The sequence below is a fragment of the Xanthomarina arctica genome (assembly GCF_014638915.1).
GTDB classification, from domain to species: Bacteria; Bacteroidota; Bacteroidia; order Flavobacteriales; family Flavobacteriaceae; genus Xanthomarina; species Xanthomarina arctica.
In genome coordinates, this window is the sequence record NZ_BMFQ01000001.1 from 461371 (window position 1) to 519041 (window position 57671).

At 33.1% G+C, this 57671-nt stretch carries 53 protein-coding genes, 1 tRNA gene and 1 pseudogene (2 of these 55 only partly in view); 45 read left to right on the plus strand and 10 right to left on the minus strand.

Features of this window, described 5'->3' with window-relative positions:
• The 20 genes from IEV77_RS01975 to flxY all read left to right on the plus strand — a co-directional run.
• Positions 1-311, plus strand: the 3' portion of a protein-coding gene (locus IEV77_RS01975) for an acyl-CoA thioesterase (RefSeq protein ID WP_188461323.1). It extends 142 nt beyond the left edge of the window; only the last 311 of its 453 coding nucleotides appear in the window; its start codon lies beyond the left edge, outside the window; it ends in the stop codon at positions 309-311.
• Positions 304-1455, plus strand: a complete 1152-nt coding sequence (locus IEV77_RS01980; protein ID WP_188461325.1) for a beta-ketoacyl-[acyl-carrier-protein] synthase family protein — start codon at positions 304-306, stop codon at positions 1453-1455. The genes IEV77_RS01975 and IEV77_RS01980 overlap by 8 nt, the downstream gene beginning before the upstream one ends.
• 5 nt (positions 1456-1460) lie before the next feature.
• Entirely contained in the window at positions 1461-2522 is a 1062-nt protein-coding gene (locus IEV77_RS01985) for a methyltransferase (RefSeq protein WP_188461327.1), read from the plus strand.
• A gap of 7 nt (positions 2523-2529) precedes the next feature.
• A complete protein-coding gene (locus IEV77_RS01990; RefSeq protein ID WP_188461329.1) occupies positions 2530-3147 on the plus strand; it encodes a 3-oxoacyl-ACP synthase in 618 nt (205 codons plus the stop codon).
• 1 nt (position 3148) lies between these two features.
• Entirely contained in the window at positions 3149-3406 is a 258-nt protein-coding gene (locus IEV77_RS01995) for a phosphopantetheine-binding protein (protein ID WP_188461331.1), read from the plus strand.
• A gap of 51 nt (positions 3407-3457) precedes the next feature.
• On the plus strand, positions 3458-4660 hold the full coding sequence (locus tag IEV77_RS02000) for a beta-ketoacyl-[acyl-carrier-protein] synthase family protein (RefSeq protein ID WP_188461333.1): 1203 nt from the start codon (positions 3458-3460) through the stop codon (positions 4658-4660).
• A gap of 157 nt (positions 4661-4817) precedes the next feature.
• Complete coding sequence (locus IEV77_RS02005) at positions 4818-5882, plus strand: beta-ketoacyl synthase N-terminal-like domain-containing protein (protein WP_188461335.1); 1065 nt, start codon at positions 4818-4820, stop codon at positions 5880-5882.
• Positions 5876-6652 (plus strand): polysaccharide deacetylase family protein, encoded by a 777-nt coding sequence (locus tag IEV77_RS02010; protein WP_188461337.1) that lies wholly within the window; start codon positions 5876-5878, stop codon positions 6650-6652. The genes IEV77_RS02005 and IEV77_RS02010 overlap by 7 nt, the downstream gene beginning before the upstream one ends.
• A complete protein-coding gene (lolA2, locus tag IEV77_RS02015; protein ID WP_188461339.1) occupies positions 6645-7262 on the plus strand; it encodes a flexirubin biosynthesis/transport protein LolA2 in 618 nt (205 codons plus the stop codon). The genes IEV77_RS02010 and lolA2 overlap by 8 nt, the downstream gene beginning before the upstream one ends.
• Positions 7243-7854: a flexirubin biosynthesis protein LolB2 gene (gene lolB2 / locus IEV77_RS02020; protein ID WP_188461341.1), complete on the plus strand. Its 612-nt coding sequence runs from the start codon at positions 7243-7245 to the stop codon at positions 7852-7854. Before lolA2 ends, lolB2 begins: the two co-directional genes overlap by 20 nt.
• Entirely contained in the window at positions 7851-8486 is a 636-nt protein-coding gene (locus IEV77_RS02025; RefSeq protein ID WP_188461343.1) for a porin family protein, read from the plus strand. The genes lolB2 and IEV77_RS02025 overlap by 4 nt, the downstream gene beginning before the upstream one ends.
• 29 nt (positions 8487-8515) lie before the next feature.
• Positions 8516-9121 carry an outer membrane beta-barrel protein gene (locus IEV77_RS02030; RefSeq protein WP_188461344.1) on the plus strand — a complete coding sequence of 202 codons (606 nt, stop codon included), beginning with the start codon at positions 8516-8518 and terminating at the stop codon, positions 9119-9121.
• Between the two features lie 5 nt (positions 9122-9126).
• The gene (locus IEV77_RS02035; protein ID WP_188461346.1) at positions 9127-9492 is read left to right on the plus strand and encodes an ApeI family dehydratase; all 366 of its coding nucleotides are present in this window, start codon (positions 9127-9129) and stop codon (positions 9490-9492) included.
• Positions 9493-9502: 10 nt separating this feature from the next.
• Entirely contained in the window at positions 9503-10000 is a 498-nt protein-coding gene (locus IEV77_RS02040; protein ID WP_188461348.1) for a hypothetical protein, read from the plus strand.
• Between the two features lie 34 nt (positions 10001-10034).
• Positions 10035-10700, plus strand: coding sequence for a hypothetical protein (locus tag IEV77_RS02045; RefSeq protein ID WP_188461350.1), 666 nt, complete (start codon positions 10035-10037; stop codon positions 10698-10700).
• A 75-nt stretch (positions 10701-10775) separates the two neighbouring features.
• Complete coding sequence (locus IEV77_RS02050) at positions 10776-11978, plus strand: DUF2062 domain-containing protein (RefSeq protein ID WP_188461352.1); 1203 nt, start codon at positions 10776-10778, stop codon at positions 11976-11978.
• Positions 11971-15663, plus strand: a complete 3693-nt coding sequence (locus IEV77_RS02055) for an MMPL family transporter (RefSeq protein WP_188461353.1) — start codon at positions 11971-11973, stop codon at positions 15661-15663. The genes IEV77_RS02050 and IEV77_RS02055 overlap by 8 nt, the downstream gene beginning before the upstream one ends.
• Complete coding sequence (locus IEV77_RS02060) at positions 15660-17192, plus strand: phytoene desaturase family protein (protein ID WP_188461355.1); 1533 nt, start codon at positions 15660-15662, stop codon at positions 17190-17192. The genes IEV77_RS02055 and IEV77_RS02060 overlap by 4 nt, the downstream gene beginning before the upstream one ends.
• Positions 17193-17200: 8 nt before the next feature.
• Positions 17201-18871: a C45 family autoproteolytic acyltransferase/hydrolase gene (locus tag IEV77_RS02065; RefSeq protein ID WP_188461357.1), complete on the plus strand. Its 1671-nt coding sequence runs from the start codon at positions 17201-17203 to the stop codon at positions 18869-18871.
• Positions 18872-19031: 160 nt separating this feature from the next.
• Positions 19032-20330 carry a flexirubin biosynthesis putative acyl-CoA ligase FlxY gene (gene flxY, locus IEV77_RS02070; RefSeq protein WP_188461359.1) on the plus strand — a complete coding sequence of 433 codons (1299 nt, stop codon included), beginning with the start codon at positions 19032-19034 and terminating at the stop codon, positions 20328-20330.
• An 18-nt stretch (positions 20331-20348) separates the two neighbouring features.
• Here flxY and IEV77_RS02075 read toward each other — a convergent pair whose 3' ends face one another.
• The gene (locus IEV77_RS02075) at positions 20349-22157 is read right to left on the minus strand and encodes a hypothetical protein (protein ID WP_188461361.1); all 1809 of its coding nucleotides are present in this window, start codon (positions 22155-22157) and stop codon (positions 20349-20351) included.
• A gap of 202 nt (positions 22158-22359) precedes the next feature.
• On the opposite strand from IEV77_RS02075, the gene IEV77_RS02080 reads away from it, so the two are divergent.
• The 6 genes from IEV77_RS02080 (at position 22360) to IEV77_RS02105 (ending at position 27066) form a co-directional block, all read left to right on the plus strand.
• Complete coding sequence (locus tag IEV77_RS02080; RefSeq protein ID WP_188461363.1) at positions 22360-23115, plus strand: hypothetical protein; 756 nt, start codon at positions 22360-22362, stop codon at positions 23113-23115.
• A 113-nt stretch (positions 23116-23228) separates the two neighbouring features.
• On the plus strand, positions 23229-23783 hold the full coding sequence (locus IEV77_RS02085; protein WP_229736557.1) for a MepB family protein: 555 nt from the start codon (positions 23229-23231) through the stop codon (positions 23781-23783).
• Positions 23784-23884: 101 nt separating this feature from the next.
• Positions 23885-24469, plus strand: a complete 585-nt coding sequence (locus IEV77_RS02090) for a lipid-binding SYLF domain-containing protein (RefSeq protein ID WP_188461365.1) — start codon at positions 23885-23887, stop codon at positions 24467-24469.
• Between the two features lie 46 nt (positions 24470-24515).
• Positions 24516-25589 (plus strand): NADH:flavin oxidoreductase, encoded by a 1074-nt coding sequence (locus IEV77_RS02095; RefSeq protein ID WP_188461367.1) that lies wholly within the window; start codon positions 24516-24518, stop codon positions 25587-25589.
• Positions 25590-25755: 166 nt separating this feature from the next.
• Positions 25756-25980, plus strand: coding sequence for a hypothetical protein (locus IEV77_RS02100; protein ID WP_188461369.1), 225 nt, complete (start codon positions 25756-25758; stop codon positions 25978-25980).
• Between the two features lie 132 nt (positions 25981-26112).
• Positions 26113-27066, plus strand: a complete 954-nt coding sequence (locus IEV77_RS02105) for a bile acid:sodium symporter family protein (RefSeq protein ID WP_188461371.1) — start codon at positions 26113-26115, stop codon at positions 27064-27066.
• A 185-nt stretch (positions 27067-27251) separates the two neighbouring features.
• Here the strand turns inward: IEV77_RS02105 and IEV77_RS02110 are convergent, their stop codons facing one another.
• Positions 27252-28601, minus strand: a complete 1350-nt coding sequence (locus IEV77_RS02110; RefSeq protein ID WP_188461373.1) for a dihydrolipoyl dehydrogenase family protein — start codon at positions 28599-28601, stop codon at positions 27252-27254.
• 336 nt (positions 28602-28937) lie between these two features.
• On the opposite strand from IEV77_RS02110, the gene IEV77_RS02115 reads away from it, so the two are divergent.
• The 3 genes from IEV77_RS02115 to IEV77_RS02125 all read left to right on the plus strand — a co-directional run bounded on the left by IEV77_RS02115 (position 28938) and on the right by IEV77_RS02125 (position 31826).
• Positions 28938-29585 carry a DNA alkylation repair protein gene (locus IEV77_RS02115; RefSeq protein WP_188461375.1) on the plus strand — a complete coding sequence of 216 codons (648 nt, stop codon included), beginning with the start codon at positions 28938-28940 and terminating at the stop codon, positions 29583-29585.
• A gap of 187 nt (positions 29586-29772) precedes the next feature.
• Positions 29773-30762: a dipeptidase gene (locus IEV77_RS02120; protein WP_188461377.1), complete on the plus strand. Its 990-nt coding sequence runs from the start codon at positions 29773-29775 to the stop codon at positions 30760-30762.
• Positions 30763-30902: 140 nt separating this feature from the next.
• Entirely contained in the window at positions 30903-31826 is a 924-nt protein-coding gene (locus IEV77_RS02125) for a hypothetical protein (RefSeq protein ID WP_188461379.1), read from the plus strand.
• 364 nt (positions 31827-32190) lie between these two features.
• Here IEV77_RS02125 and IEV77_RS02130 read toward each other — a convergent pair whose 3' ends face one another.
• The 4 genes from IEV77_RS02130 to IEV77_RS02145 all read right to left on the minus strand — a co-directional run bounded on the left by IEV77_RS02130 (position 32191) and on the right by IEV77_RS02145 (position 39763).
• Complete coding sequence (locus IEV77_RS02130) at positions 32191-35745, minus strand: T9SS type A sorting domain-containing protein (protein WP_188461381.1); 3555 nt, start codon at positions 35743-35745, stop codon at positions 32191-32193.
• A gap of 431 nt (positions 35746-36176) precedes the next feature.
• Positions 36177-36253 (minus strand) — tRNA-Asn (locus IEV77_RS02135).
• A 146-nt stretch (positions 36254-36399) separates the two neighbouring features.
• On the minus strand, positions 36400-37746 hold the full coding sequence (gene rseP, locus IEV77_RS02140; RefSeq protein ID WP_188461384.1) for an RIP metalloprotease RseP: 1347 nt from the start codon (positions 37744-37746) through the stop codon (positions 36400-36402).
• Between the two features lie 79 nt (positions 37747-37825).
• Positions 37826-39763 (minus strand): M1 family metallopeptidase, encoded by a 1938-nt coding sequence (locus IEV77_RS02145; protein WP_229736558.1) that lies wholly within the window; start codon positions 39761-39763, stop codon positions 37826-37828.
• A 94-nt stretch (positions 39764-39857) separates the two neighbouring features.
• On the opposite strand from IEV77_RS02145, the gene IEV77_RS02150 reads away from it, so the two are divergent.
• From IEV77_RS02150 to feoB, 3 genes are all read left to right on the plus strand, one after another.
• The gene (locus IEV77_RS02150) at positions 39858-40529 is read left to right on the plus strand and encodes an SCO family protein (RefSeq protein WP_188461386.1); all 672 of its coding nucleotides are present in this window, start codon (positions 39858-39860) and stop codon (positions 40527-40529) included.
• A 72-nt stretch (positions 40530-40601) separates the two neighbouring features.
• Positions 40602-40835, plus strand: a complete 234-nt coding sequence (locus IEV77_RS02155; protein WP_188461388.1) for a FeoA family protein — start codon at positions 40602-40604, stop codon at positions 40833-40835.
• Complete coding sequence (feoB, locus tag IEV77_RS02160) at positions 40828-42927, plus strand: ferrous iron transport protein B (RefSeq protein WP_188461390.1); 2100 nt, start codon at positions 40828-40830, stop codon at positions 42925-42927. The genes IEV77_RS02155 and feoB overlap by 8 nt, the downstream gene beginning before the upstream one ends.
• Before the next feature lie 164 nt (positions 42928-43091).
• Here the strand turns inward: feoB and IEV77_RS02165 are convergent, their stop codons facing one another.
• Positions 43092-43514 (minus strand): hypothetical protein, encoded by a 423-nt coding sequence (locus IEV77_RS02165; protein WP_188461392.1) that lies wholly within the window; start codon positions 43512-43514, stop codon positions 43092-43094.
• Between the two features lie 4 nt (positions 43515-43518).
• Complete coding sequence (locus tag IEV77_RS02170; RefSeq protein WP_188461393.1) at positions 43519-44175, minus strand: metal-dependent transcriptional regulator; 657 nt, start codon at positions 44173-44175, stop codon at positions 43519-43521.
• 100 nt (positions 44176-44275) lie between these two features.
• Here IEV77_RS02170 and IEV77_RS02175 point away from each other — a divergent pair, with 100 nt between their 5' ends.
• From IEV77_RS02175 to IEV77_RS02200, 6 genes are all read left to right on the plus strand, one after another.
• The gene (locus IEV77_RS02175) at positions 44276-46573 is read left to right on the plus strand and encodes a TonB-dependent receptor (RefSeq protein ID WP_188461396.1); all 2298 of its coding nucleotides are present in this window, start codon (positions 44276-44278) and stop codon (positions 46571-46573) included.
• Positions 46574-46585: 12 nt separating this feature from the next.
• Entirely contained in the window at positions 46586-47056 is a 471-nt protein-coding gene (locus IEV77_RS02180; RefSeq protein WP_188461398.1) for a thioredoxin family protein, read from the plus strand.
• A 70-nt stretch (positions 47057-47126) separates the two neighbouring features.
• Complete coding sequence (locus IEV77_RS02185; RefSeq protein ID WP_188461400.1) at positions 47127-48038, plus strand: metal ABC transporter solute-binding protein, Zn/Mn family; 912 nt, start codon at positions 47127-47129, stop codon at positions 48036-48038.
• A 207-nt stretch (positions 48039-48245) separates the two neighbouring features.
• On the plus strand, positions 48246-49019 hold the full coding sequence (locus tag IEV77_RS02190; protein WP_188462939.1) for a metal ABC transporter ATP-binding protein: 774 nt from the start codon (positions 48246-48248) through the stop codon (positions 49017-49019).
• Positions 49020-49205: 186 nt separating this feature from the next.
• Positions 49206-50333, plus strand: coding sequence for a metal ABC transporter permease (locus IEV77_RS02195; protein ID WP_188461402.1), 1128 nt, complete (start codon positions 49206-49208; stop codon positions 50331-50333).
• Entirely contained in the window at positions 50326-51486 is a 1161-nt protein-coding gene (locus IEV77_RS02200; RefSeq protein ID WP_188461404.1) for a metal ABC transporter permease, read from the plus strand. Before IEV77_RS02195 ends, IEV77_RS02200 begins: the two co-directional genes overlap by 8 nt.
• Here the strand turns inward: IEV77_RS02200 and IEV77_RS02205 are convergent.
• On the minus strand, positions 51483-52220 hold the full coding sequence (locus IEV77_RS02205) for a TerB family tellurite resistance protein (protein WP_188461406.1): 738 nt from the start codon (positions 52218-52220) through the stop codon (positions 51483-51485). The two genes, IEV77_RS02200 and IEV77_RS02205, sit on opposite strands and share 4 nt — an antisense overlap.
• A 228-nt stretch (positions 52221-52448) precedes the next feature.
• On the opposite strand from IEV77_RS02205, the gene IEV77_RS02210 reads away from it, so the two are divergent.
• From IEV77_RS02210 to IEV77_RS02230, 5 genes are all read left to right on the plus strand, one after another.
• Complete coding sequence (locus IEV77_RS02210) at positions 52449-52859, plus strand: BrxA/BrxB family bacilliredoxin (RefSeq protein WP_188461408.1); 411 nt, start codon at positions 52449-52451, stop codon at positions 52857-52859.
• Between the two features lie 102 nt (positions 52860-52961).
• On the plus strand, positions 52962-53363 hold the full coding sequence (locus IEV77_RS02215) for a hypothetical protein (protein ID WP_188461410.1): 402 nt from the start codon (positions 52962-52964) through the stop codon (positions 53361-53363).
• 36 nt (positions 53364-53399) lie between these two features.
• The gene (locus IEV77_RS02220) at positions 53400-54137 is read left to right on the plus strand and encodes a lysophospholipid acyltransferase family protein (RefSeq protein ID WP_188461412.1); all 738 of its coding nucleotides are present in this window, start codon (positions 53400-53402) and stop codon (positions 54135-54137) included.
• 11 nt (positions 54138-54148) lie between these two features.
• Entirely contained in the window at positions 54149-55132 is a 984-nt protein-coding gene (locus IEV77_RS02225) for an acyl-ACP desaturase (RefSeq protein WP_188461414.1), read from the plus strand.
• A gap of 7 nt (positions 55133-55139) precedes the next feature.
• Positions 55140-55793, plus strand: a complete 654-nt coding sequence (locus IEV77_RS02230; protein ID WP_188461416.1) for an HD domain-containing protein — start codon at positions 55140-55142, stop codon at positions 55791-55793.
• A gap of 27 nt (positions 55794-55820) precedes the next feature.
• On the opposite strand, the pseudogene IEV77_RS02235 reads toward IEV77_RS02230, so the two are convergent.
• Positions 55821-56096: pseudogene (locus IEV77_RS02235) on the minus strand (helix-turn-helix domain-containing protein); the annotation flags it as partial.
• Positions 56097-56557: 461 nt separating this feature from the next.
• On the opposite strand from IEV77_RS02235, the gene IEV77_RS02240 reads away from it, so the two are divergent.
• Together IEV77_RS02240 and IEV77_RS02245 are read left to right on the plus strand one after the other, a co-directional pair.
• Complete coding sequence (locus IEV77_RS02240) at positions 56558-57445, plus strand: alpha/beta fold hydrolase (RefSeq protein WP_188461418.1); 888 nt, start codon at positions 56558-56560, stop codon at positions 57443-57445.
• Positions 57432-57671, plus strand: partial view of an RNA polymerase sigma factor gene (locus tag IEV77_RS02245; protein WP_188461420.1) — the beginning only. 267 nt of this gene lie beyond the right edge of the window; 240 of the gene's 507 nt are visible here — the first part of the coding sequence; the start codon lies at positions 57432-57434; the stop codon falls past the right edge of the window. Before IEV77_RS02240 ends, IEV77_RS02245 begins: the two co-directional genes overlap by 14 nt.

Consider the following 57671-nt stretch of genomic DNA (forward strand, 5'->3'; position numbering starts at 1 on the left):
GTAGACATCATGGGATTTCTTATTTAGATCAAAAAAAATATGGCTTTGCAACACCTATTGTAAAATCCAGTACAGATCATAAATTGCCACTTCGATATGGAGACATTGCAACCATTAAAACTATTTATGTAGATAGTCTAGCTGCCAAAATGGTATTTCGTTATGAAATTTACAATCAGAATGAGGATTTGGTTTGCACAGGTGAAACCATTCAAGTATTTGTAGATAAAATAGGTGAAGGTGATTTATGGCTAAACCTTCCGTCTTTCTTTAAAGATTGGAAACAAAACGTAGGTTTATTGGATGAATAAAGCTTATGTCTCATATAATAACATTATTTCCTCTTTAGGTTTTAGCAGTGAAACGGTTGTTGAAAATATTCACAACAACGTTTCTGGATTAGAATTAATGGATGACAAAAATGTGCTTCCAGAGCCATTTTATTCAGCTTTAATCCCTTCTGAAAAATTAGAAAAAGGGTTTCAAAAACTGCAACCAAAACAAGAGTATACCCGCTTGGAAAAAATGATGACAACCTCATTAAACGAAGTTATCCAAGCATCCAACATCAAATTAAATGAACGTGTAGGGTTAATAATTTCTACCACAAAAGGAAATATCGACGCCTTAGATGAAAACAATCCCTTTCCAAAAGAACGTGCTTATTTAAATGAATTAGGGAAAAGCATCAAAGAATTTTTCGGATTTAACAATGAACCAATCATAGTTTCAAACGCATGTGTTTCGGGTATTTTAGCTATTGCTGTAGCCAAAAGATACATGCAACAAAACCTGTATGACCATGTTTTTATTGTTAGTGGAGATGTGGTAACCGAGTTTATTCTCTCTGGTTTCAATTCATTTCAAGCCTTAAGCAATGAACCATGTAAGCCTTACGATAAAAACAGAACAGGAATAAATATTGGAGAAGTTGCCGCAAGTGTATTAGTAACAAACAATCCTGAAAAACTCTCGATAGAAGCAGTAGAAATTATTGGAGAAGGTTCTTGTAACGATGCCAACCATATATCAGGACCATCTAGAACTGGCGAAGGATTATATAGAAGTATTAGTTCTGCTATGGCACAAGCGGATATGTCTGCAAAAAACATCGATTATATTTCGGCTCATGGAACTGCAACCATGTTCAATGATGAGATGGAAGCTATTGCTTTCAACAGATTGCAATTACAAGATGTTCCATTAAATAGTTTAAAAGGCTATTTTGGACACACCTTAGGAGCATCTGGCTTATTAGAAACTATTGTTGGTATGCATTCTTTATACAACAAAACTCTATACGCATCCAAAGGCTTTGAAACTTTAGGTGTTTCAAAACCTATAAATGTTATAAAAGAAACAACAGCAAAAGAATTAAATACTTTTTTAAAAACGGCTTCAGGTTTTGGAGGTTGCAATACAGCTGTCATATTTAAAAAAATAAAATCAAAATAATAAACATGTCTAAAAACTCAATTAAAGCAATAGATGCCATTCAAGAAGCACAAAAAATTGCTTTTGCACCATTTGTATTTCAAGCTGTGATTGCCCTTAGAAAACTTGGGATTTTTGACCTAATCTTTGAAAAAAGAAGAAAAGGTGGAATCACTGTAGAGGAAATAGCAAACCAATTATCTCTAAGCATATATGGTGTAGGTGTTTTATTAGAAATAGCTGAAAGCTCTAATATTGTTTCAAAAAACGACGATAAGCAATTCGAATTAACTACTACTGGTTACTTTTTAGCATATAATAAAACGGTTGATGTAAATATTAACTTTACACAAGAAGTTTGTTACAAAGGTCTTTTTCATTTAACGGAAGCCATCCAAACAGGCAAACCTTCTGGTTTAAAAGAATTAGGAGATTGGAGCACTATATATGAAGGTTTATCTAAATTAACTCCTAACATTCAAAAATCTTGGTTTGAATTTGATCATCACTATTCAGACGATGTTTTTCAAGAAGCCTTAGAAACGGTTTTTCGAAATAATCCAAAAACAGTTTACGATGTAGGAGCAAACACTGGAAAATTTGCGATTAGTGGTAGTAAATACAATGAATCTGTTTCCATAAAAATGGTCGATTTACCTGGGCAATTAAAAATAGCTTTGGGCCATGTTGAAGAAGCTGGTTTTAAAGACAGAGTTACACATCACGAAATAGATTGGTTATCTGAAAATCCAACATTACCAAAAGGGGCCGATGCCATTTGGATGAGTCAGTTTTTAGATTGTTTTTCTGAAGATGAGATTCTAACCATATTAAATGCTTGTAAAGACGCAGTAAATGACGATGGAGAAATCCTGATTATGGAGACATTTACAGATCGTCAGAGATTTGATAATGCCAAGTTTATACTGGAAGCAACTTCTTTGTATTTTACAGTTATGGCAAATGGAAACAGTAAAATGTATCCAGCTGAAGTATTCAAAAAGTTAATAGACAAAGCCGGATTGGTTTTAAAAGAAGATATTGCTGTGGGAGAATATCACACTATTTTAGTTTGTAAAAAAAAGTAATAAAATCGTGAATACTAAATATAACATATCCTCATTTTGCCATATAAAGAACAACCAAGTTTCTTTAAATGGCTCTGTGATATTTAGTGAACAGCACTCAAATTTTTCAGATTTTATTAAAGCGGCATACAAAGCACAGAATACAAAATATCCGAAATTTTTTAAAATGGACCATTTAAGTAAATTGGCTTTTATAGCTGCCGATGTTTTACTTAAGGAACAAAATATAGACATTGAAAAGGAAAATAACATGGCTTTGGTATTTTCAAATAAAGCATCTAGTTTAGATACCGATTTGATGCACCAAAAAGCTATTCAACACAAAGACAACTACTTCCCTAGCCCAGCAGTTTTTGTATACACCTTACCAAATATTTGCCTGGGGGAGATAAGTATTAAATATAAACTCTATTCTGAGAATAGTTTTTTTATCTTTGAATACTTTAATGCGGCACATTTGTTTACATATACCAATAGTTTATTGGAAACAGATAAAGCAACATCTGCACTTTGTGGTTGGGTAGAATTAGAAGGAGATAATTACGAAGCCTTCTTATATTTAGTCTCAAAAGAAGGAAACACAGAGCACAACAAACAAAATATAAAAACATTATATAATACATAATATGGAAGCTTTAAAACAAGAATTAAAAGAAAACATTATCGAGCAATTAAACCTTGAAGATATGTCCGTTGAAGATATTTCTGATGATGAAATCCTTTTTGGTGGTGGCTTAGCACTAGATTCAATTGATGCTTTAGAACTTATCGTGATGTTAGATAAAAACTATGGTATCAAATTAACAGACCCTAAAGAAGGGCGTTCCATTTTTGAGTCTATCAACACAATGGCTACTTATATTCAAGAGCATAGATCTAAATAACTAAATCCCTGCTGAGTTTATCTTCAGCAGAGCCGAAAGGCAGGAAATAATATGAGCAAAGGAATCGCAATTACCGGAATGGGAATTATATCTGCTATTGGAAACAATGTTGCAGAAAATTTTCAGTCGCTTATGGAAGGTAAAAAAGGGATTTCTAAAATTTCTAAAATAGAGACTATCCATAAAGATGACATTATGGTAGGTGAAGTTGCTTATACAAATTCTGAATTGGTAGATCTTTTAGGATTAAGCACAGAAAATAATTATTCCCGAACTGGTTTACTTGGTGCAATTGCCGCCAAGGAAGCTGTTGCAAACGCTGGAATAAAAGATATGAAAGCCTATAAAACAGGTTTGATTTCTGCTACGAGTGTTGGAGGAATGGATATGACTGAAAAATATTTTTACGATTATTTAGAAAATGACACGAACCGAAGGTATATAGAAAGTCATCATGCTGGAGATTCCACACAAAAAATAGCCGAGCAATTAGGAATAGATAACAGTCTAATAACCACCATAAGTACAGCCTGCTCTTCGGCAGCAAATGCCATCATGCTTGGTGCTAGACTTATTAAAGCTGGACAATTGGACCGTGTTATCGTTGGAGGAGCAGATTGCATGTCCAAATTCACTATCAACGGATTTAAAACCTTGATGATATTATCAGATACTTACAATACACCTTTCGACGAAAATAGAAAAGGCCTGAATCTTGGAGAAGCCGCTGCTTTTTTAGTTTTAGAATCGGAAGCCATAGTAAAAGCTGAAAATAAAACGGTGTTAGGATATGTAAAAGGTTATGGAAACGCAAATGATGCGTTCCATCAAACAGCCTCTTCAGATCATGGAGATGGCGCCACTTTGGCCATGGAAAAAGCCCTTGAAGTAGCAGGATTTACTGCAAAGGATATCGATTACATCAATGCACATGGAACTGCTACCGGAAACAATGATTTATCTGAAGGTCGGGCCATTATTCGTGTTTTTGGGGATTCACCTCCAGAATTCAGCTCAACAAAAGCTTATACAGGACATACTTTAGCGGCAGCTGGTGCAATAGAAGCTATATATTCAGTTTTAGCATTACAAAACAATGTGATTTTTCCAAATTTGAATTTTAAAACTCAGATGAAAGAATTTAATATCACACCTCAACTGGAAGCTAAAGAAAAAAGGATACAATCGGTTATGTCTAATTCCTTTGGATTTGGAGGGAATTGTTCGACTGTTATTTTCTCGAAAGAGCAATAAAAAAAGTAACAACCTGCGAGGCATTTCCGAGGAACGAGGATTCCTTGTAGGTTTGAAAAGATAGACAATAAATACCTACAAGGTTTAAAAATCCTTGCAGGAGGCAAAAAAAACAAAGATCTAAAAAATAGATTCCTGCTTTCGCAGGAAGTAAAACATGAAAAAAGTCTACATCAATAGCATCTCAAGTATTACTGCTCAAAAGACATTCGATAACTCGGAGTTTTTAGACGAGGTTATTATACATGAAGATCAAGTTATTTTTGCTGTAGAACCTGTTTACAAAGATTACATTCCACCTGCTGCTGCAAGACGCATGGCAAAAGGGATTAAAATGGGCGTTGTTGCCTCTAAATTAGCTTTACAAGAAGCTGGTTTGGAACAGGTCGATGCCATAATTACTGGAACTGGAATGGGTTGTTTACGCGATTCTGAAAAGTTTTTAAGTGGTATTATAGACAATGACGAACAATTTTTAACCCCAACTTCCTTCATTCAATCCACTCATAATACGGTTGGCGGACAAATAGCTTTAGAGCTTCAATGTAAAGGCTATAACTTTACTTATGTTCATGGTAGCAATTCCTTTGAATCTACCTTATTAGATGCCAAGCTTCAATTGGAATTAGACGAAGCTCAAAACATTTTAATTGGTGGCGTTGATGAATTAGGAGATTATACCACAAAATTAAATAAAATCATTCATCACATAAAAGATGAAAAAACGAACAGTAACAACCTACTGGATTCTAAAACAAAAGGAACTGTTTTTGGGGAAGGAGCCAATTTCTTTGTAGTATCGAATAAAAAACAAGACACATCTTATGCTGAAGTAGTTTCAGTAGAAATGTATAATACTTTGTCTCAGAATGATGTTGCTAAAACTGCACTAAACTTTTTAAAGGAAAACAACCTCACAGTTGAAGCTATTGATGCCATTATATTAGGTAATAATGGAGATGTAGAATTTGATGGATATTATAATGAATTAACTTCAACTGCCTTCAGCAACACACAACAAGTTTGCTATAAAAATCTTATTGGAGAATTCTTTACAGCTTCGCCTTTTGGTCTTTGGATTGCTTCAAAAATACTAAAAACTCAAACAATTCCTGAAGCCTTAAAAAGAAACCATCTAGGAACTGCTTCATTTAAAAACATCTTACTATATAATCAGTATCGCGGAGAAAATCATAGCTTCACCTTACTTAAAACATGCTAAACTTTAGAACAGTAAACATTTTTATGCTTATTATCTTAATAGGTTTAATAGTGGCTTACTTCATGTTTAGTATTTCTTTTTGGTGGCTAGCTTTGTTAGCATTTAGTTGGTTTACTTTCACAGCTCTAGGTTCAGGAATTATAGGTTGGAATTACCATTTACAAGCTTTAAATTCTAATCCATCTATTTCAAAAAATCAGGTAGCTATCACTTTCGACGATGGTCCAAATCCAGAATTCACACCCAAAGTTTTAGAGCTCTTGAAAAAACATCAAGCCAAAGCAACCTTTTTCTGCATTGGATTGAACATAGAAAATCATCCCGCACTCTTCAAAAACATTATAAACGAAGGTCACACGGTTGGGAATCACACCTATTCTCATAATAACATGTTTGGTTTTTTTAGCACCAAACAAGTCGTTGAAGAATTAGAACAAACCAATGCCTTAGTTTTAGAAAAAACAGGTTTAAAATTGAATTTGTACAGACCAGCATTTGGAGTTACTAATCCTAGAATTAAAAAAGCTATCAATACAACCAAATTACAAGCTATTGGATGGAGCAAACGCTCTTTGGACACAACTAATTTAAGCAAAGAAACCGTTTTAAAAAGAGCTTCAAAAAATCTAAAAAAAGGTGATGTCATTTTATTACATGATGCTAGTGAAAAAACACTGTGGGTTTTGGAACAGTTATTGTTAATTTTACAAAAACAAAATTTGCAAGCTGTAACCATAGATAGCTTATTTAATATAGAACCTTATGCGTAACCTTGTTTACTTTTTTTTATTGCTAACTGCTAGTATTCAGTCGCAAACAACCATGTCTCCTTCGGAAGCACAAGCACTAAAAACACTTGTTAAGGCTCAAGCTTTAACTACTAAAACCATTTATAGCAACTTTACCCAATACAAGCATTTAGATTTTTTATCCAACGATATTGTAACCAAAGGGAAACTCGCCTTTAAAACGCCAAATCTTGTTAAATGGGAATATACAGATCCCTATAAATATACCGTTATTTTTAAAAACGAAACTATTTTTATAAATGACGAAGGCAAAAAAAATCAAGTAGATATGGGTTCTAACAAACTGTTTAAAGAATTAAATGGTTTGATAATTAACAGCATTAAAGGCGATATGTTTGATGATGAAGCTTTCGATATTACCTACTTTAAATTAGACAAAACCAAGCAAGTTCATTTTATTCCTAAGGACAAAAAATCCTCAAAATACATTTCTGCTTTTGAAATTACATTTAATGAAAAAGGAGATGTTTTAGAAGTAAAAATGATAGAACCTTCAGGAGATTTCACCAAAATCGTTTTCTCTAACAAAGAAATAAACAAACCTCTTGCTGATGCGATTTTTACTAATTAGCATTTGTCTTTTAATGCTTTCTTGCGGAAGTTATCCTAAAAAACAGAACTTTAAATTAGATCAATCGGCTTCAAAAAATATCGAAAATCCTTATTTTTCAGATGCCAGCAAAGACTATGTTTATAAAGCGACCATTGATGTTTATGACAAGCATTTTGGAGGTCTTTTAATTATAAAGAAGATTGGAGATAATAATCATCGGGTTGTTTTTACAACTGAAATGGGAAATAAATTGTTCGATTTCACTTTTTTAAAGGATGATTTTAAAGTGAATTTTATTTTAGACGAATTCAATAAAAAGATCCTAATCAACATCCTTAAAAAGGACTTTAAAGTCTTGATTACTGAAAACTTGAACGTTTTAAAAAGCTTTTCAGATACCGAAAAGGCTATTTTCGAAACAAACATTTATAATAAAAGGCATTATTATTTCTTTAATGAGAGTCAACTTACGCAAGTTATTCGAACGAAAAACGGAAAAGAAAATGTTCGATTTTTATATTCAAAAATAAATAAGCATCTTGCAAATCAAATTGAAATAAAACACCGAAATATTAACCTAGAAATTAAATTAAAATCAATTACCCAATGAAAAACCTACTTTTGGCAATTGCATTCGCAGCAATTAGCATTTCTACATTTTCGCAAGTAAAAGTTAGCCCAGGATTAAGAATGGGACTAAACGCTTCAACAGTTACAAATCATTATGATTCCGAAAGAGTTCTTGGATTTAATGGTGCCATGTTTGTAAATATTCATCTTGCACGTTTTTACGAATTACAACCTGAATTAACCTATTCCAACCAAGGCTATAAAGGAGAACGCTTTTCTGGTATTGTCGATCCTTACAATCCTTCTTTTTCTATTTATGAAGAAGACATTAATATTCACTACTTAGGAATGGCTCTTACAAATAAATTTTTCTTCGTTCCTAATTTAGGATTACACTTTATAATTGGGCCTAGTTTAGAAATTAATGTTTCAGATAATGCATACTATGATGTTACTCCTATTGACTTATCTTTATTTGGAGGTATTGGTTACGAATTTCCAATGGGACTGGGTATAGAAGCCAGATTCAAACAAGGAATCGTGGATGTTAGAGAGGGTTATTATGATTATTATTACGATGATTATAATTATGACGGCAACGACTATTACAATGGAAACAACAAACTAAACTCTGTGTTTCAATTTAACGTTTATTATAAATTTGGAATGTAATTTCCATAGTGAAACAAAATCTTAATCGCATGAAAAACCTCCTGTTGGCTCTGTGCCTTTTTAGTATTATAAACGTTTCGTTTTCACAAAATGAAAAAGGAATTGGATTTCGCGGTGGTGTTAATATTTCTAAATTAAGCACTGCTGATTTAGAGGTGAAAACCAATGCATATTTTGGCATGTTTTATCAGGTTAGATTGTCTGAATTATATGCATTGCAACCAGAAATAGGCTATTCCAATCAAGGAGGAAAAACAAAAGATGGTGATAATATTTATGTAGAATACCTAACGTTTGGCTTTACCAATAAATTATTTTTGGCTCCAGATGTTGGGTTTTATATGTTAGTAACTCCTGGTTTTGATTTGGATATAGACGACACGCCTTTTGGTTTTATGAATAGAAACAACGACGAAGGCAACGATGCAACCTTTATAGATTTCAGCATGTCTTTTGGTTTAGGTATCCAATTTAAAAATGGATTGGCTATAGAAGCGCGATATAAACAAGGTTTAATTGATGTATATTCGGGTACATTTCATAATTTTGACTCGGAATTATATGAAAACAGATCCCAATTTAATTCTGTTTTTCAAATTGGTCTCGCTTATACATTCAACTTAACTAAAAACTAATAGTCATGCTATTAAAAGATTTTTATAAAGTAAACAGCCTTACCGTAGTCGAAAATTTAGCAACTGCTGAAATTACTATCAACAAAGATCATGAAGTTTTTAAAGGCCATTTTCCTGGAAACCCAGTAACTCCAGGAGTGTGCATGATACAGATAATTAAAGAGCTTACAGAGCAAATTGTCGATAAAAAGCTTTTTATGGAATCGTCCAGCAATGTGAAGTTTATGGCCATTATCAATCCTGAAAAAACACCAGATTTAGTTTTAGAATTGGATATAACCGAAACAGAAAATGGCTACAAAGTGAAAAATAGTACAACTTTTGAGGATACTGTGGCATTAAAATTGACTAATAATTATATTATAAAATAAAACAGTTTTTTTGAGAATTCTAACTCTATTCATATCCATTATCGGTTTCTTTACGCTTAGTCAAGATCTAAGCGACATTCGCATGGCTTATAAAGAAGCACCTCAAAATAGCGAAAGTGCTGATTCTTTTTATAACATGTTTTTAGAAGTTACTAAACAAGACAATGTGGCTTTGGTGGCTTATAAAGGAGCTTCTATGGCAATTAAAGCCAAATATGCCGGAACGATAAAAGAAAAGAAAAATGATTTTATAGAAGGTGTCTCTTATCTTGAATTTGCAATTGAAAAGGAACCAAATGCCATTGAACCAAGGTTTATTCGATTAGGTATTCAAGAAAATTCACCTAAAATATTAAAGTATAAAGATAACATAGACGAAGACAAACTTTTCCTTCTAATACAATACAAAAACATTCCTTCAACAAATTTAAAAACCCATATTAAAGACTATATTTTACAATCCACCGTCTTTACTGAAGAAGAGAAATTAAGTATCAGCAACCAATAACTACTTTTAACTTCCACTAACCTACTTGAATCTTATGAAACAAATTACTATTCTATTTTTACTACTTTTCACGCTATCGATAAATGCACAAGATGTTATCATCATGTCCGATGATGAAGAAATTTCCGCTAAAGTTGAAGAAATTCATATTGAAACCATTACATATAAAAGATTTGATAATCTCTCAGGACCTACATATCATGTAAAAAAATCTGATGTTACTAAAATTATTTTTGAAAATGGGCATGAAGAGGTTTTTGAAGTTGCTGAAACTAATTCAGACTCTGAAGACGAAAGTGTTGCTACGCTGGAAGAAACCCAAGCATTTTTATTGGAATATATTAATAAGTATTGCTATGATGACAACGGATATTTAAAAAACAGATATAAAGCCAAGTTCGAAGGAGATTATTTAAGACTAATCGTAATGAATAAAGACCAGACCAAGGAATTGAGCAACTATTTATACAATTTTAAAAATGTGTATTCATTTAGACGTCCGGACAGAAGAGATGACCAACTTGCCTATTTAAATTTTTATGTGCCATTTTTAGCAAACGAAAAAAAGGACAAATGGGATAAACTAAAATTAGTGATGAGTGTAGAAGGTCATGATCATGCTCAATCCATTGTAAATGCTTTAAAACATTATAACTTTCTTCTAAAAAACAATAGCAAAGATCCAGGTCAAAAATTTTAGCTCTAATTATTTATTCTACAGGATTAAATAAGAAGAAAAATCAGTAATTTCGAGTAGGTAATTTTTAAGACTCTAATGTCATTGAATAACGAGCTAATAAACAATAAAATATCCCAATTGCATGTATGTGTTATTATTCCAACATACAACAATCAACATACCCTAAAACGAGTTCTCGACGGTGTTTTAGAATTAACAAATAACATCATTATTGTAAATGATGGCTCTACAGATGGCACTTCAAATATTCTTAAAGAGTATCAACACCTTCAACAATTCCATTTCCCAGAAAACAGAGGAAAAGGAGTTGCTTTAAAAGAAGGATTTAAACATGCTATTTCTTTAGATTATCAGTTTGCAATTACTATCGATTCGGATGGACAGCATTTTCCTAACGATATTCCACATTTCATCAACGCATTGGAACAAAATGAAACCAAGGACATTTTAATTATAGGTTCCAGAAATATGGAGCAAGAAGGTGTTCCAGGTAAAAGTAGTTTTGGTAACAAGTTCTCTAATTTTTGGTTTTGGATAGAAACAGGTATCAAACTTAAAGACACACAGTCTGGATTTAGATTATATCCCTTAAATGTGATTAAAAATCTAAAATTATATACCACTAAATTTGAGCTTGAAATTGAAGTCATTGTAAAAACAGCTTGGAAAGATGTGGAAGTTAAAAACATGCCTATTCAAGTACTTTACGACGAATCTGAACGTGTGTCACATTTCAGACCTTTTAAAGATTTTACCAGAATTAGTATCTTAAATACCTGGTTGGTATTTTTAACCTTTATCTATTATTTCCCAAGAAGACTTATTAGAAATATTAAAAAAAAAGGGCTGAAACGTTTTCTAGCTGAAGATTTATTAGGAAGTAACGATTCGCCTAAAAAGAAAGCTTTATCCATTGCTTTAGGAGTTTTTATAGGATTTTCCCCGCTTTGGGGACTTCAAACCATTTTAGTTATTTCCCTTGCTATTTTTCTGAAATTAAATAAAACCATTGCTTTTGCTTTTTCAAACGTTAGCTTACCTCCTTTTATTCCATTTATTGTTATTGCTAGTTTGGAATTAGGACAATTGGTTTTAGGCGAAAAAATCTCCTATTCTATTGAAGAAATGATGGAAAATTTTGAAGCAATTGAACATCTAAAAACGTATCTTGTTGGAAGTTTTACCTTAGCCATAATTGGTGCAGCGGTATTTGGGAGTATCGGATACTTTTTCTTCACCTTTTTTAATAAGAAGCATGTAGCTTTAAAAAATGACTAACTTTTTTTACAACATACATACTTACTTAGCCTCTAAAAAAATAGTAGGCTTTTTAGCTTTAGCCTTATTGGTTTTAAGCCTAGGATTTCTTGCTTCTAAAATTACTTTTGAAGAAGATATTACGAAACTTATTCCTATTAACGAAGAAAATCAAGATGCGCAGAAAGTATTGAAATCTGTTAATTTTGCCGATAAGATTATCGTAAATATTAAACGAGAGTCCTCTGGATCAGTTAACGATTTAACTCAATACGCCACACAATTTATAGATAGCATTAATAAAACCTCTAGCAGTTATTTTACTAAAATTCAAGGAAAAGTTGAAGACGATGAAATTCTCAACACTTTAGATTTTGTTTATAACAATCTCCCTCATTTTTTAGAACCTTCAGATTACAAAACCATACAAAGCAAGCTTCATAAAGATAGTATAGAAGCCTTAACAAAAGCGAATTACAAAACACTGATTTCACCTTCTGGAATGGTCGCCAAAGAAACCATTTTAAGAGACCCCTTAGGTTTATCCTTTTTAGCTTTAAAAAAATTACAGCAATTAAGTTTCGGTAATGAGTTTACCATGCAAAATGGGTTCTTGCTAAGCAAGGACAAAAAGCACATCTTACTTTTTATCAGTCCAACGCATTCCTCTAGTGAAACTTCAGAAAACGCCCTTTTTGCCGAACAACTTTATAGCTTAAACACAAAATTAAACCACGATTTTAAAGGCAAAGTAAGTAGCGAATATTTTGGGGGTGCTTTGGTTGCAGTTGCCAATGCAAAACAAATAAAAAAAGACATTCAACTAACCGTTGGCATTGCAATAACGTTTTTACTATTAATACTTATTGTGTTTTATAGAAAGTTAAGTGTTCCAATAATTCTCTTTATTCCTACGGCTTTTGGGGCTTTATTAGCTGTTGCTTTATTGTTTTTATTTAGAACAAAGATTTCTGCAATTTCCTTAGGAATTGGTTCGGTGTTGTTGGGTATTACTTTAGATTATGCTTTGCATATATTAACACATATTCGCAGAAACAACAATGTAAAAGCATTATATCAAGAAATTACCAAGCCTATTTTAATGAGTAGCTTAACAACGGCTTTAGCATTTTTATGTTTGCTGTTTTTAGATTCTCAAGCGCTCCAAGATTTAGGTCTTTTTGCAGCAATTAGTGTTCTTGGAGCTTCATTTTTCGCTTTAATATTTATTCCTTTGGTTTATAAAGAAAAAAATAAAACCACTAAGAAAGCAACCCTAATTGACAAAGTGGCTTCTTATCCGCTTCATAAAAACAAATGGGCCTTAATCGGATTGGTTCTGTTGTTTGTTATGAGTTATTTTACTTATAACAAAGTGACTTTCAATAACGATTTAGCCAATTTAAATTTTGAACCAACAGAACTTCGTGAAGCACAAGACAGACTGGATGCCTTAACTAATATCAATTCCAAATCTGTTTATATAGCTACTTACGGAACGAATGAACAAAAAGTACTTCAAATAAACGACGGTGTTTTTTCAACCTTAAAAGATCTTAGGGAGAAAGATAGCATTATTGGTTTTAGCTCCATTAGTGCTATAATAAAATCTAGAGAAATCCAAGAGCAACAACTTAATACTTGGAATAATTTCTGGACAGCAGACACCAAACAACTTGTCCAAAAAAATCTAGTAGAAAGTGGTTCTAAATTAGGTTTTAAGCCAAATAGTTTTAATGGGTTTTATTCACACTTAAATTCCAATTTCACAACCCTAAACATAGAAGATTATAATAAGTTTAAAACCATCTCGGTTGACGATTATATTGCCACAAAAGAAGATTTTACAACCATTACAACTTTAGTGAAATTAAAAGACGATCAAGCCGATAATTTGTTTAGCAAATTTGAAAATAACCAACAAACCATGGTTATAGACAGAAAACAAATGAACGAAACCTTTTTGGGCGGCCTTAAAACGGATTTTAATAGCCTAGTTGGATATTCATTTTTAGTCGTTTCATTACTTCTCTTGCTTTTCTATCGCAGTTTTTCATTAACCTTGGTAACACTTGCTCCTATTGCTTTAACTTGGTTTTTAACCCTAGGAATTATGGGACTGTTGAATATTCAATTCAATATTTTCAATATTATTATTACCACCTTTATTTTTGGTTTAGGAATAGATTATAGCATTTTCATTACCAATGGTTTATTACACGAGTTGCGAACAGGAGAAAGTTCTTTACCAACTCATAAAACCTCTATTTTACTTTCAGTCATTACTACTATTTTAGGGGTTGGGGTTTTAATTTTTGCCAAACATCCAGCATTGCACAGTATTTCTTTGGTATCTCTCATTGGAATCCTTTCGGCCATGCTTATTTCGTTTACTATTCAACCTCTTTTATTTGGCTTTTTTATAGGGAGCAAACATCACAGAACCTCACCAGTTCACATGTTTATATTCTCTTCTATCTCCTTTATTTATTATGGCTTAGGAGGTTTAATTTTATCTTTAATTGGAATTGCTTTTATGAAAGTAGTGCCAATTAGCATGAAAATTAAAATGAATTGGTTCCATAAAGTCATGTCCAAATTCATGAAATCGGTTTTAGACTCATATCCCTTTTTTAAAACCAAAGTAATAAACAATTCTAAAGAAACGTTCGAGAAACAAGCTATGATTATAGCTAATCACACGTCATTTTTAGACATTTTAGCCATTGGGATGTTACATCCTAAAATTATTTTTTTAGTAAACGATTGGGTTTATAACTCCCCATTTTTTGGTAAAGCGGTGAAACTTGCTGGTTTTTATCCAGTTTCTAGTGGTATTGAAAAAGGTGTTGATCATCTTCAAGAAAAAGTGAACCAGGGTTATAGTTTAATGGCATTTCCAGAAGGAACTCGTTCTTATACCAATAAGGCAAAGCGTTTCCATAAAGGAGCTTTCTTTTTAGCTGAAAAATTTAATTTAGACATTGTACCTGTAATGATACATGGAAATTCTGAAGTACTTCCAAAAGGGAATTTTGTTATAAAAAAAGGGGTTATTTCAGTTAAAATACTAGATAGAATCTCTTTTGAAAACGACCTGTTTTCAGGAACTACGCGAGAAACTACTAGAAAAGTAAGTACTTATTTCAAAAATCAATTTAATATCTTTAGGCAAGAAACTGAAGGTGAAACTTATTTTCATAAGGTCGTTTTGGAAGATTTTAGATATAAAGGAGATGGGTTATATAAACAAGTGAAAGCCGACTTAAAAGATAATAAAACGGCTTATAAAACCATCATGGATTCTGTTGGAGAAAAAGACAGTATCCTTCATATTTCAAAAGCTTGCGGACAGTTAGATTTCTTATTAGCTTTAGATAGACCTGATAGAAAAATCATTACATATTTTGAAGACAAAATAATTAGTGATATTATAAAAAACAGTTATCTAAGCAATAATCATTATAAAATCTCAGTTTTAGATGGGTTGGAAGAAGTTCTAACGAATAAAGCAAATGTGCTTATTTTAGATGACATTTATTTGACAAACAATCAAATGGAAGTTGCCATTTCAAACGGTGTAACTAAAATTATTTTACTTCATTTGGACTTAGAATTATATTCTGAAATTCTTAAAAAACAGTTATTTAAAATTGAACAGCAAATAGCGAATTGTATCATACTAATAAAATCTGATAGTATTTGAAACCAAAGTCACATTACGATATTGTTATAGTTGGCAGTGGCTTAGGCGGTCTTGTTTCGGCAGTTATTCTAGCCAAAGAAGGTTATAGTGTTTGTGTTTTAGAGAAAAATCAGCAGTATGGAGGCAATCTTCAAACCTTTGTAAGGGACAAATCTATTTTCGATACAGGCGTTCATTATATTGGAAGTTTAGATAAAGGCCAAAACCTCTATCAATACTTCAACTATCTAGGTATCATGAAAGAGCTTGCTCTAAAAAAGATGGATGAAGATAGTTTTGATACCATTACTTTCGACGACGATAAAAAGGAATACCATTATGCCCAAGGCTACGATAAATTCATAGAGAATTTAATTGCAGATTTTCCAGATGAAGCAGAAGCCATTCAAGCTTATTGCGATAAAATTAAAGAAACCTGCGACAAATTCCCCCTTTACAGATTAAAACCTGGCAGACCTTATGCAGATGGCGTTTTTAAACTGCAAATTAGAGAGTTTCTAGAATCAATTACTACTAACAAACGCCTACAAGCTGTTTTGGCTGGCACTAATTTTCTATACGCCGGAGATGGCTATAAAACGCCTTTTTATGTTCATTCTCTATCGGTAAATTCATACATTCAAAGTGCCTATCGCTGTCTAAACGGTGGTAGCCAAATTACAAAACTTTTAATTCGAAGACTTACGGAAGCTGGAGGTGAAGTTTACAAGTATCACGAAGCTGTTAAGTTTGAATTTGAAGATAAAAAAATACGATCTGTAATTTGTGAAAATGGGCATGAAATTCATGGTAATATGTTTATTTCTAACATCGATCCAAAACTAACCCTGAAGTTAATTGAAGATGGAAAACTTAGAAAATCTTACACCAATAGAATTGAAAATATAGAAAGTACCATTGCGGCATTCAGCCTTTACATCGTATTAAAACCAGATAGTTTTAAATATTTAAACAAAAATTATTATCATTTTAAATCGGTTGATGCCGTTTGGAATGGGCAAAATTATACACAAGAAACTTGGCCTGAAAACTATATGTTATCTATGGGAGTCAAGAAAAATAATGACCAATATGGCGATAACATAACCATTATGACTTATATGCGTTATGAAGAAGTTCAGGCTTGGGAAAAAACCTTCAATACAGTAGCCGATAAAAACGATAGAGGTCAGACTTACGAACAATTTAAACAGGAAAAAGCTGAAAAAATCATTTTAGAACTGGAGAAAAAATTTCCAAATATTAGAGATTGTATTCAAGAAACTTACACCTCTTCCCCGCTATCCTATAGAGATTATATCGCCACCAATCGTGGCTCCATGTATGGCTATACTAAAGATGTTAGTAAACCCATGCAATCTTTTGTTTCCCCTAAAACAAAAATAGACAATCTACTATTTACAGGACAATGTTTAAACATGCATGGTATTTTAGGTGTCACAATTGGTGGTGTTGTAACCTGTTCTGAAATTTTAGGCCAAGAATATTTATTAGATAAAATTATTCAAGCTAATAAAATACCAGAATAAATATAACAATGAGATTAACAACCTACATACTATCATTCTTTTTACTTATAAGTTTAGCCTCTTGTGGTGTTTCAAAATCGATACACGACCTTCCAGATGTTAGCATGTATGAATCAAGTCTTCCAGAACGTACTCAAATTTCGGACACATCTTTTACTACTGAAAATGGCTATCTAACAAAAAACAGCTTTGGCCAATGGGAATTATATGCTTCTGGAGATCCATATCAAATGGGTTTAAACATAGGAAGTTTAACTCAAGAACTTTTTGAAGCGCAAGAACATGCTTTTTTGAGTAAAGTAGATCTATTGGTTCCTTCTAAATTCAAACAATATCTGTTGCGAAAAATGTTAGCTTGGTACAACCGTAAAATGTATTTGTACGTTCCCGAAGAGTATAAAGCTGAAATATTAGGTGTTTCAAAATACGCAGGAGACGATTACGATTATGTTGCAGACGATTACCTCAGAATTCTCTATTTCCATAGCGCACACGATATTGGTCATGCCCTGCAAGACCTCATGCTAGTAGGATGTTCGTCCTTTGCAGCCTGGGGAAATAAATCTGAAGATGGTAACTTAATTATCGGCCGAAATTTCGATTTTTATGCTGGAGATGATTTTTCTACAAACAAAATAATTTCATTTATTAAACCCACCAATGGTTACAATTTTATGTCGGTAACTTGGGCTGGCATGATTGGCGTAGTTTCTGGAATGAACGATCAAGGGTTAACCGTTACCATTAACGCTGGAAAATCGGATATTCCTTGGATCGCCAAAACACCTATTTCCATTGTTACGCGAGAAATTTTACAGTATGCTTCCAACATTGAAGAAGCTATTGCCATTGCTCAAAAACGTCAGGTTTTTGTTTCAGAATCTATTTTCGTTGGAAGTGCTCATGACAATCGAGCCATTACTATTGAAGTGTCTCCAAAGAATTTCGGTGTTTATGAAGTTGAAAATTCCAATCAGCTAATTTGCACAAATCATTTTCAAAGTGAGGCTTACGCAGACGATGAAAAAAACAGCAAACACAAGGCCGAAAGTCATTCGCAATATCGTTATCAGCGCATCGAAGAACTATTTAACGAAGCTCCAAAAATAACGCCTCAAATTGCAGTGGATATGTTACGAAACAAAGAAGGACTGCACGATGCCACCCTTGGTTATGGAAATGAAAAAGCACTTAATCAACTTTTGGCGCATCATAGCGTTGTTTTTAAACCCTCAGATCGTTTGGTTTGGGTTTCTGCAAATCCATATCAATTAGGTGCTTTTGTTGCTTATAATTTAAATACTATTTTCAATGAAGGTCCAGAAAACAGGGAAGCAAAACCCTTAAACAACAAAAAACTGACTATCGAAAAAGACCCTTTTCAATATACAGAAACCTATTTAGATTACGAAAAATATCGTGTAATAAGTAGACAAGTTGAAAATGCTATTGGTGATGATGATTATGTGGATCCAAACACGTTAAGAGCATTGCAGGAAACAAATCCAGATTATTGGCAAGCCTATTATTTAACAGGGAAATATCACTATGAAAACAAACAATTTAGGGCCGCATTAAATGCATTCCAAAAAGCAAAAACGAAAGAAATTACAACGGTTCCTGACCAAGAACAAATAGATTTGTATATTAAGAAGATTACAAAGAAATTAAACGATTGATTCCTAGTCATCAAAAATTAGTGAAATTATGTTTTTCCTCCTGCAAGGTCTCTTTTCGACCTTGTAGGTATAAAGCCCAAACAATAAATACCTACAAGGATTTGAAAACCTTGCAGGATAAAAAAAAATAAAAAGATACCCACTTTCGTGGGCAATAAATATGATTCCCAAAATAGAACAAGCATCACCCAAAGAAATAAAAACCTTTCAAGAAGAAAAATTGAAAGACTTATTACAGTATTTAAATACGCAATCACCTTATTACAAACGCGTGTTTAAGGAACAAAATATAGACATTAGTTCCATAAATTCTTTGGAAGATTTAACGAAAATCCCAACCACTACCAAAGATCAATTGCAACAATACAACAACGATTTTTTATGTGTTCCTAAAAACAAAATCATCGACTATGTAACAACTTCTGGAACTTTGGGTGATCCTGTAACATTTGCTCTAACAGACAACGATTTAAACCGTTTGGCTTATAATGAAGCCATATCTTTTGCCTGTTCTGGCGTTACAGAAAATGACGTGATGCAACTCATGACTACCATGGACAGACGTTTTATGGCGGGATTAGCATATTTTCTTGGAGCTAGAAAACTTGGGGCTGGAATTATTCGAGTTGGAGCAGGAATACCAGAATTACAGTGGGATTCCATCTTAAAATTTAAACCTACCTATCTTATTGCGGTTCCTTCTTTTTTATTAAAGCTTATTGAATATGCGAACCAGCATGATATTGATATAAACAAATCTGGTGTTAAAGGCGCTATCTGCATAGGCGAACCTTTAAGGAATCAAGATTTTTCATTAAATACTTTAGCAGACAAAATTACCTCTCAATGGAACATAGAGTTATTTTCAACTTACGCTTCTACCGAAATGAATACCGCTTTTAATGAGTGTGAAAAGCAACAAGGTGGCCACCAACATCCAGAATTGATTATTGTTGAAATTTTAGATGAAAATGACCAACCGGTTTCCACAAATGCTGTTGGCGAACTAACAATTACCACTTTAGGAATTGAAGGGATGCCTTTGCTTCGTTTTAAAACTGGAGACATGGTTCAAGCACATACGGATTCTTGTGGTTGTGGCAGAAATACCATGCGTTTAGGGCCTGTTGTAGGTAGAAAAAAGCAAATGATAAAATATAAAGGCACAACTTTATATCCCCCAGCAATGGATAATATTTTAAACGATTTTAATGAGGTAGAAAGCTATATCATTGAAATTTCAAGCAATGCCATAGGTACAGACGAAATCTGCATTAAAATAGCCACAAATTCGCCTACAGACAGCTTATTACCTAGAATAAAAGATCATTTTAGAGCTAAATTACGCGTGTCTCCACGAATTGAAATTCACGATAAAAAAGAGATTCAAAAATTGCAATTTCCAATTATGAGTAGAAAACCAGTTATGGTTATCGACAAAAGGAATATAGATTCTTAAAACTCTTTCTTAGTAACATTAAACCAATTCCAAATTCGGAATCCTAATAGCTTTGAGTTCTTTCTTATAAAATTGAAGTTCTTTTTGAATGATGCTATTTTCAGAAGATATTGTCGTTAAAAATAAATCTTGATAATAGGAAATGCCATCAAAAAGATTGCTTTTAAAGGCTTCCCATTTCTTGATTTGTTTGGATGTAACCTCCTCTGAGATAGTAGCAATTTCATTTTTTAAATATTCCACATACATTTTCAATTCTTTAACGAACATGTTTGGACGCTCCACCTTAGAAAGTACAGAGGTCTTTCCATAAATATGTTGAATCATAGTTGAAAGCGACACTTCTTTATCAAAATAAGCCATATTTGGTCCTGGACAAATTACCACACCTTGCTCCTGACCTTTAATTTGAATATCGTTTTCTAAATAGGAAGCATTAGACAAACCAACACAAAGACAAGCTTTTTCGGTGATTTTTGCTTTGGCATTTTCATACATATTTGAAGCTACTTCATCTCTTTTTTCTTCTAATTCTTGCAATTTTACATCTTGATATTTTTTCGAAGCTGTACAAATACCTTCTGGTCCAAATTCTTTGCTTAGAGCCAAATACTTTTTCGGACAAGAACTTCCAGCTTTATCATCATCAATACGTTTTTGTTTAAAGAACTCGTTAGTGGTGCCTTTTATGGTATTAAAAGGAACTCCTAAAGGAGAAATACCACTTAAGTATAAATCGGTTTCTTGAGCCTTCGCTAACAAATCTCTAGTTTTCTTATCTACAGACGTGGCTTCGGGAACCAATAAAAAGGGTGTTCCCCAACCTACAGAGTCTACTTGATAATTGTCAAGTAAAAATTCGTGTTCATTAGCCGTTCCAACACCACCTTGAACCGTGATTTTTAAATCTAGAGGCTGTTCTGGAACAGCTAATTCCTTCGCGCTTAACCCTTTCACAAACACATCGTGTGTCTCTTGAATTAATTCGGCTTTTTTGTTTTTAAATTCCTCTAAAATAGGCCCCAATAAAAATCCTTCTGTTGCAAAAGCATGTCCGCCACAATTTAATCCAGATTCAATGCGGTATTCTGAAACCCAAAGTCCTTTTTTAGCTAAGAATTTCCCTTGAATAGTAGCCGAACGATAATCGCTCACTTTCAAGATGATTTTCTTTTTTAAATCCCCTTGATTATCTGGAAAGAAGTCGCTAAAATTTTCAAAATAACTATATAATCTAGGATTCATTCCAGCAGAAAGCACAACCGAAGAACTAAGATTACTATTAGCAAAACCACGAAGTGAGGCATGTGCATCATTAAACTCTACAGGTAATTGTTCGCCTTTTATAAAATTATCTTTATCGACTTTAGTCATAATATTTACATCAATATCACCAGCCTTTAAATGTGTTTCAAGATAATTTTTAATGCTCTCCTTAAATAAAGTTCCTTCATTCAGCACAGTAAAAAGTCCTTCTTTTATTGTGGATTTACTAGGTAACGTAGCTATATAATTCTCTAAAGCTACTTTGCTTTCGGAAAGTTCCGTTTTAAACTTTGCGAATTTTTCCTTTACAATAGTATCTACTAAATTTAAATAGGAAGTAATACGTTCGGCGCGATAATCTTGTGCTTTTTTAGATATTTCCTGATATGGTAAGTCAAATTTCTTGCTGTAGAACGCATTCATTTTCTCCATAAGCTCATCATCTATAATCGAAATTACAGACGAAATTCCATATTGAGCCACGCGAATTGGGCTATCTATGGTATAAGCTAATCCCATAACTGGAATATGAAATGTGTGTAATGATTTTGGTAAACTCATCTATTAATTTTTAAAAATTAAATAAGTTACAAACTTAATCAAATGAAAACATATTTAATACCTTTTAGTCTTTTATTAATTTTAATAAAAAAACAAGCTTAGAAATTAAAGAATTAAGATAATATGTATATTTATATAACCCACAACCAATGGGTTACAAAATTTTGTAGCATTGAAGCTTTATATATTTACACCATAACTTATGAAGTTAGAAGTTAAAAATACCATTGAATATATCATCAATAACAAACGTGCCTTTATACAAAATGATGTCGAAAAACATATTGTTTTGCAATCTTTTGATTTTGCTTTTGAAATGATTTTTGGTTCTGGCCACCATAGAAACCATAGATCTGGCGGTCTACACAATAGACCCAAAGGAGAACTATTTGCCAATACATTTCAAGGTAAAATGGCTGAATTTGTAGTTTATAATTATTTAACTAAGAATGACTTTCCAGATATAGAAAAACCAGATACAAGTGTTTCCGGAAAAGGAATTTGGGATGCTTATGATTTGATGTATAAAAACAAGAAAATAAATATTAAATCGGCTACATTTTTCTCAAATTTACTCTTACTTGAATGCAAAGATTGGAACAAAAATGGCGAGTACATTCCAAATATAAAAAACACTTCTAGCAAAGATTATGATTATTTTATATTGGTTAGAATAAAGCCAGATATTAAAAAGTTATTGCAAATAGAAAAGCTCTTCAGTGTTGATTTTGTGGAGAAAACCAAACTTCAAGAGGTGATCTTAAATGAAAAATGGTTTTACGATTTTGGTGGCATTTGCAGTAAGAAAACTATAAAACATATTATTAATGAACACTATTTTTTACCTCAAAATGCCTTATTAAATGGTAAAATAAAGATCGATGCAGACAATTACTATATTCAATGTGGGGATTTGAAAGACATCAATTTTTTATTAAAACACTTAAAAGAATTATAAAATTAACTATCTCTCGATTATAATTTAAAATCTTCACTTAATGAAACATTAGATAAAAATCTTAAAAATTCTAAAAATACTTTAGATAACCTATATCTTTAAACTCTTGAAAAATGTTTTATCTCAAGACTAGAAAGACTACCAATTTCCCAATAAAAATAGAAGTAGAATACATGAACCAGACTCTGAATAAAATTAAAACAGAAGTTTACGAAAAATGTAACCTGAAAATTTCAAACCTAGAAATTGAGTTGGAAAGCAAAGAATACCATGCTTGTAAGTTCAAACTAAATACTTGGAATATACTAAGCAGGAAAGCGAAAATTACACCTACAAAAGCTGGACAATTCGTAACATGTTGGAGGAGAAATAAAGATGGCATTACAGAGCCGTTTGATGATACCGATCCTATTGATTTTTATACCATAAATGTACAACATGAAAATTTACTTGGACAATTTGTATTTCCAAGATCTGTGTTAATTAAACATGGCATTATGTCTACCGAAAAAAAAGATGGAAAAAGAGGTTTCCGCGTCTATCCTGCTTGGGATAAAGCAGAAAATAAACAAGCAGAAAAAACCCAAAAATGGCAATTAAACTATTTTTATGACATAGGAAAATCTACAGATTTTAAAAAAGTACTTGCCTTATATCACGGATTATAAAAAGTAATTGAAAACTACATTTATAAATCCCGTTATAAATAATACTTATCTATAATTAGATTAGAAGTTCAAAAGAAATGGTAATTTTAAAAAAAAATAATATGAAATTTAAAAAACCATCAACATTCTTAACAACATTAATTATTCTATTCATTTCAATGACTATAAATGCACAAGAAGGCACTAAAAAAAGCAAAGATAATCCTTCTCAAGAGCGTGCAGATATAGAAAAAATGAAAAATAAAGCCCTTAAAGAACTTTACAAAATAAACCCTGCCGCAAAAAATGAGATTGCAAATGCAAAAGGATATGCTGTTTTCGGAAACACAGGAGTAAATGTTTTAGTAGTTTCCTCAGGAAATGGCGCTGGAGTAGCGTATCAAAATGGAAATCCAACCTATATGAAAATGTTTTCGGCCGGAGTAGGTGTTGGAATTGGTATTAAAAAATTCTATGCTGTTTTTGTTTTCAAAACTACAAAAGCTTACGAAAATTTTATTGAAGATGGCTGGCAAGGTGGCGCACAAGCTGATGCCGCTGCAAAAGATGATAAACAAGGTGCTGCTTTAGGTGGAGCCATCAGCATCTCTCCAGATATATTATTGTATCAAATTACACGTAAAGGTTTGGCTGCTCAAGCAACTATTCAAGGAACAAAATATTGGAAAGATAAAGACTTGAATTAATGCCATACGCTTCAATTTTAAACTCCAAATTCTTTAATATTTTATTATGACCAAAGCAAATTCAACACTTACATTCTCTTGTGGAACAACCATGAAAAACAGATTCATGTTAGCTCCAATGACAAACCAACAAAGCCATGAAAATGGAAAACTTTCTAATGAAGAACTAAAATGGTTAACCATGAGAGCGGAAGGCGGTTTTGGTATCGTCATGACTTGCGCCTCGCATGTACAAGAAATTGGAAAGGGATTTCCCGGTCAGTTAGGGATATTTAGTGATGATTTAAACGAAGGCCATATAGCGTTAACAACTAATATAAAGGCACAAGGAAGCTTAGCCGTTATTCAATTACATCATGCAGGCATGCGGACACCTTTTGAACTCATTAATGAAAAGCCTGTTTGCCCTTCTAATAATGAAGAAAATAATGCGCGAGAACTTACTTTAGAAGAAGTTAAGCAACTTAGAGATGATTTTATTACTGCGGCCATTCGTGCAAAAAAATGTGGTTATGATGGTGTTGAAGTACATGGAGCTCATGGATATATTATAACGCAATTTTTAAGTTCAGAAATAAACAAAAGAACAGATAATTATGGCGGATCTTTAATAAACAGATCTCGAATACTCTTTGAAATAGTGGATGCTATAAGAGAAAAATGTGGCAAAGATTTTCTTCTTGGAGTCCGTTTGTCTCCAGAAAGATTTGGAATGGACCTAGAGGAAGTAAAATGGGTTTGTCAGCAATTAATTGATGGTGGAAATATTGATTTTTTAGATATCTCTTTATGGGATAGTTTTAAAATACCCAATGAAGAAAAATATCAAAAAAAGACTTTATTAGAACACTTTAGCAACTTAGATTTTAAAAACGTAAAATGGACGGTCGCTGGAAAAATTAATACGGCTGTAGATGTACAAAAGATCTTAGATTCTGGAGTCGATTTTGTAACTATTGGAAAATCTGCCATCCTACATCATAACTTTCCAAAACTGGTTATGGAAAACCCTGCTTTTATTCCAATTGAAACTCCAGTTTCCAAAGTGTATCTAAAAAATGAAGGATTAGGTGATAAGTTTATAGAGTACTTAAAAAGATGGCCAGATTTTATTAAATAACCATTCACATTTTACAACATTCAGAATTATTAACCAAGGTTCGTAAAACAAGGTATCTAGCGCTTAATATAAAATAGCTTATTTTAGTGCTAATTTCAAAAGCAAATTCGTAACGAAATCATCCAGACTTACTTCAACCCTCATATAATGCAAAAATAAAATTATTATGAAATTAAATTTATTGTCCTGTGATGCTCAGAGACCAGATAGAAGAGCAATTGCCCAATGTATTATGGAAATTTCATCTAACATAAGTGAATCCTTGGCCAATGAACTTACAGATATCCTCTTAGAAGGTGATGCTGTAGATATTGAGGTGGAAGATAAAAATTCTGGTTCCGCTTTAAGAGCTTTGCGAAAACTGAGTATTGATTACGAAATTATAGAATAAACTCTGTGGTTCATTATATAGAGGTGTAGAGAAGGATTGAAAAACTTTAAAATAACGATTTAAAAAGAAATGACATCATCTCAATATAAAAGCAAATTTTTAAAGTAAAGCAATGAACAAAAGATAATAGTATTGAAATTAAAAATTGATAAGTTTATCCTATCTATAATAGCGGTAATCGGCTTAGCCTATATTTTTCCGCAATGGGGAACTCAAGAAAGTGAAATTCCTATTGACACGATTAGTGCCATAGGAATTTCGCTTATATTCTTTTTTTACGGACTTAAATTAAATCCGACTCAAATAAAAGCAGGCCTCAAAAATTGGAAATTGCACCTTTTGGTGCAAGCTTCTACCTTTTTAATGTTTCCATTACTGGTTTTATTATTCCGTCCATGGATTCAAAATCAGGAACAAGAAACCATTTGGCTAGCGTTCTTTTTCTTGGCCGCATTGCCATCTACAGTATCATCGTCAGTTGTTATGGTTTCCATTGCAAAAGGAAATATTCCAGCAGCCATTTTTAATGCTAGTATCTCTGGAATTATAGGAATTATGATTACACCACTTTGGATGGGCTTGTTTATTAATAATGCACAAACAGATTTTGATTTTACAGATATTTACGTCAAACTTATTGTTCAAATAATTTTACCTGTCGTTTTAGGGATTTTATTACAGAGATTTTTAGGTGAATTTGCGCATAAACATAGTAGTAAGTTAACCATATTTGATAAGTCTGTTATCCTATTAATAATTTATAAGAGTTTTGCAGAATCCTTTGAGGATCATATATTTAGTTCCGTTTCACTTTTAGATTTACTCTCCATTTTTATAGGAGTCGCCGTTTTGTTTGTAGCCGCGTTTTTATTAACCGGTTTTATGGCTAGAAAATTAAAACTTAATAAGCAAGATCAGATTACTGCACAATTCTGTGGAACTAAAAAATCGTTAGTACATGGTACTGTTTTCTCTAAAATACTTTTCGGAAATATGGCATCTATTGGTCTTGTTCTTTTACCTCTCATGTTATTTCACGCGTTTCAATTATTAATAATTAGTATGGTGGCAATCAAAACTGAGTGACCAAACGGAACTGCCTGCTTAGTTTTAAGCTCATTATCAATTATTTTTATAAGCGGACTATTATTAAAAATGAGTACATAAATGACGATGAAATTTGACGTTGTGGTGAAACCTTCATATTAAAAACTTTGACCATATATTTTATACATTTACGCCTTACTTACAGTTTATAAATAAATTTCAATTTATAACATCGATTTAATATCATTTCCCCAAGAAGGATAAATAAAAATCATGTTTTTCACAGCATCAGTTGTTAGTTTTAAATTGATTGCCATGGTAAACAAATTAATGGTTTCTACGGCGTAAGAACCTAAAATATGAGCTCCTACAATTTGATTGGTACGCTCGTTAATTAAAATTTTATAGCCATAAGCTTTCTCATTACTACGTTTGGCATTGTACCAATCTGACACAAATTCATGCTTTACAATAATGTTATTATATCTTTTTTTTGCTTCTGCTTCAGAAAAACCAACAGTAGCTATATTTGGTAACGTAAATACGGCTGAAGGAACATTGGGAATTTTAATTTTACTACTGTTACCGTTTATAATATTTTCTGATACCACTTTCGCTTCTATTCCAGAAAGCGGGGTAAGCGGAACACTGTGATCAGAAACATCACCACAAGCATATACATCTTTATTGCTGGTGTTTTGTAAAAAAGCATTCACCGAAATGCCGTTATCTGAATAAGCTACTTTCCCTTTTTCTAAATCAAGTTCATTAATAGCAGGAACTCTCCCCGCGGTATTAAAAATCATTCTCGCTTTTAACGAGGAGTTTTTATCATCCTTCTTATAATTAACTCGATAATTTTTATTCAATTTTTCTATACTAGATATTTCAGAATTAAATAAAAATTTAATTCCTATCTTTTTAGATATCTCAACCAATTCTGTAGTTAAATCGGGGTCGAAAGCTTTTAATGTGGTACTTCCCTGCTCCATGATGGTCACGTCGCAACCATATCTCGCAGCCATATGGGCAAATTCCATACCTACATATCCAGCACCAATTAAAATGATAGTTTTAGGTAGTTTTTTTAATTCCAGAAAATCATCGCTTGTCTTTAAGAATTTAGCACCTTCCATATCTAATACTCTAGGAATTTGACCTGTGGCAATAACTATTTTTTTAGCCACAATGGTTTTCCCTTCTACTAATAGCGTATTCTTATCAATAAACGTAGGCGATTGATGATATAAAGTAACTCCTAATTTCTCTAAAATTTTCTCTGTACCGGCTGGTACTTTATCTGTAAATTTCTTCTTGAATTTTTGGTTTGCTTTCCAATTTAATTTGGGCAAAGTAGAGATTCCTTTTCCCATTAGATTGTCGGCGAAATCAAAAACTTCTGTCGGTCCCAGAATTATTTTTTTAGGGTCGCAACCTCTATTAGCGCAAGTTCCACCAAATTCACGGTTATCAGCTATAGCAACTGTCATACCTGCTTTAGCACAAGTTTTAGCTACATAACGGCCAGCAACACCACTTCCAATTACAAAAACATCGTATTCTATATAGTCCATAATTAAAAATATCTCTTTTTATGATATTAGATTGACTTGTATGCTAATTAAATTAACTCGAAAGTTTTTCACTAGTCAATCAATGCTGGTAGAATTTCAGAAAAAGAAGCATGCATTTTACAAGAAGAGGATTTAAATAATAATTCTTAATTAGCCTAACTTTTTATGAAGGTCAAATTTGATAATAAGCTATTCTTATGAATAAATAAAGGACAAACCACCCACATGAATATTTCATACTATTAGGGCGGTTCCTTGAATAAAAATGGAAATTTCACTTAGACTCATTTACTTTTATTAATTTAGGCCTAATCGCCTGATAACTTTAAGAATTAAATGACTGCTAAAGAATTTATTGAAACTTTAAAAATAATCGGGCAAGATTATTCAGAGGGAATTCCGAAAAGGGAGATATTCTTATTGGCAAAAGAGTATCAACAAATTCCAGTCTTTGAGGTTGTAAAATTGCTAAAAGATAAAAATGAAAACCACCGACTTGGAGCAGTATCTATATTAGATTGGAAAGCTCGAAATAAAAAAACTTCCAAAGAAGAAAGGAAAGAATTATACAGAGCATATATTGACAATCATCATTGGATTGACAATTGGGGTTTAGTAGATAGAGCTGCACCTTACGTTGTTGGCGGATATTTGTACGACAAAGATAAAAAGGATTTATACGATTTAGCAAAATCCAAAAACCCAATGGAACGAAGAAGCGCAATAGTCAGCACTTATTATTTCATTAGAAAAAATGACATAGAGCACACATTTAAAATTGCTGATATTCTTATAAATGACACAGATGAATATGTTCAAAAAGCTGTAGGAAGCTGGATAAGGGAGGCAGGAAAACGTAATGAAGAGACCCTAAAAGCTTTCCTCAATAAACACGCAACTAAAATGCCGAGAATAACACTTCGGTACGCCATTGAGAAATTTGACAAGGAAACGAGAATGCATTACTTGAATTTGACCAATTAAATTACTTTAGTTTATCAATTAATTTCCGCTACTAATAAGCTTCATAAACCCATGCTAATACTTGTTAAATTGAAAGATTAAAGTTTTCTGATCCTTAAATTTGGCTAGCTTGATTGATGGATTAAAAACCAAGAACGAAATTTCTAGTTAGACTCCTCTAGGAAACATCTTAAAAATTGAAATACTCATGAAACACCCAGTTATAGATTTACATTGCGATCTACTCGGTCATATGTTAAACATGCCCAATCCAGATCCTTTCCAACGAGAAGGAATTGGTTGTTCTTTTCCAGCTTTGGCTGAAGGACATGTAAAACTGCAAGTAATGGCCATTTTTACGGCCACCGAAAAGGGAAGCACAGCATTAGCTGTAAGACAGAGTGAGATTTTTGCTTCCTTCCTTGCCAAATACCCAAATCATTGCACCTTAATCCATGATCTAAGTACATTGAATCAAATTGCAACTTCATCCAAATTGGGTATGATTGCAGCCATTGAAAATGCCTCTGGATTTTGTGAAGAGGATGAGCCATTGGACATTGGATTAGAGCGATTGGAACAAATTATCGCCAATACAACGCGAATCTTATATATTGGATTTACACATCATGCAGAAAATAGATTTGGAGGAGGAAATAACAGCCAAGTTGGGTTAAAAGAAGATGGAAAAAGATTGCTTCAGTATTTGAATGGAAGAAAAATTGCAGTCGATTTTTCACATACCAGTGATGCCTTGGCGAAAGATATCCTGGACTATATTTCAAAACACCATTTGGAAGTTCCTATCTTGGCAAGTCATTCGAATTACAGACAGGTTTTCAATCATGCACGCAACCTTCCTGACGACATTGCTAAAGAAATAATCCAACGGGGTGGAATTATTGGGGTTAATTTTTTGAGAGCTTTTGTAAATAACGAGGACTCCAATGCCCTTTACCAGCATATAAATCACGGAATTAAACTTGGAGGTTCAAAAGCCATCTGTTTTGGAGCTGATTATTTTAGTACTAGTACCAATCCTGATCAATCAAGGATTCCTTTTTACTTTAAAGAACATGAAGATGCAAGTCGCTATCCATCTATTCTTCAATCTATTTCACAACAGGTTTCCCCAGACATTATTGAAGATATAAGTAGTGAAAATGTGATAAGGTATCTAACTGAACTTTGGAAGTAATACTTAGATAACCCACTATTAGTCATTAAATTTTTAAATTTGAATAAGAGGAAATGCCATACAACAAGTGTATTTAGTGCCTACCTAACTTTGGGACCACTAAAACCCAGACACAAACCGTTGTATTTAATATAAAAACTATGAATCAGTTATTAAAAGTATTTTGTGTATTAGGCATCTTTTCAGTTATTGGCTGCCAACAAGAAAAGACAGTCTCTACCGACCAAATAAGCTCTATAAAGGAGAAAGATATTACGCCAACAACAAATCAATTTAATACATATTGGTATTCAGGAAAAGCTGAGCTGAATAGCTATGAATTGAAACAATCGCGATATGGAGAAATCCGTGAAGGTGAGGTTGTATTGGTATTTGTTACAGAACCATTTTCAATAGGCAAGCAGGTGAAATTAGATAATCCGCAAGATGCTGAAAAAGATAATGTAACAGTTATGAAATTGAACAACATTAGAAAGTTCAATACAGGTATTTATGATTATTCCATTGTAACCTCAACTTTTACACCGATCGATCTTAAAAAGTATCCCCACACCTTAAAGTCGAATACAAGCATTCAAGAATGGTGTGGCCATACTTTTACTCAACTAAATTTCAAAGACCAAAATTATAACATCAAACAGTTCTCTTATTTTGAAGCTGAGGGAGATACTGAAACAAACATACCTGTAGCACTTCTAGAAGATGAATTAATGACACTTATTCGTTTAAATAAAGGACAACTACCCTTAGGAGAAATCGATATGATTTTCTCGACCATTTACAGTCGTTTTGCTCATCATGATTTAAAAGCGACCAAGGCTAAAATTAGTAAAACGGAAACAGACACTATAGTAACATTTAATATTGTTTACTTGAAATATAACAGGCAGGTTTCTATTGATGTTCAAAAGGAATTCCCTTATAAAATTTTATCATGGACCGAAGATGATGGAGATGGATTGATAACTGAAGCGCGATTGAAAAAAAGTATTAACGAGCCATATTGGAATCAGAAAAGTTTAAAGGATGAAGCTAAGAGAGAAGAACTACAATTGATTAAGTAATTATTTTTTTAACCTACTTGTGAATTCTAGGATGAAAGAACCAACGGGTTTTTTGAGTTTTAAAATGAATTATTTTTAGAACCCACTAATAATTTCGTATTGAGACTTTAAGATACATCCCTTTTAAAAGCACTAAGAATAATTCAATTTGTTCGACCTATGTTGAACCTATATAAAAAACAAAAGCCTCTACATTTCTGTAAAGGCTTTTCCCATTTGGCTCCTCCTCTTAGGCTCGAACCTTAAAGGAGACTAAACTGTATTTCAAACTATTACATTCCTATTAAAAATGATGGTATCCGAATTCTATGCCTTTTTATTATTAATTATTCTAATTTAGTTTTTGCATTGGTTAAGGCAATGTTTATTCCTTAATAACTTTATAAATAGATGCTCTTTCACCTATTGTAACTTTAACCAGATACATACCAGCAGTGAATCTAGACATATCTATTTCCTCCGTTAATGCATTTGACTTATTACTAAACATTTGTTGTCCTAATAAATTGTAAATTTCTACAGATGTTAGCTTATTATTGGCTTCTATATATAATGTGGTATTTGTAGGGTTTGGATGAATTAAAACATATTCTAAATTATTTTCTAATACTGATAAAGTCTCTACTATCTCAGTTGAAACAGTATTTGTTGTAATTGCTGGATTATAATCAAAAAATATATCCGCAGTATTTTCAAATATGTCGCCTAAAACCACATTGTCTTTCGGTTTGATTTTATATGCAATGTAGCCATGGGAATTTGGTTCATTATTGGTGCTATCGGGTAAATAGATGTTGTCAAATATAAAACTTACTTCGCTACCATTCATAATTTCAACCTTTGCTGTATGGCTTAAACTTTCCAGTTGCATGGTTGTCCAATCTAGCTTATCGTCCAATGTGTTCTCGACAAGGACGTTGATGGCACTTGCTGTGCCTGTATTTTGAAAACGTATAAGGTAGTGCAAGTAGTTGTCGGCATCCTCAATTAAGATTTGGGCACCTTCTAGCACAGTGATGTCGTTTGGATCGTATGAACCGATCACTATTTGTTGTAAGGTAAAGACATTGTCTTCCTGAGTTTCGTCTGCTAAAATTGGGTTTATTGTGACCATGGAACTTAAAATGTCATCAATATTTGTGGTAGGTGGTGCAAACACATTAAAATTTAAATCAATGGTTCTTGTTTCAAAGGGTTTTAAGTCAGTGAATTCAAATGTTAATGCGTTGCTGGTTTGGGAGGACACTATTTGACTTGCATTTAAGAATTGAAGTTTGGTATTATCAAACCCAAAATTAATGTTTCCATTTGATTGTGAAGTGCCGCCATTGCTATAAACCAATTGATAGGTGGTGTTAAAACCTGGTCTTGGGTCGTTAAGGGATGGGTAAATGGCAATATTTAAATCGTTTACTGAACCAATAGGCTGAATGCAAAAACTGGCTGTATCTGTATTGCCGGTATTTGTAAAGTTTGACGTATGAGCTATTGGGTTTGAAGTATAGTAATTAGGAAGGTTTGTTATTTGAGTAGTAAATTCGCCTTGGCCTGGGAACAATTGGTAGAAACCATTGTTTAAAGTAAAGCTTGAGTGGTTGTTTGTTCCATCCGTTGTATTGATTAGAAAATTATAAGCTGGGATATAAGAATTGTCACAACCATTGTTGTCTATATCAATGTTTACAATCCCATTGATCTCATTGCTCTGATTTCCTAAATTTTTATACCAAATTACCTGAGTATCATAGTATTCCGATGTACATAAAATATCAAAATCACCATCATTATCGATATCATCTGCATAGACATAGGTGGCTCTACTTAAATTCGCAGTTATGATTTGTTGCGTCCCAAAATCACCTTGACCATCTATGTTTTCGTACCAGGCAATGGTGCCATACGTGTAACCAGATGCAGAAATCACATCATTATCGCCATCACCATCTAAATCTATTGCGAATACCGAGACTGCATTTTCTGCATTGGTTGTAATAATCTGTTGAGGACCGAATGTGCCTTCACCGTCTATATTTTCATACCAAGCTATTTTATTATCCCCACGAGAAGCGGAAAGCACATCATTATCGCCATCCCCATCTAAATCCATACTGTATACGGAATTCGCACCATCTGCACTTGTTGTTATAATTTGTTGCGGTCCAAAATCTCCTTGTCCATCAGTATTTTCATACCAAGCTATTTTGTCATCATCATAAGATGCTGATAGTATATCCATATCGCCATCGCCATCTACATCTGCTACATTTACCGATTTTGGATTATCAACACTGTATAGAATGTTCTCAAGGGGACCAAAATTACCTTGACCATCGGTATTTTCAAACCAAGCAAGATGATTATCATTAGATAAAGTTGCGACTATATCCATATCGTTATCACCATCTAAATCTGCCGCATATATTGATGTTGGACGATTGCAACCTATTATAATAATTTGTGGAGGGCCAAATGTGCCTTGCCCATCTGTGTTTTCATACCAAGCTATTTTCCCAGTACAACTGCCCGTGCCGAAGGATGCAGAAATGACATCCATATCTCCATCGCCATCTATATCTGTTGTGAAGACTGAACTAGGGTTATAACTATCAGTTGTTATGATTTTTTGCGGTCCATAAGCACCCAGCCCATTTGTGTTTTCATACCAGGCAATGTTGCCATAGGTAGAACTAGATGCAGTGAGCACATCTAAATCGCCATCACCATCTAAATCTGCCGCATAAACACATTGGTTATAGCCTGGATTGCTAATTATAGGATGTTCTATTGCAAATGAGCCTAGGCCATCTGTATTTTCGTGCCACACTATTTTATCATCTTCAGAGGAAGATGAAATGACATCCATATCTCCGTCCCCATCTAGATCTGTGGGATAAATTGAAAGCACAAAATGGGCATTTTCAGTAATAAGTTGTTCCATTCCAAAATTACCATTACCATCAGTGTTTTCATACCAAGCAACTTTATCATCCCCTGAGGACGATGAAATGACATCCATATCTCCGTCTCCATCCACATCTCTTGCATATGCGTTGTTGGCACCGAGTGCATTGGAAGAAATAATTTGTAGTTCACCAAATGTCCCCTGGCCATCCATATTTTCATACCAAGCTATTTTGTCATAATATATTGATGTGAGGACGTCCATATCGCCATCATTATCCAAATCGCTCGCATATAATGATTGTGCATTATTGACGGTAGATATGTTTATTTGAGGCCCTAGGTTGCCTAACCCATCCGTATTTTCTTGCCAGGCCAGCCTATCTGACAAATACACTACATCCATATCGCCATCGCCATCCATATCAACTGAGTTGATAATATTTATATGACCCACGTTGGTTGCTATGGAGTGCTGAACTCCAAAAGTGCCTAACCCATCTGTGTTTTCGTACCAAATAATGCCATTACCATCACTATCTGGAGACAGTATATCCATATCTCCGTCGCCATCAAAATCAACCATCACTAAAGAGTTAACTGAATGGGCGTCAGTAGCAACCACTTGTTCTTCACCAAAAGCACCAAGGCCATCAGTATTTTCAAACCAAACTATTTTGTAATCATAATTTGAGTTGGAAACTACATCCAAATCGCCATCGCCATCGAAATCGGTAGCAGAAACAAAGGATGCACCACTAACCCCAATGGAAATAACTTTTTGTAGACCAAAATAGCCTTGCCCATCCACATTCTCATACCAGGCTATTTTATTATCATTAGAAGAAGCGGACAATATATCCATGTCTCCATCTCCATCTAAATCTGCAGAAAAAATGGTGTTTATTCCATCTACAGAGACCGTTCGGTCTGTAATGACATTTTCCTGAAACGCTATTTGTGAAAAACTCAACTGTAAATGAAAAATGAAAATAATTACAAGGTAAAACTGTTTCATATCTATAAATCTTAACTTTACGAATAAACAAATTCTGTAGCGAACATAAAAACTCCAAAGCTATATTTTCGATATAATACACAATTTATTGTCTTTGAATTTTAAATGAATAAATGTTTTGATAAAAAAAATTATTCAGGCTTAGTTTGTTTTTCACCAACGATCTACTCGTTCCCTATCTATGACACTTCAATTCTATTACTCCAATGTTAGTATTTTTAACTAAAAACATAAACTTAATCACTATGTTTTATTTTTGCCATTTATTTAAATTTTAAACAACTTAAATAGAAAAGCACTCCCTTGAAGAATTCAAAATTTTAAAAAATGGTTTAATATAATATAGAAAGAATAATCCAATTTGTTGAACCTATGTTGAACCCATATAAAATAAAAAAGCCCTTACATTTCTGTAAAGGCTTATTCCCATTTGGCTCCTCCTCTTAGGCTCGAACTAAGGACCCTCTGATTAACAGTCAGATGCTCTAACCAACTGAGCTAAGGAGGAGTGTTGCTTTCTTTTTAAGTCTTTTTTCTGACTTCCACATTTCCTAAACTATCTAAAATTAGAGTTGTTTTGTAGTGTGTTTTTTCGCGTTAGCGAGCGCAAATATATATGTTATTTTAGATATTACAAACTTTTTTTAAAAAAATTTAATTAAAAATTGCTTTAAATATATCGTTCCCGTTTGCAAATAAAACCAACCCGATTAAAAGAATAAAACCAACCAATTGTGCATACTCTAAAAATTTGTCGCTTGGCTTTCTTCCAGAGATCATTTCATATAGCAAAAACATCACATGACCACCATCTAAAGCTGGAATTGGTAATAAATTTAAAACCCCTAGCATAATGGATAAAAAGGCTGTAATGTTCCAAAACACCTGCCAGCTCCAAAAGCTTGGAAAGATATCATAAATAGCTTTAAAACCACCAACACCCTTGTAAGCTCCTGTACTTGGCGTAAAAATAGCTTTGAATTGTGTGATATAAGATGATATTTTATCACCCGTCTTTTCAATTCCCACAGGAATAGACTCTAAGAAACCATAACTTTTAGTTTCATAGGTATAATAACCCAAGGCTTCTAAAGTTTCTGAAGTCGCACCAGATGCATATATCAAACTCAATTTACCATCATCGCTAATGGTTAAAGGTATTTGAATGGTTTCTTTATTTCTTAAAATAGTAGCTTCCACTTCTTGACCTTTTAAAGTTTCAAGTGCGGGAATAACCTCGTCAATATACTTTGTTTCTTGTCCGTTAAAACCAATTATAATATCGCCTTTTAAAATACCACTCCCTTTATTGAAAGAAGAATCTGGTACCTCAGCAATAATAAAAGGCATACGCAAATCAATAAACTTCTTTTCTTTAGAGTCTATTAACTGTGCTAAAAAATCTTGTGGTAACGTAACGGTCGACTGTTGCCCGTTTCTTTCTATTACAATATTTTTTCCAAATAGTACTTTTTCAGGTATTTGAGAGAAGTCTTCAATAATCTCGCCATCTACAGAAACAATTTTGTCCCCAGTAAGTAATCCTGCATTGTTCGCTGCCGTACTTTCAACTAAAACGCCATCTTTAATATTTTCAACAGGAAGAAATCTATCTCCATAGAAATAGCTCATTCCTATATATATAACAACTGCTAAAAGGAAGTTAACTGTGACACCACCAAGCATAATGATTAAACGTTGCCAGGCTGGTTTGGAACGAAATTCCCATGGTTGTGGTGGTAAAGCCATTTGCTCTTTGTCCATGCTTTCGTCTATCATTCCTGATATCTTAACATAACCTCCAAGTGGCAACCATCCTATTCCGTAAACGGTATCCCCAATCTTCTTTTTAAATAAAGAAAACTTAATATCGAAAAATAAGTAAAACTTTTCTACTCTAGTTTTAAAAAGCTTTGCAGGAATAAAATGTCCTAACTCATGCAAAACAATTAATAATGAAAGACTCAATAAAAATTGAGATATTTTTATAACAAACTCCATGTAAATTCTTGTCTAATGTAAATTAATCTGCAAAAGTAGTCTTTTAGCATGATTTAGAAAACAAATACAACCGTATTCCCTAGTTTTTTAACACCGATTTATTAATTACCCCAAGATTGGTTTCTAATTGAACAAAAAACATACCTGTAGGTAAAGAAGAGAAGTCTAAATTACTGGTCCATGGCGTTGTAATTAAAAGCTGACCTAAGGTATTATAAACGTTAATCTTATTTACTGTTATATTTTGAGGCTTTGAAATTGTTATATTTTGAGCTGTAGGATTGGGATAAATACTAAACTGATTGTCTAATTCTACACTATTAATACCCAAGAGAACGGTGTTATTTCTTGAAATTAAATCTACTTCTGGATCAAAAAGAATGTTAGCTACTGGAAATGTTACGGCTCTTAAAAATATTTCGTTATTTGTTGTATTGTCTAGAACCAGATCTAAAACCTCTCCAGAAGTTCCTATAACCCTTATTGGAACTGGTGCTTCAAAAAAGGAAACTGATGCATTACTTTGAGTTTGTGCAATGGAAACCCTTATCTGGCTTTCATTAGTCTGTTGCCATTCTATGGTATAACTTGGATACCCTTGATTGTATATCCAATCGTTAAAAAACTCTGTTAAGTCCTGCCCGCTAGCTGTTTCCATAACAGCTTTATAATCTTCAGTTTTCGCATAAGCATAAGACAAATTAACATCTGTTAAATAATTTTGCATGCCCTGAAAAAAGGTTTCATCGCTTAACTTTTTTCGTAGCATATGGGTTACCATAGCGCCTTTGTTATAACTCAACCTACTACTAAAAATTCTATTTACGCTTAAAGTATCCGAATCTGTTAAATAAACAGCTCCTCCACTTTGTGAGGTTATTGAACTATTTAATGATTCCTTCCAACTAATAAAAGAACTATTACCATCTAAATTTTCAATAACTAATCCAGATAAATAAGTAGCAAAACCTTCATTTAACCAGATATCTTTCCAGCTTCCACAAGTTACTTTATCTCCAAACCATTGATGTCCTAATTCGTGTGCAATTAAGCCTCTTCCAAAACTTCCCATAAAAGAAACCGTTGTATGTTCCATACCTCCACCCCAACCAAATTGGGCATGTCCGTATTTTTCATTTGCAAAAGGATATTCTCCAAACAAATCGGTGTAAAGATTCATAATATCGACTGTAACAGGTGTACTAGCTTCTGCATAGTCCAAATCTTCCGGATAGACATAATTGATAATCTCAAACGGATCTCCATTATTAGGAACATTGTGCGAATAAACAGCATAGTTAGTTACTGCCATTGCCACCAAATAAGCAGGAATAGGATATTGATGCTTATAATGCGTAGTTTTAAAAGATCCATTAATAGTTTGACTCTGCTCCAAACCATTAGAAACTGCAATATATTCTTCGTTTGAAGGATTATTTATAGGTGTGGTAATATACACATCCAAGTTATCTATCTTATCAATTAAATCTTGTTTACATGGCCACCATCCCATAGCTCCATAAGGCTCGGAAAGTGTCCAAACTATTGGGTCGCCATTATGAGTTGTTTGTTCAAAAGAACCAAAACCAGAACTTATTGGATTTCCAGAATAACTTATGGTTAATGAGTCTAAAACTCCCATATTTTGAACCTGGTTTAAGGTAATTACCAATTCATCTTCAGAATTTTGAACATAAGAAAGTGGTGTTCCTCTCTGTAAAATCTGAGAAACAACCATATTATTTGACAGTTCGAAAGTTACTTCCGAAAGATTTTCTTTAGCCTCAAAGTAAGTAGTCACATCTCCTGAAATAAAAGCTTGAGTTGGGTCCACATCTAGTTCTAATCTATGGTAAGTCACATCGTAATTTCCAGTATTCATGTTAACACGATGAAGTATTTTGTTTAAAGCCGCCTTTGTTTCGGCTTCTCTAATCATTTCCATGGATTCAGTATAATTTTGTCCAAAAGAAATTAATGGAAATACAATGAGAAGGTAATTTATTATTTTTTTCAAAACGTTATATTTAAGTTGTTAAAAATACCGAATAAAAGACTAACCTATCGTATTTTTGCTTATAATTCTTATAAGTAATTTCAAATTTAAGTACATGCTTTCATTTTTTAAAGATTACAAATACTTCGCTATTGTATTCGCAATAATATCTCTGATTATCGTTTCTATAATTTACAATATTTTCGATGTTTACAAGCCTCTTCCCATCTATCAACCAGCTATGGTAAATACCGAAATGGTGGATAGCACCATTCAGTACGTAAAAAAATATCATAAAATCGCCGATTTCAGTTTAACAAATCAAAATGGCGAAACCATCACTCAGGACACGTATAAAGATAAAATTTATGTGGCCGATTTCTTTTTTACAACCTGCCAAACCATCTGTCCAATCATGACAGATCATATGGCCATAATTCAAAAAGAAATTATGAATGACCCGGATGTCATGTTACTATCTCATTCTGTAACACCTGTTATTGATAGTGTACCTCAACTTAAAAAATATGCCATTAAAAAAGGTGTTAATGATGCCAAATGGAATTTAGTTACAGGAGATAAAAAACAAATCTACTCCCTAGCACGAAAAAGTTATTTAGCTGTTAAAACGGATGGGAATGGAGATGAATTTGACATGATTCATACCGAAAACTTTATGTTAATTGATAAAAAACGACAGATAAGAGGTTATTATGACGGAACAAATCCTGAAGATATTTCGCGCTTAATTGATGATATTCAAATCTTAAAAGAAGAATATAAATAGTTTTTTGTTTACAATTTTTTTACACTAATAATTTAACTTATTTTTGCTTCTTTAAAATCAATCTAAATAAGCTTGGAAGTTACCGTAGCACATCTTAAAAGAGGAGAAAAGGCCATCATTGTTGATGTTTCTTCCATAAATATTCCATTAAAACTCTTAGAAATGGGTTGTTTACCTGGGAACGAGGTAGAACTTGTTCAATTGGCTCCATTTTCAGATCCTATGTATCTTAAAATAAATGGAACCCATTTAGCAATAAGAAAAGAAACGGCTATTCATATTATAATTGAAATAACTAATGAGTAAGCAGATAAATGTTGCCTTAATAGGAAACCCGAATACTGGAAAAACATCCGTTTTTAATGCCCTAACTGGATTAAACCAAAAAGTTGGAAATTATCCAGGAATTACTGTTGAAAAAAAGGAAGGGATTTGTAAACTTCCTCGAGGCGTCAAAGCTCATATCATAGATTTACCTGGAACATATAGTCTTAACGCATCTTCTTTAGACGAAAATGTGGTTATTGAATTGCTATTAAATAAAAACGATAAAGATTTCCCAGATGTTGCTGTAGTAGTAAGCGATGTCGAAAACCTAAAACGAAATTTACTTTTATTTACTCAAATTAAAGATTTAGAGATTCCTACCATTCTTGTTATTAACATGGCAGATAGAATGAAATATAAAGGGATTTCTTTGGATATACCATATTTAGAAGCAGAGCTTAATACGAAGATTGCCATTGTAAGTACAAGAAAAAAAGAAGGTATAGACAATTTAAAAGAGTTGATTTCTAATTTCAAGGAACTCTCTATAACGCCTTGTTTAAGTGCTTCTGAAATAGATAAAGAGTATTTCGATAACTTACGTAAGGCCTTTCCAAATCAGTTATTATACAAACTTTGGTTAGTAATTACGCAAGATGTTAACTTTGGAAAAACGGATAGAAACGTTATAGATGCAGTTGCCGATTTTAAAACTAAGACGAAAGCAGATTTAAAGAAATTACAGCAAAAAGAAACTATAAAACGCTATCAGTTTATAAATAACACCCTTAAAAAAGGTCAAAACATAGATCTTAGTACGGCTAAAGATTTAAGAATTAGATTAGATAGAATTTTAACCCACAAAGTTTGGGGTTATGTTATTTTTCTTTTTATTTTATTAACCATTTTCCAAGCCATTTACGATTGGTCTGCCATTCCAATGGATTTTATAGATAGTGCTTTTGCTTCATTAAGCGAATGGACAAAAAATGCTCTTCCTGAAGGTGCTCTTACTAGTTTATTAGCCGAAGGAATTATTCCTGGCCTTGGTGGAATCGTTATATTTATTCCACAAATTGCTTTTCTGTTCTTATTTATTTCAGTTCTTGAAGAGAGTGGATATATGAGTCGCGTGGTCTTTTTAATGGATCGAGGAATGCGTCGCTTTGGATTAAGCGGGAAAAGTGTTGTACCATTAATTTCTGGAACTGCTTGTGCTATTCCAGCTATTATGGCAACTAGAAATATTGAAAGCTGGAAAGAACGTTTAATTACTATTTTGGTAACGCCTTTTACAACGTGTTCGGCCAGACTTCCTGTTTATTTAATTATAATCTCCTTAGTCATTCCTGAAGGTCGTTTTCTTGGTCTAGGTTATCAAGCCTTAACCCTAATGCTTCTGTATTTAATAGGTTTTGCATCTGCTCTAATTTCAGCTATGATTTTAAATAAGGTTTTAAAAATTAAAAGCAAATCGTTTTTTGTAGTCGAAATGCCAAATTATAAACTCCCATTAATAAAAAATGTCGCTTTAACAGTTGTAGAAAAAACAAAGTCGTTTGTATTTGGTGCCGGAAAAATAATATTAGCTATTTCCATCGTACTTTGGTTCTTAGCCTCTTATGGACCAGGTGACCAATTTAATAATGCCGAGGAAATTGTAACAGAAAAATTTGCTTCCGATAATCTAACTGAAGACGAATTACAACAAGAAATTGCTTCTCAAAAACTAGAATATTCCTTTATAGGATTAGCGGGAAGAGCTATTGAACCTGCTATAAGGCCTTTGGGTTACGACTGGAAAATTGGTATTGCAATTGTAAGCTCTTTTGCTGCAAGAGAAGTATTTGTAGGAACCTTAGCAACTATATATAGTGTTGGAAGTGATGATGAAGATACTATTAAAAACCGAATGGCTGGCGAAGTAAACCCTATTTTAGGTGGCCCGCTTTTTAATTTTGCTTCTGGTATTTCATTAATGCTGTTCTATGCCTTTGCTATGCAATGCATGAGCACACTTGCTGTTGTAAAACGTGAAACAAATAGCTGGAAATGGCCTATTTTACAATTAGTACTTATGAGCGCTTTTGCTTATGTAGTGGCCCTAATTGCCTATCAAATTTTGATTTAAGGTTTTAGTATAAAATACGACTGAATAATTATGAATGATATTCTACAAAATATTCTAGCTTTCGCAGCCCTTTTTATAGCTCTAGGCTTTTTGGTGAAGAAATTCTTCTGGAAAAAACCGAAACCCAAAAATGGTATTAAAATCCATGATTGCGATAATTGCCATTAATTACTCATTTCAAGTTGTAAATAATAGTCTTCTTTTTTAATCTTTTCTCTAGATTTTTTTGGATAAGGTAAAACAGAATTTGCAAGTATTGTCTTATCTTCATTGGAATATAAGCTTCTTAATTCTTTAGCTTTAGTTTTTCCTGGTTCAAAAACCATTTCTTTTTGTTCTAGTAAAGTATCGTTTTCATATATTTCAATTAAAGCGACTACTTGCCCTGCCCAAATACATGTAACATCTTCTGGACAACGAGAATCCGTTAACACATCTACAAATTTAATCGAAATAGCATCTACGTGATAGGTTTTTCCCAAGTGTAATTTTGTTACAATTTTTGGAGCTTCAACCTTAATTTTAACCGAGTCTTGAGCATGAATGAAAAAACTAGAAAACAAACAGATTATAAATACAGCTCTCATCCTATTATAGTTTTTGAATATATAAATTATGTGCCACACTACTAGAAACCATCATTATAGTACCATTTACTTTTATTTTTATGGAATTATCAAAGACTTCTTTATGTAATACTTCAATTTTTGTTCCAAGCTCTATCAGGTTATTATTTAAATATTGTAAAAATTCAGAAGAGCTATCATTCACTCCTACACAACTATAGATTTCTCCAGTTTGAGATTGAGACAACTTAATTTTTTCAATAAAAATAAAATCACCATTCTTGTCTGGAATAGGATCTCCATGTGGATCATGAGTTGGGTGTCCCAAAAAAGCATCCAATTTATCAATTAGTTTTTGAGATTTAATATGTTCTAACTGTTCAGCAATGTCATGAACCTCATCCCATGAAAACTGTAACTTATCCACCAAAAACACTTCCCATAATCGATGTTTTCTAATAACACCAATAGCTATTTCATTACCTGTTTCAGTAAGTATAGCTCCTTGGTATTTTTTATAATTTACATACAATTTATCCGCTAATTTTTTCACCATATCCGTTGCAGAAGAAGCTTTTGTATTCATGGAATCGGCTAAAGCGTTGGTACTCACCATTTCTTTCCCATGTTTACTTAAGTGATAAATAGCTTTAATGTAATTTTCTTCTGTTAGAGTAATCATCTTCATTTTTGTATATGAACAAATATAAAATAATTAAATAACAAAAGTAATTTTAGACTAATCTAAAAATATTTTTATATTTGTGCAAAATATATTTAACATGAGACTAATTGCGTTGATATTTCTATTCAGCATTGGAAGCTATGCACAAAATAATCACAGCATTAATGGAACCGTAAGTTCTGAAGGCATGCCTCTTAAATTTGCCAGCATTTATTTAAAAGGAACAACAACTGGATCTACTTCAGATGCATCTGGAAACTACCTCATAAAGAATATTGAACCTGGAGATTACACCTTAATAGTATCTTACACAGGCTTTTCAACAAAAAATGTAAACATTAGCATTACAGATAAAAATTTGACTATTAACTTCGAGTTGGATAGTGGTGACGCCCTAGATGAAGTTGTTATCACGGGCACACGAACTAGAAAAAAGAGAACCAATTCTGCCATAATTGTAAGTCTTATTGACAGTGAAACTTTAAAACAGGTAGTGGCTACAGATTTATCTGAAGGTTTACGTTTTCAACCAGGTCTTCGTGTTGAAAAAGATTGTCAAACTTGTAACTATTCACAAATTAGAATTAATGGCTTACAAGGTGGCTACTCTCAAATTATTATTAATGGGCGTCCCATATTTAGTCCCTTGACAGGCTTGTATGGTTTAGAACAAATTCCTGTAAACATGATTGAACGAATAGAGGTCGTAAGAGGTGGTGTTTCTGCTCTCTATGGCTCAAGCGCCATTGGAGGAACCATAAATGTTATCACTAAAATTCCAAAACAAAATAATTATAGCTTTGGATACTTGTTCGAATCCATTGATGGTAGTGCAACACAAAGCATTTTTAATGGCAACGCCACAGTGGTTAGCAAAGACTTCAAATCTGGAGCGAATTTTTTTGTAAGCAATCGTAAAAGATCAGCTTATGATGCTAATGGCGACAACTATTCGGAATTACCAGAATTGAAAGACAATTCCTTTGGTGTTAATGCCTTTTATTTACCTACAGAAAATTCAAAATTAGAATTGAGTGTAAGCAGTATATTTGAGTATCGTTATGGAGGAGAAATAGTCGATAAACCTGCCCATCTAGCACAACAATCTGAAGAGCGAGATCATCGCGTACTTATGGGAAGTTTGGATTATCAAATTAATTTTAATGATGATAAAAGTTCGTTAATATTATATTATGGTGGCCAACTTACCGATCGAGACCATTATACCGGTATTTTTCCTGATGATGAATTGGAAGTTCAAGCTTTTTATAAAAACCCTCCTTATGGCATTTCAGAAGTTGAGACTCATCAAGCCGGTGCACAATTCAACCAAAAATTCAATGATTTTTTAGGAGGCCAAACAGTTCTTACTGGTGGAGCAGAATATATATATGATTCTGTTTTTGATGAAATCCCTACGTACAACTATTTAATAGACCAGACTACTACCGATCTTGGTGTTTTTGTTCAGAATGATTGGGATATAACAAAATCTCTAAATTTCCTTTCTGGATTTAGAATAGATAAACAAAATTTGGTAGAGAATGTTATTTTTAGTCCAAGAATGGCATTACTATATAAATTAAAGGAAACCACACAATTCCGTCTAGGTTGGGGAACGGGATTTCGAGCACCACAGGCATTTGATACAGATTTGCACATTGCCTTTTCTGGTGGTGGCGTTTCAAGGATTTCGCTTGCTGATGATTTGGTTGAAGAACGCTCCAATAGTTTTACAGCATCCGTAAATTACGATAAAGCTACTGAACATTTTATTGCAGGATTTACCATCGATGGATTCTACACCCATTTAGATAATGCTTTTTATCAGCATCCTTTAGGGGAAGATGAATTTGGTGAACGTTTCGAAAAACGAAATGGCAGTGGAGCAACTGTACAAGGTGTCACTCTAGAAGCACGAGCAAATTTTGATTACATATTTGAAGTCAATGCAGGTTTCACAATCCAATCAAGCTTATACGACGATCCGGTTGAAAATATTCAAGGTTTAGAATCCAAACGTGAATTCTTACGAACACCAAACCATTATGGCTTTGCAACTTTTACTTACACACCCCTAAAAAAATTAAATATAAATGCGAATTTGATCTATACTGGTCAAATGGAAATTATTCATTTTTCTGGAGAGAATACAGGACAAACTGTAGATGAGTATAGCACAACTCCTTCTTTTCTAGAATTAAGTTTAAATGCTACTTATACATTAGATGTTACAAAACTTAATACTAGTTTAGAGTTTTCAGGTGGCGTAAAAAACCTAACCAACAGTTATCAAGATGACTTCGATATTGGTAAAAACAGAGATAGTAATTATATTTATGGTCCAGGATCTCCACGTTCCGTGTTTTTAGGACTTACAATTCAATCGCTTTAAATTTGATAATACATGTGTAAAATTTATGTTCTTATTTTCATATTTACTTGGAGCACGACAAGCCTTTCTCAAGAAAAAAAGACTATCCAATGGTTAAGTTTTGAACAATTGTCGGATTCCCTCGAGAACAAACCAAAAAAAGTATTTATTGACTTTTATGCCGATTGGTGCGCGCCATGCTTAAAAATGCAACGAGAGGTTTTTAGTGACGAAAATGTCATAAAGATTCTAAATGAAGATTATTATGCCATACAAATGAATGTTGAAAGCACAGATACTATTCATTTTGGAAATCAAACTTTTATAAATAAACGAACTAAAAAAAGAAATCCAGTTCATGAAATTCCACTACTAATGGCTAGTCAGAAAAACAAGCCCTTCACATTGCCTGCATTAATTTTTTTTGATGAGAATTTCCAAGCTACAAGTCGCTATTTTCAGTATCTAAATATAAAACAGTTTTTAAGCATTATCTCAAAGTAACTACACAAAGTGTTATTATCAGTATACCATGATTAAATTTTTAGTAAATTCGCAATATATATTTAGACTTATGAAAAAATTAATTTTCACATTGTTATTGTTTGGATTATTTTTCAATTGTAAAAACGAAAAACAAAGCAACGGCAAACTAGACGTTGTAACCACAACGACTATGATTACGGATTTAGTGAAAAATGTTGGTGGTGATAAAATAAATATTCAGGGCTTAATGGGGTCAGGAGTTGATCCACATTTGTATAAAGCCAGCGAGGGTGATGTTTCCAAATTAGCCAATGCCGATATCATTTTTTATGGCGGACTACACTTAGAGGGTAAATTGGTAGAAGTTTTTGAAAAAATGGGGCATCAAAATATTAAAACTGTAGCAGTTTCTGATGCCTTAGATCAAACAACACTTATTTCATCTGAATCTTTTGCGGGAAACTACGACCCACACATCTGGTTTAATGTCGATTACTGGATTGAAATTACGCAGTATGTTGCAGAACAATTATCTGAAGCTGACCCAGAGAATGAAGCTTATTTTGAAGCAAATGCAAAAACCTACATAGAAAAACTAACCGTTTTAAATGAAAATTTAATAACCACTATCGAAACACTTCCTCAGGAAAAACGTATTTTAGTAACTGCTCATGATGCTTTTAGTTACTTTGGAAAAAAATACAATTTTGAAGTTGTTGGCTTACAAGGTCTTTCAACAGCAACAGAAGCTGGAGTTCAAGATGTTCAAAAGCTAGCAGCTTTTATTATTGACAAAAAAGTGAAGGCTATTTTTGTTGAAAGTTCGGTTCCAAAAAGAACCATAGAATCTTTACAGGCTGCCGTTAAGTCTAAAGATCATGATGTTATTATTGGAGGCACTCTGTATTCTGATGCTTTAGGAAATGCAGATTCCATTGAAGGAACTTACATTGGTATGTTTGAATTTAATGTGAACACGATAGTTAATGCTTTGAAATAACAAATTCCTGCGAAGACAGGAATCTCATAGTTAAAGTGAAAGCCTCAGGTCTATTTAATTGGTGTTTATTCAAATTTAGAAATAAGGAATAGAAAGCGAAGCTGATATGAAATTTCAAATATGATTGATGATATAGCAATTCTCAAATATTGATTATAATCTTTTGGTTCATTTTGCTTTAAAAATAAAATGAACAGAATTAAAATTATGAAAGAACCATCTGAAAAAAAAGAGATTCCTGCCTCCGCAGGAAGAATAGCAGTTCAAGTAGACGATTTAACAGTTGCCTACAATTACAAGCCCGTACTTTGGGATATCGATTTAGAAATTCCTGAAGGTGTTCTTATGGCTATTGTTGGCCCAAATGGCGCAGGAAAATCCACATTAATTAAATCTATTTTAGGAATTCTTAAACCTATTGCTGGAAGTGTAAGCATCTATGGAAAACCGTATGACCAACAACGCAAACTTGTCGCTTATGTCCCACAAAAAGGGAGTGTCGATTGGGATTTCCCAACCACAGCATTAGATGTGGTCATGATGGGAACTTATGGCAGTTTAGGCTGGATTAAACGTCCAGGACAAAAAGAAAAAAAGGCCGCTCTCGAAGCTTTAGAAAAAGTTGGAATGCTTCCTTTTAAGTCCAGACAAATCAGTCAGCTTTCTGGCGGACAACAACAACGTATATTTTTGGCCCGTGCCCTAGTACAGGATGCCTCTATTTATTTCATGGATGAACCATTTCAAGGGGTCGATGCCACCACTGAAATTGCCATCATAAATATTTTAAAAGAATTAAGAAAATCTGGAAAAACGGTTATTGTCGTGCATCACGATTTACAAACAGTTCCGGAATATTTCGATTGGGTGACATTTTTAAATGTAAAGAAAATAGCAACCGGTCCAGTTAAAGACATCTTTAATGATGATAACTTAACAAAAACTTACGGAATTAATTATAAAGTCAGCATTCAGGAGTAAAAAAGCATTCAGTGTTCAGTGGCAGTTTGCAGTGCTTACTCTTATGAAAAAAAAATCAATATAAATGGTGATAAATAAATTTGCTATACAACACGAATCTAATAATTAGAAATTAACAAACATCTAGCCAAAAGAGGAAGAGATTAGCTTCGCTGAACCTAAAGGTTTCCTGCTTTCGAAGGAATTATGGACATAAAAGAATACATAGAACTCGTTTTTAGTGACTACACCTTACGAACCATCACATTGGGAACAGCCATTCTTGGTGCTGTAACAGGAATGCTGGGTAGTTTTGCCGTACTTAGAAAACAGAGTTTGCTTGGAGATGCTATTTCTCATGCCGCTTTGCCTGGAATTGCTATAGCATTTTTAATTACCGGATCTAAAGACAGTAACACATTGTTAATTGGAGCTTTAGTAAGTGGTTTAATTGGAACCTTTTGGATACGTGGCATTGTTACAAAAACACATCTAAAATCTGATACAGCCTTAGGGTTAATACTTTCTTTATTTTTCGGATTTGGAATGTTACTACTAACATTTATTCAAAAGCAACCCAATGCCAATCAAGCTGGATTGGACAAGTATTTATTTGGTCAGGCGGCTACCTTATTAGAAAGCGATGTTTGGCTTATGGCCATTATAACCGGAATTTGCCTTCTGGTCTTATTGTTCTTTTGGAAAGAGTTTAAATTGTTTTTGTTCGATGCAGATTACGCCAAAACACTTGGTTTTAATACAACTTTCATTGATGTTCTTATTACCTCATTTATTGTTTTAGCTATTGTTTTAGGGTTGCAAACAGTGGGTGTTGTATTAATGAGCGCCATGTTATTAGCTCCAGCTGCCGCGGCAAGACAATGGACAAACAGTTTAACGAACATGGTTGTATTAGCTGCTATTTTTGGAGCTTTTTCAGGCGTTTTTGGAACCGCCATTAGTGCCAGTCAGAACAATCTATCTACAGGACCTGTGATTGTGATTGTCGCTTCCGTTTTCGTCATATTCTCCTTTATATTTTCACCAAGTAGGGGTTTATTATTTCGTCAAATTAGATTTATTGCGAATAGACGAGATTTAGAATTACAAAAGACATTGGCTTTTATGTATCATATTGCCGAAACTCACGAGAATATTTCGCATCCACATACCATAAAAATCTTAAATAATTTTCAAGGCTATACGCGTAAAACTCTAAAAAAATTAGTAGATAAAAATTATGTCACTTTAGATGGAACCATGTGGAGCTTAACAGAAAAAGGCTTTGAAACTGCAGCCAATTTATATAATCAACAAGCTATAAAAGATGAATAGTGCTCAAATAGAAATACAATTAATTGCTAGTTTGGTAGCCATTGCTTGTGCTATTCCAGGGACTTTTTTAGTCCTTAGAAAAATGGCTATGATTAGTGATGCCATTAGTCACTCCATATTACCTGGACTTGTAGTTGGATTTTTCATCACGCAAGACCTCAACTCACCTTTATTAATTTTATTAGCTGCCTTAACTGGAGTAATAACAGTTATTTTAGTAGAACGCATTCAAAAAACAGGATTAGTAAAAGAAGATACTGCCATTGGACTGGTATTTCCAGCCTTATTTAGTATTGGTGTTATTTTAATTGCTAAAAACGCCAACGATGTCCATTTAGATGTAGATGCCGTACTATTGGGCGAATTAGCCTTTGCACCTTTTGATAGGCTTATTATTTCTGGTGTTGATGTTGGTCCAAAATCTCTATGGGTTATAGGAATTATACTATCCGTAACCATCACCTTATTAATTGCTTTTTTCAAAGAATTAAAAATAAGCACCTTCGATGCTGGTTTAGCCGCTTCCTTAGGATTTTCTCCAGCTTTAATTCATTATGGACTAATGACAGTTGCGTCAATTACTACTGTAGGTTCTTTCGATGCTGTTGGAGCTATTTTAGTTGTAGCTTTAATGATTGCTCCTGCGGCCTGTGCCTATTTACTGACCACAGATTTGAAGAAAATGCTAGGTCTAGCAATAATTTTTGGTGTGTTTAGTGCTATTTCAGGTTATTGGTTGGCGCATTGGTTAGATGCTTCCATTGCCGGCTCTATAACAACTATGTTGGGCTTATTATTTCTGTTCATTTATTTATTTGCTCCAAACAAAGGACTAATTGCTGTGATATACAGAGAAAAGCAACAACGTATTGAAGTTTCTCTCTTAACCTTTTTACTTCACTTAAAAAATCATTCTGAAGAACGCGAAAGACACGTCAATCACCTTCAAGAGCATATTAATTGGCAAAAAGTTAGAGCAAAAACGGTCTTAGAACTCGCTTTAAAAAACAACATGATTCTTATTGATAATAAGATAGTTTCCTTAACTCAAAAAGGAGACGAATTCACATCCAAAGCTATCGATTATATTATTACCAACGAAGATGCACAAATTGAAGACATGAAAGACGACTTCTTTTTGTTTAGAGGTTAAAACCCTCTCTCCTTCTGTAACTGCTCATAAGCCTCTTGAACCTGTCTGAATTTTTCTTCAGCACCTTTTTGATGTTCTGGACCTAAGTGAATCACTTTATCTGGATGGTATTTTTTAGCCATTTTTCTATAAGCTGCCTTAATTTCAGTAACATCAGCTTCTTTTGTTATCTCAAGAATTTTATAAGCATTATCACTACTGTTATAAAACATGGCTTTGATGCTTTCAAAATCTTGATGACTGATGCCTAAATAGTTTGCTATGCTTTGAATGGATTTTACTTCACTTTCAACAACAATCCCATCAGCTTTTGCTATTCCGAATAAAAAATGAAGCAATTGTAAACGAGATGGATGGTCCATCATTTGTTTTATCTGTAAGCAAACCTCACGAACAGGAATTTCTTGTTTATTTATATCCTTAAATAATTTAAAAGCTTTATTCGCCCTTTCCTTACCATACATGCCAACAAACTGCTGACTTACAAAATCCATTTCGCGTTTATCTAGTTTTCCGTCTGCTTTTATAACAACAGAGGCAAGTACCAATAAGCTTATTTCAAAATCGCCAGATTGGGTTTGTTTTGTTCTTCCGTATGCTTGATCTGGATTAAATTTAATCATTCCCTTAGAAAAACCATCAACAACACTACCTAAAGCCATACCTAAAATAGCACCAATTGGTCCACCAATTGACCACCCTAAGGCAGCACCAATCCATTTTGAAAAACTCATATATTTTTTATTCTTTTAAATTTTTTTTCAGTTCTAAATACCATTCTTAATATTGGGTAAAGATACTATTGTTAGTCGATTTTTTATGGCATTTGTTACGTAAACCCATTAAAATTAATGTTTATCCAAATTTATTGACCCGTTAAAACTGTGCTAACTGCCAACGCCAACTCATTACTTTTTCCGTATCTTTGTAGTCTTAAAATAATAATCTTAAAATTAAAAAATATGTATCCAGCAGAATTAGTAAAACCAATGCGCGAAGATTTAACCAAGTTTGGTTTTGAAGAATTGCATACCGCAGAAGCTGTTGAAAATGCGCTTACAAAACAAGGGACTACCCTAATAGTTGTGAACTCTGTTTGTGGTTGTGCTGCAGCAAATGCACGTCCAGGAGCAAGAATGAGTATTCAAAATGCAAAACGTCCTACTAATTTAGTAACCGTTTTTGCAGGAGTAGATAAAGAAGCCGTTGACAAAGCCAGAGAGTTAATGATTCCATTTCCTCCAAGTTCGCCATGTATGGCTTTATTTAAAGATGGAGAATTGGTTCACATGTTAGAACGTCATCATATTGAAGGTCGTCCAGCAGAAGTAATTTCAGAAAATTTAATCGATGCTTACAACGAGTATTGCTAAATCATTTTACTAAATAAGAATTTGAAACCACGATTTAAAAATCGTGGTTTTTTTATATAATTACCTAAGCTTTTAGTAATATAGCGTCATAAATAATATCTGATGAAATTTTATTTTACATTCTTATTAATTGTTTCGCAAGTTATTTTTCTCGCAGTATTTGGTTGTTCAGAAAACGATGAACCTGTATCATGTAACGACAGACAGATTTTTTTAGCAGAACAAAGAGATCAAATTAGAGCCTTTGCAGAAACCTCTATATGTAGTGACGATTTTGAATGTCGCTATATAGGATTTGGAAGTAAACCTTGTGGTGGACCGTGGGAATATTTAATTTACTCCACCACTATTGATACTCTAGAGTTAACCAATTGGGTTAATGACTTTAACAACATGGAAGAAATTTACAACCAAGAAGGATGTGGTGGGATGTCACCTTGTAATATCCCTCCATCGCCAATTGATTTTGAATGTCAAGATAATAAATGCATTCCCATATATTAATGTTTGTAAGCTCTGAAAATTTCTTAATTTTGTAAGATGCAAAAATTAATAGCTTACATATTAACATCTATATACGCAGTATTCTTTTTACTAACATTAATCGTGTTCCAACCTATCCAATGGGTGTGTTTTAATGTATTTGGTTACAGAGCACATAATATTAGCGTGGATTGGCTTCAATTTTTTATTATGAGGTGCACCAATATTTTAGGAACACGTTATAGCTTCAGTAACCCGTATAAAATTCCTACAGATCAGCCATTAATCATTGTTTCAAATCATCAAAGTATGTACGATATTTCGCCTATAACTTGGTATATGCGAAAACATGATCCAAAGTTTATTAGCAAAGTAGAATTGGGAAAAGGTATCCCAAGTGTGTCTTATAATTTACGTCATGGAGGTTCTGTTTTAATAAATAGAAAAAATCCAAGACAATCCATCCCAGCCATCTTAAAATTTGGTGAGTATATTGAAGAAACTAAGAGAGCCGCTGTTATTTTTCCAGAAGGAACGCGAAGCAAGGATGGTCATCCCAAACCATTTCAAACTAAAGGATTGGAAATGTTATTTAAGAAAATTCCTTCAGCAATCATTGTTCCGATTACAGTAAATAATTCCTGGAAAATGTTAAGATATGGTAAATTTCCTATGGGAATTGGAAATCATATTAAATTAACTGTTCACGAACCTTTAAAATTATCTAACTTTGAGGATAAGCAGGAATTAATTAAACAAATTGAAACTACAATAAGCTCAAGTATAAACCCATAAAATTCTATATTATGTCGTTAAAAAATGTCAGATTGGAAGTAATGAATCATCTAGAAAAAGATGTTGAATCATTAATTGAAAAATATTTAATTCCTGTTGATAGCATTTGGCAACCAACAGATTTCTTACCTAATTCTGAAGGTGAAAATTTTATAGAAGAAGTTAAAGAAATTAGAGAACTTTCCAAGGAACTCCCTTACGACTTTTGGGTGGTTTTAGTTGGAGATATGATTACCGAAGAGGCATTACCAACCTATGAATCTTGGCTAATGGATGTTGAAGGTGTTGATCAAGGTGGAAGAAATTCTTGGGGGAAATGGGTTAGACATTGGACAGCTGAAGAAAACCGCCATGGAGATGTTTTAAACAAATACCTCTATCTTTCTGGTCGTGTTAATATGAAAGAAATTGAAAAAACCACACAGCACCTTATTGCTGATGGTTTTGATATTGGAACAGATCAAGATCCTTATAAAAACTTTCTTTATACTAGTTTTCAAGAACTAGCAACTTACATTTCGCACAATCGTGTGGCAAAACTTGCTAAAGACAAAGGCAATAAGCAATTAAGCAAAATGTGTAAAATTATTTCTGGAGATGAAATGAGACACCATCATGCCTATTGCGAATTTGTAGAACGTATTTTTGCGGTAGACCCAAACCAGATGATGATGGCTTTTCAACAAATGATGAAAATGAAAATCACCATGCCAGCACATTTTTTAAGAGAATCTGGAGGAAAAATTGGATCGGCTTTCGAAGAGTTTTCAAATACAGCACAACGCATTGGAGTTTACACAGCTACCGATTATGTAGATATTTTGGATAAACTTTTAATACGTTGGGAAATTGATAAAATGACCAATTTATCTGATGAAGCAGAAAAAGCACGTGATTATTTAATGAAATTACCAACGCGATTATCAAGACTTTCTGAACGTATGAAAATTCCAGAAAACTCGCACCAGTTTAAATGGGTTGAACCAGCTGTTTAATTCCAAAATGACTCGAAAAGAACAAATTGAAAAGACCAAGAGTTTTGTAAAAGAAACCCTTAAAAATGCGGAAGGCGGACACGATTGGTTTCATACCCAAAGAGTGCTCAAAAACTCCTTACTCATTTCTAAAAATGAGGAGGTAGATGTGTTTGTTGTTCAGCTTGGTGCTTTATTACACGACATTGCAGATAGTAAATTTACCAATGGAGACGAAACTGTTGGTCCAATATTAGCTCGAGATTTTCTAACGCGAATTGCAGTAGAAGAAGAATATATTATTCATGTAGTTAATATTATTGAAAACATATCTTTTAAAGGCGGAAATGAGGCTCAAAAATTTAAATCGTTAGAATTAGATGTCATTCAGGATGCAGACAGGTTAGACGCTATTGGCGCTATTGGAATTGCCAGAACCTTTAATTATGGGGGATTTAAAAATAGAGCACTTTACAATCCGGACATTCTTCCAGACCTCAACATGAGCAAGGAGGAATATAAAGTCTCTACTGCCCCAACCATCAATCATTTTTACGAAAAACTTCTCTTATTAAAAGATAAAATGAATACCCAGACTGGGAAAGAAATTGCTGAAAAACGTCATGAATTTATGCTCTTATTTTTAGAGCAATTTTATGCTGAATGGGAAGGTGAAAAATAATTCTGGTCAATTATGACAATATGTAACTTAACCATTACTAGTCATTTGTTTCATTTCACTTCGATACTTTGAGGCATTTTTTCCAGTAATCTCTTTAAAAAATTTATTAAAATTTGAGAAATTATTAAAACCACATTCAAAACAAATATCTGTAATACTGCTTTGACTTTGCTGAAGTAGTTTTGTGGCATGAACAACACGATATTCATTAACCAATCTAGTAAAAGTCTTACCTGTAACACGTTTGAAATATCTACAAAAAGCAGGTACAGTCATGCTAACTTTTCCGGCTATTTCATTTGAAGTGATTTGTTGATGGCTTTCATTTTTGGAACCCTAAAAAAAGTATCACCAAGAAATTCAGGCTGAAACTATTACTAAAGACCAACTAAGAAGTGTTTATAAGCTAGACAAGAAAGAAAAAGGAAATTACAAGATGGTATTTACTGTTGCTAACGAAACGTTTACTGAGTACTTTCAATATTAATCAGTAGAAACCTTCGAATAGTACCATTTGAATTATTTTAAAAAAACCAACCTATATTAAGGTTGGTTTTTTTTTGGATAAGTTTTAACGGTTATTAAAAATGTTCAACTAGATTTTTTTAAGAGAAGGATCCAATCGGTTAAGCAACTTATCACTGCTAGCATTCATTATAAAAAATGACTAACAATATTAATAATTTCAAAAAAAATAATTTTAAAGTGTAACAAATACTGTTTTTTTCATCAAAGGAGTGTAAACCTTTAAAAACTATAGTATCATGAAAAAATTAATCAAAGTTACCGCCCTATTTCTAATTACCTTAAGCACAACCCTTAGTTTCGGTTTAAATATTGAAACGAATCTAGTTTTAACAACAGAACCTACTCCTATTACAGTAGAAACGCTTGGAGAAGGAAAACCCATAATATATCTTCCCGGATTTGCAACACCTGGATCCGTATGGAAAGACACTGTTGAGAGTTTAAATTTAGACAGAAAATCTTATCTTTTCTCTTATGCAGGTTTTAATGGCAATGCGCCTATTGAAATGCCATGGTATGCAACAATTAAAAACGCTATTATCGAATATATTACAGATAATAACATGTCCGATATCATAATTATCGGTCATAGTATGGGTGGAAGTTTAGCAGTAGATATCGCATCCGAACTCCCTTCCAAAGTTTCAAAAATTATCTTAGTTGAAGCATTACCTTGTATGCGGGAAGTTATGATGCCAAATGTACCAGCCGAAAGTTTTCAATATAACAGCCCATACAACCAACAAATGCTTGATATGGATGCCCAACAATTTAAAAACATAGCTTCCATGATGTCTTCAAACATGACAATAAACGAAGATAAAAAGGAGCTCCTAACAAATTGGATGTTCGAAGCAGATCGTGAAACTTGGGTCTATGGCTATACCGATTTATTAAAACTCGATTTAAGAAATAGCTTAAAGAAAGTAACTTGCGAAACGTTAATATTAGGAGCCTCTTTTCCTGATGTAAACGTTGCAAAAGCAAATTATAAGAGTCAATATTCGAACCTATCTAACAAAACGATACTAATGGCTTCTAATAGCAAGCATTTTATTATGTTTGATCAGCCAGAGTGGTTTTATAAATCTGTAAACGATTTTTTAGAAAATGAAGCACAGTAAAAACGAATCTTTTGAAGAAATTTATCGACAGCACCATCCCATGGTTTTACAAATGGGTTTGGGATTTGTTAAAGGAGATAAAGATACCGCCAACGATTTGTCTCAAGAAATATTTATAAGTGTTTGGAATAATTTAGATAAATTTAGAGGAGCATCGTCTTACAAAACTTGGATTTATAGAATTACAGTAAACACCTGTTTACAATATGTTAAAAAAGACAAAAAA

Coding starts and splice junctions, on each gene's coding strand:
- IEV77_RS02100 (WP_188461369.1), top strand. CDS start 25,756: ATGAAATTAAATTTATTGTCCTGTGATGCTCAGAGACCAGATAGAAGA.
- IEV77_RS02200 (WP_188461404.1), top strand. CDS start 50,326: ATGAATAGTGCTCAAATAGAAATACAATTAATTGCTAGTTTGGTAGCC.
- IEV77_RS02065 (WP_188461357.1), top strand. CDS start 17,201: ATGAGATTAACAACCTACATACTATCATTCTTTTTACTTATAAGTTTA.
- IEV77_RS02080 (WP_188461363.1), top strand. CDS start 22,360: ATGAAGTTAGAAGTTAAAAATACCATTGAATATATCATCAATAACAAA.
- IEV77_RS02000 (WP_188461333.1), top strand. CDS start 3,458: ATGAGCAAAGGAATCGCAATTACCGGAATGGGAATTATATCTGCTATT.
- IEV77_RS02190 (WP_188462939.1), top strand. CDS start 48,246: ATGAAAGAACCATCTGAAAAAAAAGAGATTCCTGCCTCCGCAGGAAGA.
- IEV77_RS02175 (WP_188461396.1), top strand. CDS start 44,276: ATGAGACTAATTGCGTTGATATTTCTATTCAGCATTGGAAGCTATGCA.
- IEV77_RS02110 (WP_188461373.1), bottom strand. CDS start 28,601: ATGGACTATATAGAATACGATGTTTTTGTAATTGGAAGTGGTGTTGCT.
- IEV77_RS02150 (WP_188461386.1), top strand. CDS start 39,858: ATGCTTTCATTTTTTAAAGATTACAAATACTTCGCTATTGTATTCGCA.
- IEV77_RS02125 (WP_188461379.1), top strand. CDS start 30,903: ATGAATCAGTTATTAAAAGTATTTTGTGTATTAGGCATCTTTTCAGTT.
- IEV77_RS02185 (WP_188461400.1), top strand. CDS start 47,127: ATGAAAAAATTAATTTTCACATTGTTATTGTTTGGATTATTTTTCAAT.
- feoB (WP_188461390.1), top strand. CDS start 40,828: ATGAGTAAGCAGATAAATGTTGCCTTAATAGGAAACCCGAATACTGGA.
- IEV77_RS02130 (WP_188461381.1), bottom strand. CDS start 35,745: ATGAAACAGTTTTACCTTGTAATTATTTTCATTTTTCATTTACAGTTG.
- IEV77_RS02180 (WP_188461398.1), top strand. CDS start 46,586: ATGTGTAAAATTTATGTTCTTATTTTCATATTTACTTGGAGCACGACA.
- IEV77_RS02195 (WP_188461402.1), top strand. CDS start 49,206: ATGGACATAAAAGAATACATAGAACTCGTTTTTAGTGACTACACCTTA.
- IEV77_RS02045 (WP_188461350.1), top strand. CDS start 10,035: ATGAAACAAATTACTATTCTATTTTTACTACTTTTCACGCTATCGATA.
- lolA2 (WP_188461339.1), top strand. CDS start 6,645: ATGCGTAACCTTGTTTACTTTTTTTTATTGCTAACTGCTAGTATTCAG.
- IEV77_RS02215 (WP_188461410.1), top strand. CDS start 52,962: ATGAAATTTTATTTTACATTCTTATTAATTGTTTCGCAAGTTATTTTT.
- IEV77_RS02165 (WP_188461392.1), bottom strand. CDS start 43,514: ATGAGAGCTGTATTTATAATCTGTTTGTTTTCTAGTTTTTTCATTCAT.
- IEV77_RS02170 (WP_188461393.1), bottom strand. CDS start 44,175: ATGATTACTCTAACAGAAGAAAATTACATTAAAGCTATTTATCACTTA.
- IEV77_RS02115 (WP_188461375.1), top strand. CDS start 28,938: ATGACTGCTAAAGAATTTATTGAAACTTTAAAAATAATCGGGCAAGAT.
- IEV77_RS01980 (WP_188461325.1), top strand. CDS start 304: ATGAATAAAGCTTATGTCTCATATAATAACATTATTTCCTCTTTAGGT.
- IEV77_RS02230 (WP_188461416.1), top strand. CDS start 55,140: ATGACTCGAAAAGAACAAATTGAAAAGACCAAGAGTTTTGTAAAAGAA.
- IEV77_RS02090 (WP_188461365.1), top strand. CDS start 23,885: ATGAAATTTAAAAAACCATCAACATTCTTAACAACATTAATTATTCTA.
- IEV77_RS02220 (WP_188461412.1), top strand. CDS start 53,400: ATGCAAAAATTAATAGCTTACATATTAACATCTATATACGCAGTATTC.
- IEV77_RS02030 (WP_188461344.1), top strand. CDS start 8,516: ATGAAAAACCTCCTGTTGGCTCTGTGCCTTTTTAGTATTATAAACGTT.
- IEV77_RS02240 (WP_188461418.1), top strand. CDS start 56,558: ATGAAAAAATTAATCAAAGTTACCGCCCTATTTCTAATTACCTTAAGC.
- IEV77_RS02050 (WP_188461352.1), top strand. CDS start 10,776: ATGTCATTGAATAACGAGCTAATAAACAATAAAATATCCCAATTGCAT.
- IEV77_RS02055 (WP_188461353.1), top strand. CDS start 11,971: ATGACTAACTTTTTTTACAACATACATACTTACTTAGCCTCTAAAAAA.
- IEV77_RS02205 (WP_188461406.1), bottom strand. CDS start 52,220: ATGAGTTTTTCAAAATGGATTGGTGCTGCCTTAGGGTGGTCAATTGGT.
- IEV77_RS01995 (WP_188461331.1), top strand. CDS start 3,149: ATGGAAGCTTTAAAACAAGAATTAAAAGAAAACATTATCGAGCAATTA.
- IEV77_RS02095 (WP_188461367.1), top strand. CDS start 24,516: ATGACCAAAGCAAATTCAACACTTACATTCTCTTGTGGAACAACCATG.
- rseP (WP_188461384.1), bottom strand. CDS start 37,746: ATGGAGTTTGTTATAAAAATATCTCAATTTTTATTGAGTCTTTCATTA.
- IEV77_RS02005 (WP_188461335.1), top strand. CDS start 4,818: ATGAAAAAAGTCTACATCAATAGCATCTCAAGTATTACTGCTCAAAAG.
- IEV77_RS02085 (WP_229736557.1), top strand. CDS start 23,229: ATGTTTTATCTCAAGACTAGAAAGACTACCAATTTCCCAATAAAAATA.
- IEV77_RS01985 (WP_188461327.1), top strand. CDS start 1,461: ATGTCTAAAAACTCAATTAAAGCAATAGATGCCATTCAAGAAGCACAA.
- IEV77_RS02035 (WP_188461346.1), top strand. CDS start 9,127: ATGCTATTAAAAGATTTTTATAAAGTAAACAGCCTTACCGTAGTCGAA.
- IEV77_RS02075 (WP_188461361.1), bottom strand. CDS start 22,157: ATGAGTTTACCAAAATCATTACACACATTTCATATTCCAGTTATGGGA.
- IEV77_RS02120 (WP_188461377.1), top strand. CDS start 29,773: ATGAAACACCCAGTTATAGATTTACATTGCGATCTACTCGGTCATATG.
- IEV77_RS02010 (WP_188461337.1), top strand. CDS start 5,876: ATGCTAAACTTTAGAACAGTAAACATTTTTATGCTTATTATCTTAATA.
- IEV77_RS02225 (WP_188461414.1), top strand. CDS start 54,149: ATGTCGTTAAAAAATGTCAGATTGGAAGTAATGAATCATCTAGAAAAA.
- IEV77_RS02025 (WP_188461343.1), top strand. CDS start 7,851: ATGAAAAACCTACTTTTGGCAATTGCATTCGCAGCAATTAGCATTTCT.
- IEV77_RS02210 (WP_188461408.1), top strand. CDS start 52,449: ATGTATCCAGCAGAATTAGTAAAACCAATGCGCGAAGATTTAACCAAG.
- flxY (WP_188461359.1), top strand. CDS start 19,032: ATGATTCCCAAAATAGAACAAGCATCACCCAAAGAAATAAAAACCTTT.
- lolB2 (WP_188461341.1), top strand. CDS start 7,243: ATGCGATTTTTACTAATTAGCATTTGTCTTTTAATGCTTTCTTGCGGA.